Source organism: Pantoea sp. EKM103V (assembly GCF_011800365.1).
GTDB lineage: Bacteria > Pseudomonadota > Gammaproteobacteria > Enterobacterales > Enterobacteriaceae > Pantoea > Pantoea anthophila.
The window spans coordinates 1-56,623 of the sequence record NZ_JAALFQ010000010.1; the positions used below are offsets into that span (position 1 = coordinate 1).

Here is a 56,623-nt window from a genome sequence, read left to right on the forward strand (position 1 = left end):
CGAGCGGCCAAAGGGAGCAGACTGTAAATCTGCCGTCACAGACTTCGAAGGTTCGAATCCTTCTCCCACCACCATCCTGCATTCAGCACACTTTCCCCATATCGTAACATCAGCTTCCTGTTCTGCGGGGAGAGGGATGAGAACCTTCGACTAAGGTTCGTGTCGAGCATCGTGAGACAACGCGCTTCAGCGCGGCCCGCAGGGTGAGGCGCAACGCGCCGAATCATCCTTCTCCCACCACCATCCTGCATTCAGCACACCTTCTCCAAATCGATACATCAGCTTCCTGTTCTGCGGGGAGAGGGATGAGCCCCCCTGCTGACAGAGCACCGCCACGTTTTTCAAACGTTCTGCCCCCTCTTCTGCCATGACTTTTTCAGTAAAAATCGCTACCATCACCGCCTCTCATTTTCTGAACCATGGTTGACCTCATGAAATTTGTTTCATTCAACATCAATGGGTTGCGCGCCCGACCTCATCAGCTTCAGGCGCTGGTTGAACAGCATCAGCCCGATGTCATTGGCTTACAGGAAACCAAAGTCCATGACGAAATGTTCCCGCTGGAAGAGGTCTCAAAGCTGGGTTATCACGTTTTCTATCACGGTCAGAAAGGCCACTACGGCGTGGCACTGCTCACCAGAATGCAGCCAGTTTCAGTGAGCCGGGGCTTTCCGGGAGAGGATGAAGAGGCACAGCGCCGGTTGATCATGGCGGAAATTCCCAGCCCAATCGGCGACATCACGGTCATTAACGGCTATTTCCCGCAGGGTGAAAGCCGCGACCATCCCACCAAGTTTCCGGCAAAAGAGAAGTTCTATCGCGACCTGCAGCGTCTGCTGACCGAAGATCTGCCTGCCGATAAACCGGTTCTGATCATGGGTGACATGAATATCAGCAGCACCGATCGGGATATTGGAATTGGCGAGGATAGCCGCAAGCGCTGGCTGCGAACCGGTAAATGCTCCTTCCTGCCGGAAGAGCGCGAGTGGATGGATCGGCTGCTGGGCTGGGGCCTGGTTGATACCTGGCGTGAACATAACCCGGAGGTCGCCGATCGCTTCTCCTGGTTTGATTACCGTTCAAAAGGTTTCGATGATAATCGCGGCCTGCGCATCGATCTGGTGCTGGCAAGCAAAAATCTGGCAGCACACTGCGTTGAGACCGGCATTGATTATGAGATCCGTGGCATGGAGAAGCCCTCTGATCACGCTCCCATCTGGTCGCTGTTTCGCTTTTAACTGATGGTCGCGTGGCAGAGCGCCACGCGACACTTATTTCACTATCTTCCAGATCAGGTTGTTGGTGCCGATGGAGTGCTCATCCCGGGCGCACTGCAGCAGCACCCCTTCCGACTTCACCACCGCGCCTTCACTGTAGTTACGGTTTTCAAAAATACAGCAGCGCAGGCAGTCTGGCTGACGTCGCTCTGCCTGCGTCCAGGCTTCCGGCGGCATATCCACTACCACATCGGTGTTCACACCGTTATTACCGGGTGGCATCGACTGATAGCGACCGTTGGCCTGTACTGCGCTGGTTGCCAGCGACAGGGCCAGCACCATCAATACTGAGTAACGCCTCATTCCGTCTCCTTCACTTTACGTCTGGTTTTGCGCACCGGACGCTTCTGTCCGGTGGAGGGTAATCCCCGAAAGGCATGCGCCGCAGGCTGCTGTCGCGCCTGGTGGATCAGACCGGTTAAGGTCTGGACCAGCGGTTGCATAAATTCCTCATAACGACAGACCTTTTCGCTGATACGGGTCAGTGTGGACTCCCACTGCGCCGTCATATCCGGGCGGGCAGCCAGATCGGGCAACGAGTGAATCAGGGCGCGTCCGGCCTCGGTCGCGTTGATGTATCGCCCTTTCTTCACCAGGAAACCACGACGAAACAGCAGTTCAATAATCCCAGCCCGCGTCGCTTCCGTTCCTAAACCATCGGTCGCACGCAGCACTTTCTTTAATTCTTTATCCTGAACGAACCGGGCAATACCGGTCATCGCAGAGAGAAGCGTGGCATCGGTGAACGGACGCGGCGGCTGAGTTTGCTTCGCCAGCACCTCGCCGCGCTCGCACAACAGCGTATCCCCTTTCGCCACCACCGGCAGCGGCATGCCGTCATTCTCCTCGTCACGCTCTTTGCTGCCCAGCAGTGCACGCCAGCCCGCCTCCGCCAGGAAACGCGCTTTCGCAACAAATTTTCCCCCGGCAATTTCGAGGTCGATGACGCACTTACGGAACACCGCATCCGGGCAGAACTGCATCAGATACTGGCGCGCCACCAGCTCATAAATATGCTGCTCGTTTTCCGTAAGCTTTACCGCACCGGCGCGGGCCGTCGGAATAATGGCGTGGTGGGCGTCCACCTTTTTATCATCCCAGCAGCGGTTGCGCCGATCCGCATCGAAATCAGCGGGCGGGGTCAGCTGTGACTGATGCGCCTGAATCGCCTTAAGTACTGCATGACGCCCGGCAAAATGCTCTTCGGGCAGATAGCGGCTGTCCGAACGGGGATAGGTAATCAGCTTGTGGGTTTCATACAGCCGCTGACAGGTATCCAGTACCGTCTGCGCACTCAGCCCGTAACGTTTTGCCGCCTCAATCTGCAGGCTGGAGAGTGAGAATGGCAGTGGTGCCCCCTCATTTTCCCGTTTATCGCTGTAGGCCGTGACCGTCGCTGGCTGACCGGTAATCCGGGCCACCACATGATCTGCGAGGGCGCGTCTGAGCAGACGGCCCTCTTCATCCTGCCACGGCTCACAGGCTTCGCTGGGGATCCAGCTGGCCACAAACCGGGTGCCATCAGGCGTGACGATATGGGCTTTAACTTCGAAATACTCTTTCGGCAGGAAGTTTTCAATCTCTTCATCACGCCGCACCACCAGCCCGAGCAACGGAGTCTGCACCCGGCCAACCGACAGCACGCCATCATAGCCTGCATTTCGCCCCAGCAGTGTCCAGGCGCGGGTCATGTTAATGCCATAGAGCCAGTCTGCCCGGGCGCGAGCCAGCGCCGAAACACACAGCGGAATAAATTCGCGATTCTCACGCAGACGGTTGACCGCCCGATCCACCGCCTGCGGGTTGAGATCGTTGATCAGGCAGCGCTGCACTTTACTGCGCTTTTCCGCGGGCAGTTTCAGATAGTCGAGCACTTCATCGACCAGCAGCTGCCCCTCCCGATCCGGGTCACCGGCATGCACCACTTCTGTCGCCTGCGCCAGCAGTCCCTCGACCACTTTCAGCTGTTTCGCGACCGACGGACGCGGTTGCAGCTGCCATTTTTCGGGAATAATCGGCAGGTCCGCCAGCGACCAGCGTGCATAGCGGCTGTCATATGTGTCGGGCTGCGCCTGCTCCAGCAGGTGCCCCACGCACCAGGTGACAATCTGATCGTTGCCGCAGGCAATAAATCCATCACCCCGTCGATGCGGTTTCGGCAGTACATCGGCAATCGCACGTCCCAGGCTCGGTTTTTCCGCAATAAACAAACGCATTGAATCAGCTAGTCCTTAACATCAGGGAAACGGAGAGTAACCGGCTCGGCTGTCGGTGTAAATTCAGGGCTATGTTAGCCTGGCAGGCCTGCTGGCGTAAGCATGACGCGCAGTGTTAGCGATCGTTCGCACAGGAACCGTGCAAAAAGCAGGGCCGAGAACGCCCTGCTTCCAGCTGAAAAAGCGGATCAGAAATAGCGCACGAAAGGCGTGGAGTCCGGCGGGAGAACCGTGGTGCTCGATTTCAGTTGTGGCGTGCCCAGATAGAGGAAGCCGACAATGGCATCCTGCTCCCGGCAGCCAAATGCCTGCCGCACCTGCTCGTCATCGGTCCAGGGACCGCTGCGCCAGATGCCGTTGTAACCCTGCGCGACGGCGGCCATCTGCATTGCCATGACCGCACAGCTGGCTGAGGCAATCTGCTCCCAGCGCGGCACTTTATGATGCTCCTCGCAGTGGGCCACCACCGTGATGATCATCGGAGCGCGAAACGGCGACTGACTTGCTTTGTTAATCGCCTTTTCATCCAGCTGTTTTTCCCGTGCCGCCCGCTCCAGCAGCTGGCTCATCCGGTCGCGCCCCTCCTTTTCCACAATGACGAAGCGCCAGGGTTGCAGGGTGCCATGATCCGGAGCGCGCATGCCCGCCCGCAGGATATTTTCAAGGATATCACCCGCCGGGGCAGGTTCACTCAGGCGTGAGGCCGAACGACGATTTACCAGTAATTCAAGGGCGTCCATGTTTCTCTCCCGATCTCTGTATTGTTGCCTTCATCCTGGCACAGCCAGATTTTTTGTAACAGTGCGCGGTGATTTCCTGCTGACTTTTAACACGGCGCTCTTTAGGATGAGCTCGTCGGGGAAGCCGGGGCCGCGCGGCGGCCACGTCCTGCTACATATTTATGGAGAGTCTGATGCGCACATTGTGGCGAATAATCGCAGGTCTGTTCCGCTGGAGCTGGCGGGTATTAAATTTTATCAGGGAATTCATTCTGAATATTTTCCTGATTTTGTTGATTGTGGTGGGTGTAGGGATCTGGCTGCAGGTCAGCGGCTCAGGCAGCAGTTCAGCCCCCATTCAGCAGGGTGCACTGAAAGTCGATCTCAGCGGCGTGCTGGTCGATAAACCCTCAGTGAGCAACCGTCTCAGCAAAATTGGCCGTCAGTTACTGGGCGCCAGCAGCGACCGTTTGCAGGAAAACTCCCTGTTTGATGTGGTCGATGCCATTCGCCAGGCGAAAGATGACAGCAACATCAAAGGGATGGTGCTCGATTTACGTGAGTTTGCGGGCGGCGATCAGCCGTCACTGCAATATGTGGGTAAAGCGCTGCGGGAATTTCGTGACAGCGGCAAGCCGATTTATGCTCTGGGCGACAGCTACAGCCAGGCGCAGTACTACCTTGCCAGCTACGCCACCAGAATCTATCTCTCACCGCAGGGCACCGTGGATCTGCACGGTTTTGCCACCAACGGGCTTTATTACAAAACCCTGCTGGAGAAGCTGAAAGTGACCTCGCACGTTTTCCGCGTCGGCACCTACAAATCGGCGGTCGAACCTTTCCTGCGTGATGATATGTCCCCTGCCGCCCGTGACGCAGACAGCCGCTGGATTGGTCAGCTGTGGCAGAACTACCTGAACACCGTGTCGGCGAATCGTCAGATTACGCCGGAACAGCTGTTCCCGGGTGCGGCGGCGATTATTGCCGGGTTGAATGCAGTCAAAGGTGACACCGCGCAATATGCGCTGGATAACAAGCTGGTCGATGTTCTGGACTCGCGCGCGGCGGCCGATCAGGAGCTGGTGAAAACCTTTGGTCTGGATAAGCAGACTAACGATTACCGCAGCGTCAGCATCTATGACTACAGCGTGAAGTCCGCCTCAGCACAGCAGGATGGCAACATCGCCGTGGTGCTGGCCAGCGGTGCCATCATGGATGGTGAAGAGACGCCGGGCAACGTCGGTGGCGACACCACGGCGGCGCAGATCCGCGATGCGCGTCTCGATCCCAAAATCAAAGCGATTATTCTGCGGGTGAACAGCCCGGGTGGCAGCGTCACCGCCTCTGAAGCGATTCGCGAAGAGCTGGCGGCGGCGCAGGCAGCGGGCAAACCGATTGTGGTTTCGATGGGCGGTATGGCCGCATCCGGCGGCTACTGGATCTCAACGCCTGCCAGTTATATCGTGGCGAACCCCAGCACGCTCACCGGCTCGATTGGCATCTTCGGGGTCATCAATACCCTGGAAAATAGCCTGGACAGCATCGGGGTTCACACCGATGGTGTCGCAACCTCGCCGCTGGCGGATATTTCCACCACCAAGGCGCTGCCTGCTGAAGTGCAGCAGCTGATGCAGCTGACCATCGAAAATGGCTACCGCAACTTCGTTGGCCTGGTGGCGAAGTCCCGCCATAAAACGCCGGAACAGATCGATGCGATTGCTCAGGGCCACGTCTGGACCGGCAGCGATGCGAAAGCCAATGGTCTGGTGGATGCGCTGGGTGACTTTGACGATGCGGTGAAGAAAGCGGGTGAGCTGGCCAAAGTCAGCAAGCCGCAGCTGAGCTGGTATCAGGATGAGCCCGGCTTCCTGGATCTGATCCTGGGTCAGATGAATGCCTCAGTGCAGGCCGTGCTGCCTGCCACGCTTAAGGCCTGGCTGCCCGCCCCCATGCTGGATGTGATGAGTGCGATGAAAGCCCAGCCGGGTCTGCTGGACCATCTCAACGATCCGCAGAACCGTTACGCATTCTGCCTCAACTGCGGCGAAGTGCGATAAACCTCGCAGCCCGGCCGCTGGTCGGGCTGCTTTTCCCCGCTATTCCCCTTATACTGCGCGTTTTACGGCAAGTCTGAGTGTTTTCATGCAAAAGAAAAATATCTATGTAGCCTACACGGGCGGGACAATCGGTATGCAGCGTTCGGCGCAGGGCTATATTCCGGTTTCCGGCCACCTGCAACAACAGCTGGCAGACATGCCGGAGTTCCACCGCCCTGAAATGCCTGATTTCACGATTCACGAATATCAGCCGCTGATCGACTCCTCTGACATGACGCCGGAGGACTGGCAGTCTATCGCTGAAGATATCCGCCAGAACTACGATCGCTATGACGGCTTTGTGATCCTGCATGGCACAGACACCATGGCCTTCACCGCCTCCGCGCTCTCATTTATGCTGGAGAATCTGGCCAAGCCGGTTATCGTCACCGGCTCGCAGATTCCGTTAGCGGAATTACGCTCGGACGGTCAGCAGAATCTGCTGAACTCCCTTTATGTGGCGGCCAACTATCCGATTAGCGAAGTGTCGCTGTTTTTCAACAACACGCTCTATCGCGGTAACCGGACCACCAAGGCGCATGCCGATGGCTTTAACGCCTTTGCCTCGCCAAACCTTCCGGCGCTGCTGGAAGCGGGCATTCATATCCGCCGCCTTAATACGCCGCCTGCCCCTGCCGGTCAGGGTGAGCTGAAAGTTCACACCATTACCCCGCAGCCGATTGGCGTGGTAACTATCTATCCGGGTATCTCTGCGGATGTGGTGCGTAACTTCCTGCGTCAGCCGGTGAAAGCGCTGATCCTCCGCTCCTATGGCGTAGGTAATGCGCCACAGAACAAGGAGTTTCTGGCTGAACTGCAACAGGCCAGCGAACGTGGCATCGTCGTGGTGAACCTCACCCAGTGTATTTCAGGCAAGGTCAATATGGGCGGCTACGCCACCGGCAATGCGCTGGAACATGCGGGCGTGATCAGCGGATCGGATCTGACCGTGGAAGCGGCACTGACCAAACTACACTTTTTACTCAGCCAGGATCTCTCTGCCGATCAAATCCGCGCCCGGATGCAGCAGAATCTGCGCGGCGAACTGACCGAAGACTGACTACGGAGCGAATCAGAATGAAGCGGGCACTCATCATTATTGATATACAGAACGATTTTTGCCCCGGCGGCCCGATGGCAGTCCATGAGGGAGACCAGACGGTCGACGTGGCAAATCGCTATGCGCGAGCCTTTCGCGAGAACGGGGAATGCGTGCTGGCCCTGCAGGACTGGCATCCGGCCGACCATGGGAGTTTCGCCTCGGTCTCCGGTGAGCCGGTCTATACCCTGGGTGAGCTGAACGGTCTGGCACAGATCTGGTGGCCGGATCACGGCATACAGGGCTCGGCCGGCGCAGACTTTCACCCCGGCCTGGATCGTTCGCTGTTCGATGCAACCTTCCACAAGGGTCAGGACCAGGATGTCGACAGTTACAGCGCCTTTTTTGACAATGGTCATCGCCGTAAAACCGAGCTGGACAGCTGGCTGCGCGAGCGTGGCATCACTCATCTGGTGATGCTGGGGCTGGCGACCGACTACTGCGTTAAATACAGCGTGCTGGATGCACTGGAGCTGGGTTATCACGTTGAGGTCGTCAAAGAGGGCTGCCGCGGCGTGAATCTGAATCCTGAAGACAGCGACATCGCCTTTGCGCAGATGACCGCGCAGGGCGCGGTTCTGATTTAAAACAGAGCTGGCAGGACGCCAGCTTTTTTTTAGTGCAGATGAATACGGGTCACGTCCGATTCAATGCCGAACTCTTCCTTCAGCTCTTTTTTTGACTTCATCACCATCTCACCCCCTTTGCCGATGGTCATGTGCTGCGGCGCATCGTTGTGTCTCGCCTGCCACATCATGACCAGCTGCAGGCAGTTGTCACGCTGCTCCTGGGTCAGGGCCACGCCGTCCGGCCATTTACCGATCTCCACCGCCGTTGCCAGACGCTGATAGACTTCCGGCGTCATTGACGCCAGCATGGCTTCCAGTTGTTCCTTCATCGCCTTTACCCTCTGGTCTGTTCGCCCTGCTCATCGGTGAAATTCAGCGAGGCGGAGTTTACACAGTAGCGTTCGCCGGTAGGCTGCGGACCATCCGGGAAAACATGCCCGAGGTGCGCGTCACAGCTGCCGCAGCGGATCTCCACGCGCTGCATACCGTGAGAGTTGTCTTCGATATAGCGAATCGCCTCATCACTGACCGGCTGATAGAAACTGGGCCAGCCACAGCCTGAGTCATATTTGGTTTCTGACAGAAAAAGGGGCGCTTCACACACCAGACAGTGATAGACGCCCTCCTGCTTGTTGTGCAACAGGGCGCCGCTGTAAGGCGGTTCCGTTCCGCGATGCTGAGTAACGTAGCGCTGCATTTCAGTCAGCTGCGCAATTTTTGCTTCGGGTGCGGTCTCTTTAGCCATTTTAGGATTCCGGGCAGTGCCATTCTGAAAATTTCGTCTATTATTCTAACAAATGATCAACATAACCCGGGTCTTTTTTTGTGCTCACCCTTTCAGTCTGCCCATCGCAAAGCGGATTTGTGACTTCGATCACCTTTTATCCGGAGCATCCCTATATATTCGGCGATTGACTCAATGAAGCGCGATATCATTGGCGGCGCGCAAGCGGTTGCGCACCGAATAATTCCTCTCAGGCGAATTGATTTGTCGCAACAATTGACACGATTCCGCTTGACGCCTGGTAAGGTTTTTGTAATTTTACAGGCAACCTTTTATTCACTAACAAATAGCTGGTGGAATATATGACTATCAAAGTAGGTATCAACGGTTTCGGCCGTATCGGTCGCATCGTTTTCCGTGCTGCACAGAAGCGTTCTGACATCGAAATCGTTGCTATCAACGACCTGCTGGACGCGGATTACATGGCGTACATGCTGAAGTATGACTCTACTCACGGTCGTTTCGACGGCACCGTAGAGGTTCAGGATGGCGCACTGATCGTAAACGGTAAAAAAATCCGTGTTACTGCTGAGCGTGACCCGGCTAACCTGAAGTGGGATGAAGCAGGCGTTGACGTTGTTGCAGAAGCAACCGGTATCTTCCTGACCGACGAAACCGCACGCAAACACATCACCGCAGGTGCTAAGAAAGTCGTTCTGACCGGTCCATCTAAAGATGACACCCCAATGTTTGTTCGTGGTGCAAACTTCGACAAATATGAAGGCCAGGATATCGTTTCTAACGCATCCTGCACCACTAACTGCCTGGCTCCGCTGGCAAAAGTCATCAACGACAAGTTTGGTATCGTTGAAGGCCTGATGACCACCGTTCACGCGACCACTGCTACGCAGAAAACCGTTGATGGCCCGTCTCACAAAGACTGGCGCGGCGGCCGCGGCGCATCGCAGAACATCATTCCTTCATCAACTGGCGCAGCGAAAGCCGTTGGTAAAGTTCTGCCAGAGCTGAACGGCAAACTGACCGGTATGGCGTTCCGCGTACCAACCCCTAACGTTTCCGTTGTTGACCTGACCGTGCGTCTGGAAAAAGCGGCATCTTACAAAGAAATCTGTGCTGCGATTAAAGCTGCTGCAGAAGGCGAGATGAAAGACGTTCTGGGCTACGTTGAAGATGACGTGGTTTCTACCGACTTCAACGGCGAAGTCCTGACTTCCGTGTTTGACGCTAAAGCGGGTATCGCGCTGAACGACAACTTTGTGAAACTGGTTTCCTGGTATGACAACGAAACTGGCTACTCAAACAAAGTTCTCGACCTGATTGCACTGGTTTCTGCTAAATAAGGCAGCCAGACCTCAGTGAGAATAAGGGCGACTTCGGTCGCCCTTTTTTTGATCCGCACAGGAAGGAATCGAACATGCAAGACAAATTGTTTTCTCTGCCGGTGGTCACGCAGATCTCCCCTTACCTCTCGCAGCGCCAGGTGGGTCAATTGCCGACCATTGTCGTCAGCCATCCTAAAGTCCGGGCGGCGATTACGCTGCAGGGCGCACACCTGATCGCCTGGCAACCCAGCGGTGAAAAGCCGGTGCTCTGGCTGAGTGATAAGAGCCTCTTCTCACCGGGTAAAGCCATTCGCGGCGGCGTGCCAATCTGCTGGCCCTGGTTTGGCCCCGCTGGTGAACCGGCACACGGTTTTGCCCGGGTTCAGCCGTGGAAGCTGACCGCGCATGACGAAAATGACGAGGGGGTGATGCTGACGCTGGTGCTGGAGAGCAATCCCCAGACGCTGAAACTCTGGCCACATGAGTTTACCCTGATTGCCCGCTTCCGCCTAGGTGAGCATTGCGAGATTGAGCTGGAAGCCTATGGTGACTATGAGGCCACGGCGGCGCTGCACAGCTACTTCAGCGTGAGCGATATCAGTGGTGTAGAGGTCTCCGGTCTCGGCAACAGCTATATCGATAAAGTGAACAACGGCGAGACCGGCAGCAGCGACGGCAGACAGCGTTATCCTGGCCGCATCGACCGCATCTTCACCGCGCCGGAAAATTGCTCGGTGATTCATGACACAGCGGGTCAGCGTCAGGTCGAGGTTTATCATCACCATCAAAGTGACGTTGTCACCTGGAACCCCGGCGTAGAACTCTCCTGTAGCATGGCCGATATGGCGAATGAGGGTTATAAAACGATGGTCTGCGTGGAAACCGCGCGCATCAGTAAACCGCTGCGCAGTGCGGGCGAGAAACCGGCACGGCTGGCCACGACGTTCCGTCTGAAAAAGAAAGCCGCCGCCAGCGACAAGGCTATCGGCTAAACGATATCCAGCGGTAATTTATGCTGCGGTGCAGGCCAGGCGCGATCGATAAGCTGAAGCTCTTCGTCGGTCAGCACCACCTCCAGCGCCGCAGCATTCTCCTGCACGTGGGCCACAGAGCTGGCTTTAGGGATAGCGATCACGCCAGGCTGACGAATCACCCACGCCAGCAGAAGCTGCGCCACGCTGATGCCTTTCTGCTGTGCAATCTGAGTCAGCAGAGGATCGGTAAAGAGCGTATCCCGCAGCCGACCCGCCTGCGCCAGGGGACAGTAGGCCATCACCGGCACGCCCCGCTGCTGACAGGCTGGCAACAGATCAAACTCAATACCGCGTGACGCCAGATGGTAGAGAACCTGATTGGTCGCACAGTGCTCCCCATTGGGTTCGTCCCACAGTTCGGCCATGTCATCTGTATCGAAGTTTGACACCCCCCAGAAACGAATCTTGCCCTGCTGCTGCAGCGTTTCCATCGCGCGCAGTGTCTCTTCCAGTGGAATATTTCCGCGCCAGTGCAGCAGGTAGAGGTCGAGGTAATCCGTCTGTAACCGGCGCAGACTGCGCTCGCAGGCTTCAATCGCATCCGAATGACCTGCATTCCAGGGATAGACTTTGGAGACCAGCAGGGCCTGATCGCGGCGACCGCGCAGCGCCTCACCGACGACCTCTTCTGCGCCGCCATCCGCATACATTTCGGCCGTATCGATCAGCCGTAACCCGCAGTCGAGTCCGGCCTGCAGGGCAGCGACTTCACGGGCACGCTGCGACGGATTTTCACCCATAAACCAGCTGCCCTGACCGATAACCGGCAGCGACGCATGGCCGGCAAACGTGATTCTGTTGCGCATTCTCTTCCCTTACCCCATTACGGGGCCCTGTAAAAGAACAGAGGGCGGTAAACGCCCTCTTTTAGTGCATACTCAGAAGCTGTAGCTGACGCCGGTCCAGACCGTCGCCTGCCCGCTTTTATCAATCATCGGGCTGTCTTTGATTTCGCTGTCAAAGCGGGTGTAACGCCCTACTACTCCGACGTTCCACTGCGTGTCAATCTGATAGCTGGCGCTCAGCTCAACATAAGGTGACCAGCTGTCATCCGGATTATAACGACTGATGCCGGTCCGGGCGCTCTCATGACCGGAGACACCGTAGTAATAACGGTTCTGATTGGCACTGTTCCACATGGCACCGATGCCTGGCGTCAGGCTGAAGTCGCCCATCTGGAAGCGATAGAGATAGGTCAGGTCCCAGATGACGCCGTTGCTGTTGTTCAGCACATCACCCAGCAACGCGGTGCGGACAATCCCCCAGTCTGCCGTGTGACGGTAAGTGGCACCGCCCATCAGCGTCATGCGGCGCTTATCCAGTCCTTTCATGTCGCCCAGATCGTTGTCGCTGGGTTTGTACTCCTGCGGTGACCCCAGCAGGGTCAGCGACAGCTGATTCTGTGGATCTTTCCACAGGTAGTAACCGCCCTGCAGGCTGCGGAACCAGAAGTTTTCACCTTCGTAGTTGATCACCGGAACCGGAAGATACCGGTCCTGTCCGCCGCGATACGGTGACTCTGCGTAGATGACCGATGCGCCCAGAGAAAGCGGATCGGCACTCGCCTGCCCGGTAAGTAAATAACAGGGCAGAAGGGCAACAAGCGTCTTAAATTTGAATTGGTTCACAATTTATTCATTCCATAAATATAACAATCAAACCCTAAGTCTAACGGTTTTTTACCGCTGGATTAACTTATATCAAAATCCTTTAAGTCAGTTACCGATGCAGGTGGCATTAAAGGTTAAAAGTACGTTAAGTTAATGCTTCAGTCAGTTGAACCCATCTCACAACAAATCAAAATTGCCGTTGATCTTCCCCTCATTCACGCAAACCCACGGAGGAAATTTCTTAGAAGCCATCTACAGTTAGAAGTAACAGCAAAGAGTTTGGACGAGCAGAGTAACCACAAACGTTGTGTATCCCGATAAAAAAGATCAGGTTGGCATAAGGGTTGCTGTACTCAACAGAGAATATCTTCCGGGAGCTGCTACAAGCCTCTAATTACGCTCCTTACCTGTGCTAAAAACGAAAGGACGGGCATCGCTATGAATATATTCGATCACTATCGTCAGCGTTATGAAGCTGCCAAGGACGAAGAGTTCACACTGCAGGAATTTCTTGCCATCTGTAAGCAGGATCGCAGTGCATACGCCAACGCTGCAGAACGACTGTTAATGGCTATCGGAGAGCCGGTAATGGTCGACACTGCTCAGGAGCCACGCCTTTCCAGAATATTCTCCAATCGTGTGATGGGACGCTATCCGGCGTTTGAGGAGTTCTACGGTATGGAGGAGGCAATTGAACAGATTGTCTCCTACCTGAAACATGCCGCCCAGGGACTGGAAGAGAAGAAGCAGATTCTCTATCTGCTCGGCCCGGTCGGTGGCGGTAAATCGTCACTGGCGGAACGACTCAAGTCGCTGATGCAGCGGGTGCCCATCTATGTGCTGAGCGCCGACGGCGAGCGCAGTCCGGTGAACGATCACCCCCTCTGCCTGTTTAACCCGCAGGAAGATGCGCACATTCTTGAGAAAGAGTATGGCGTTCCGCGTCGTTACCTGGGCACCATTATGTCGCCGTGGGCCGCTAAACGGCTGCACGATTTCGGTGGCGATATCTCCCGCTTTAAGGTGGTAAAAGTCTGGCCATCCATCTTGGAACAGCTGGCCATCGCGAAAACCGAACCGGGTGATGAGAACAACCAGGATATTTCCGCGCTAGTGGGTAAAGTGGACATCCGTAAACTGGAGAACCACGCGCAGAACGATCCGGATGCTTATGGTTACTCCGGTGCCCTCTGCCGCGCCAACCAGGGGATTATGGAGTTCGTGGAGATGTTTAAAGCGCCGATCAAGGTGCTGCATCCGTTACTGACCGCCACCCAGGAGGGGAACTACAACGGCACCGAGGGAATTTCGGCGCTGCCCTTCAACGGCATCATCCTGGCGCACTCCAACGAATCCGAATGGGTCACCTTCCGCAACAACAAAAACAACGAGGCGTTCCTTGACCGTGTCTACATCGTTAAGGTGCCTTACTGCCTGCGCGTCTCTGAAGAGATCAAGATTTATGACAAGCTGCTGAACCACAGTGAGCTGGCCACCTCGCCCTGTGCGCCCGGAACGCTGGAAACGCTGGCCCGCTTCTCCATCCTGTCGCGTCTGAAAGATCCGGAGAACTCCAGCATCTACTCCAAAATGCGGGTCTACGATGGTGAAAGCCTGAAAGATACCGACCCGAAAGCGAAGTCGTGGCAGGAGTATCACGACTACGCCGGTGTGGATGAGGGAATGAACGGCCTGTCGACCCGCTTTGCCTTTAAGATTCTGTCGCGGGTGTTTAACTTTGACCACACAGAAGTGGCGGCTAACCCGGTCCATCTCTTCTATGTGCTGGAGCAGCAGATTGAACGTGAGCAGTTCCCGCAGGAGCAGGCTGAGAAGTACCTTGAGCACCTTAAAGGCTATCTGATTCCTAAGTATGCTGAGTTCATCGGCAAGGAGATTCAGACCGCCTATCTGGAATCCTACTCTGAATATGGTCAAAACATCTTTGACCGTTACGTTACTTACGCCGACTTCTGGATTCAGGATCAGGAGTACCGCGATCCCGATACCGGACAGCTGTTCGATCGTGAATCGCTCAACGCGGAGCTTGAGAAGATTGAGAAGCCCGCCGGGATCAGTAACCCGAAAGATTTCCGTAACGAGATCGTGAACTTCGTGCTGCGTGCCAGGGCACACAATAACGGTCGTAATCCGAACTGGACCAGTTACGAGAAATTACGCACCGTCATCGAGAAAAAGATGTTCTCGAACACGGAAGAGTTACTGCCGGTCATCTCGTTCAACACCAAGACCTCTACCGATGAGCAGAAAAAGCATGATGATTTTGTCGATCGCATGATGGAAAAAGGCTATACCCGCAAACAGGTTCGCCTGCTCTGTGAGTGGTATCTGCGAGTGCGCAAGTCGTCCTGATAAGAGTCTGTAAGCATGCCGGGTTGTCAGACCGGCACCACAGGTCGGGTTCGCCCGGCCTGCTTACAATGCAGTTTGGGGGAATACCATGGCCTATTTCATCGATCGCCGGCTGAACGGCAAAAACAAGAGCGCGGTCAACCGCCAGCGCTTCTTGCGCCGTTACAAGTCACAAATCAAGCAGTCGATCTCCGAGGCCATCAATAAACGCTCGGTGACCGACGTCAGCAGCGGTGAGTCTGTCTCAATCCCGATTGACGACATCAATGAGCCGATCTTCCATCAGGGACGGGGCGGAAATCGCCATCGGGTCCATCCGGGTAACGACCATTTTGTGCAGAATGACCGCATCGAACGGCCTCAGGGTGGTGGAGGCGGTGGCGGCAGTGGTCAGGGCAATGCCAGTCAGGATGGTGAAGGTCAGGATGAGTTTGTCTTTCAGATCTCGAAAGATGAGTATCTCGACCTGCTGTTTGAAGACCTCGCCCTGCCTAACCTGCGCCGCAACCAGCATCGTCAGCTGAACGAGTATAAGACCCACCGGGCGGGTTTTACCTCTAACGGCGTCCCCGCCAATATCAGCGTGGTGCGCTCGCTGCAGAACTCGCTGGCGCGGCGTACGGCGATGACGGCGGGCAAGCGCCGGATGCTGCACGAACTGGAAGAGACACTTCTGCAGGTGGAGAACACCGAACCGGCACAGCTGCTGGAGGAGGAGCGGCTGCGCAAAGAGATTGCCGAATTGCGGGCCCGCATTGAGCGGGTGCCCTTTATCGATACCTTCGACCTGCGCTACAAAAACTTTGAGAAGCGCCCGGAGCCCTCTAGTCAGGCGGTGATGTTCTGTCTGATGGATGTCTCCGGCTCCATGGATCAGGCGACCAAGGATATGGCGAAACGCTTCTATATCCTGCTCTACCTGTTCCTGAGCCGCACCTACAAGAACGTCGATGTGGTCTACATCCGTCACCACACCCAGGCGAAAGAGGTGGATGAGCAGGAGTTCTTCTACTCGCAGGAGACGGGCGGAACCATCGTCTCCAGTGCGCTGAAACTGATGGATGAGGTGGTGAAGGATCGCTATGACCCGGCGCAGTGGAACATCTATGCGGCGCAGGCGTCCGATGGCGATAACTGGGCCGACGATTCGCCCCTCTGTCATGAGATTCTGGCGAAGCACATTCTGCCGGTGGTGCGCTATTACAGTTATATCGAAATCACCCGCCGTGCCCATCAGACGCTGTGGCGCGAATATGAGCATCTGCAGGCGATGTTCGACAACTTTGCGATTGAGCACATCCGTGAACCGGAAGATATCTACCCGGTGTTTCGTTCACTGTTTCACAAACAGGCCACGGAAGCCTGATTCGCAGACATTGCAGAGTGACGCTCTTTTTTACACGAAGCCGGTTAACCACCGGCTTTTTTTATCAGCTGAATAACCTGTTAAAACAACCTGTTTTCCTCCCCTTGCCTGCCAACCCCCTCATTCTTCACATTAATCTGATTCCGTATACGTTTAAGCAATTCGTATAATGTGCATTTTCACAATGACAACTCCTTGATAAACCATTATCTTTCAGAGATAGCATGGATATTTATCACCGCTTGGGCATCGCACCGTCATATCTCAGGAGACCGGGTTTGAACCACACTATCGTCTACAGTCTGTTTATCATCGGTTCCGTGCTGGTCGCATCGAGCATTCTGCTCAGCTCTTTCTCATCCAGGCTGGGCATTCCTATTCTGGTCATCTTCCTTGCGCTGGGTATGCTGACCGGGGTCGATGGTATCGGAGGCATCGCTTTTGATAACTATCCGGCGGCCTATCTGATTTCCAACCTGGCGCTGGCAATCATCCTGCTGGATGGTGGCATGCGCACCAAAGCCAGCTCGTTTAAGGTCGCGCTGGGGCCCGCGCTGTCGCTGGCCACCATCGGCGTCATGATAACCGCCGGCTTAACCGGTGTGGTTGCCGCCTGGTTGTTTAAGCTGGATATGATGCAGGGATTCCTGATTGGCGCGATTATCGGCTCCACGGATGCCGCCGCGGTCTTCTCCCTGCTGGGTGATAAGGGCCTGAACGAGCGCGTCAGCTCGACACTGGAAATCGAGTCCGGCAGCAACGACCCGATGGCGGTGTTTCTGACCATCACCCTGATTGAGATGATCGAACAGGGCCGCAGCGGGCTTGACTGGATGTTTCTGGTGCACCTGGTGCAGCAGTTCGGCCTGGGGATCGTGCTGGGCCTGGGCGGCGGCTGGGCGCTGCAGCAGCTGATTAACCGCATCAGCCTGGCGGGTGGCCTCTATCCGCTACTGGCGCTGAGTGGCGGCATTCTGGTGTTCGCGCTGACCACCGTACTGGAGGGCAGCGGCATCCTGGCGGTCTATCTGTGCGGCTTTTTACTCGGCAACAGTCCGATTCGCAACCGCCACGGTATTCTGCAGACCTTTGATGGTATGGCGTGGCTGAGCCAGATAGGCATGTTCATTGTGCTGGGGCTGCTGGTCACCCCTTCCGACTTGTGGCACATCGCCGTGCCGGCGATGATCCTCTCACTGTGGCTGATTCTGGTGGCGCGCCCCCTGTCGGTATTTGTTGGCCTGCTGCCGTTCCGCAGTTTTACCACCCGTGAACGCTTCTTTATCAGCTGGGTCGGGTTACGCGGAGCGGTGCCGATTATCCTGGCGGTGTTCCCGATGATGGCCGGATTAGAAAACGCCTCACTCTATTTCAATATCGCCTTCTTTGTGGTGCTGGTCTCGCTGATGTTGCAGGGAACCTCGCTGGGCTTTGCGGCAAAAAAAGCGAAGGTGGTGGTGCCGCCGACGGCCTCCCCCATCAGCCGTATCGGTCTGGATATCCATCCGGAGAATCCGTGGGAGCAGTTTGTTTATCAGCTCAGCGCCGACAAGTGGTGTATCGGGGCTGCGCTGCGCGATCTGAAGATGCCGCGTGAGACCCGCATCGCCGCTCTGTTTCGTGACAATGTGCTGATGCATCCCAACGGCGGGACACGCCTCAGAGAGAACGATGTGATCTGCGTGATTGGCCGTGAGCGCGATCTGCCAGCCCTGGGCAAAATGTTCAGTCAGTCGCCGCCGGTTTCGCTCGACCAGCGGTTCTTTGGTGACTTTATTCTGGATGCAGAAGCACGCCTGCGCGACGTCGCGCAGATCTACGGGCTGGAACTGGATGAGAACACCAACGATCAGCAGTCGCTGGGACAGCTGATGCTGGGCATGCTGGGTGGCGCGCCCGTGGTCGGGGATCAGGTTGAATGGAATGAGCTGACCTGGACCGTGGCGGAAAAAGAGGATAATCGTATCGTGAAAATTGGTGTCCGGCCGGCAGAAGAGAAGGAATAATCCTAATCATTCAGCCACGTTATTTTCTGTTGATACGCTAAGCTTACAGCTCTGTGCCAGAAAAAACGGGAGAAATGAATGGGACACGTGGTTAAAATTGGTCGTTATGAGATTGTTGATGCCGATCTTGACGGTGAGCACCCTGACACCGTCAGCATTCCCTGTCACACCAATCCCGGCTTAATTACCCAACTCGACGGCTGGGATCGCGATACCAGCGTACCGGCGTGGATTGATGGAAAACCGGTGGATCTGCAGATTGGTCATTATGTTAAAGAGCAGGACCGCTGGATTTTAAAAAGACCCGCCTGATGCCTTATCACTACCGCCAGTCGCGAGATTTGGCGGTAATTCCTAAAAAGCGTCTTAAACAGTTTAGTTATAACTGCACCCCTGCTTATTTTATCCTTATATTACATGGCGTTATCCGTTTAAAACTTTAATCACTTTTGTTGTTTTCAGATTTTTTCCGTATTAACGCCGTCAAATATCTCCTGCATACTCATTCTCAATGCTGCAACATTTCGTGAGTACCATCACGCTTTAATCTTCATCTTTTTTGCAGCTGTACTGGCTTTACTGACTGCAACAGACTGAAAATTATTTTTTAATTTTTCGGTGGCTCACTCCTGAGCGCGTCCCTGATTCTGGTCAGGCCATCTTTTACTTAAGAAAGAGAGCAGGTTTTATGGCAAGTACATTGATAATGAATAGCCCGAGCCGCTCATGGAGCGGCACGCGTAAAAATATCATCGTGAAATTCGCCCTGAGCTTTTCCGATCTGATTGCACTCAACCTCGCATTATTTTTATCCGCCGCAACCATTCAGGGTATTTGGGGCGAGCTGGATACGTTTATTCCCCCGCATCAGATTGAATACCGTTTTGTGGCGCAGTTTATTATGTCCGTGATGTGCACCGGCTGGTTCTGGGTTCGTCTGCGTCACTACACCTATCGCAAACCCTTCTGGTTCGAGCTGAAGGAGATTGTAAAAACGCTGTTTGTTTTCTCACTGCTCGACCTCGCGCTGATCGCGTTTTCGAAATGGGACTTCTCCCGCATGGTGTGGGTTTTCAGCTGGACATATGCCCTGCTGCTGCTGCCGCTGATGCGAACGCTGGTCAAACGCGCCATTAACCGGGCGGGCCAGTGGCAGAAAGAGACCATCATCATCGGCTCTGGCCGCAACGCTACCGAAGCCTATGCCGCCCTGCAGAGTGAGGAGATCCTGGGCTACAACGTACAGGCCTTTATCTCTGTCGACGATGAGCCCTCTCAGCAGAGCGTCAATGGCGTGCCAGTGATCACCTGGAAAGACATTAACTGGCAGACCATTGACCGCGACAACGTGCAGTTTATTGTGGCCATGGAGTATGAGCAGCAGCCGATGCGTGACCGCTGGCTGAAATTCCTGTCGAAGATGAACTGCCGTTCGGTTTCCGTGATCCCGACGCTGCGCGGCGTGCCGCTCTACGGCACTGACATGTCCTTTATCTTCAGTCATGAAGTGATGATCCTGCGTGTCAGCAACAACCTGGCGAAGCACTCTTCGCGCTTCCTGAAGCGGACCTTTGATATTGTCGTCGCCTCCATGCTGCTGCTGTTCCTCGGCCCGATCTTCGCCCTGCTCTGCTTTATGGTGAAGCGCGATGGCGGCAATGCGATTTATGGGCATGAGCGTGTGGGTCAGGATGGCAAAAAATTCAAATGTCTGAAATTCCGTTCCATGGTGACCAACTCTAAAGAGGTGCTGGAGAAGCTGCTGGCGACCAGTGAAGAAGCCCGAATGGAGTGGGACAAAGATTTCAAACTGAAGAATGACCCGCGCATTACCCGTATCGGTGGCTTCCTGCGTAAAACCAGCCTCGACGAGTTACCGCAGCTGTGGAACGTGATCCGCGGTGAGATGAGCCTGGTCGGCCCGCGCCCGGTGATTGAGGCGGAGCTGGAGCGTTACGCCGGCGATGTGGATTACTACCTGATGGCCAAGCCCGGCATGACCGGCCTGTGGCAGGTCAGCGGACGCAACGATATCGACTACGATACCCGCGTCTACTTTGACTCCTGGTATGTGAAAAACTGGGCACTCTGGACCGATATTGCCATTCTGTTTAAAACCGCAGGCGTCGTGTTACGTCGCGACGGCGCTTACTGAGTTAAAGCCGCGATGCCTGTAAAAAGCAGGCATCGCACTTTCCGCACAGCTTACGCTTTCTTTTTCCCCTCTGAATCATTACCCTCTTCGGCTCGTTTTTTAACAGAACGTTTACCCTCTGGTTGTTATGCAAAAATTTACTTTATTGTTATTAAGCCTGGTGCTGCTGGCACCCTTAGGCATTGACCTCTATTTGCCCACGCTGCCGCAGATTGCTGAAGGGCTGAATACCCCGGTCATTCTGGTGCAGACCACCATTCCTCTCTTTCTGCTGGTGATGGGGCTGGGACAGCTGGTGACCGGGCCGCTGGTGGACAATTATGGCCGCAAGCCCATCGCCCTGCTGGGGCTGGCGCTCTACATCGCCGGCAGTGTGATTGCCGCCACCGCCACCTCCTTCCCGCTGTTCGTGATTGCCCGTCTGGTGCAGGGCTGCGGCGTCTGCTGCAGCGCGGTGGTCGCCTTCAGCGGCGTGCGTGACCGCCTCAGTGGCGATGCCGCCGCCCGCGCTTACGGCTTTCTGAATGGCGCACTGAACATTGTCCCGGCGCTGGCCCCGCTGCTGGGCGGCCTGCTGGCCAGCGCCTTCGGCTGGCGCGCGCCCTTCTGGTTCCTCTGCGCCTATGGTGTGGTGATTACGCTGCTGGTGCTGATCGGCCTGCCCGAGACGCGTCCGGCAGATACCCTGCGGGTAAAAGGCTTACCGGTGAAGCAGTACGCCGCTATCCTGCGTCAGCCACGCTTTCTGGCGTTTGCGTTCGCCAATGCCGGTGCACTGGGCATGGTGCTGACCTACGTATCGCTGGCACCTCAGGTGCTGATGACGGAAGGCGGGCTGACGCCGATCCAGTTCTCCTTTGCTTTTGGCGCAAATGGTTTCTGGATCATGTTTGTCAGCATGTTCGTCAATAAAGCGATTCGCAAGGCGGGCCGGCCTTTCTGCCTGGCGATGGGATTCTTCACCATGCTGCTGGGCGCGGTGCTGCTGGTTGCCGGGATGCAGATCTTCCCGGCGGCGATGCAGACGCACTGGGCGCTCTACATGTTCCCGGTGGCGGTTTCTGTTGCCGGTCTGGCCTTCACCGTTGGCCCGGCCACCAGCTATGCGCTGGAGCCTTACCAGCAGCAGGCGGGTGTGGCGTCGGCGTTACAGGGATTTATTCAGATGGCGGGCGGTGCCGCAGGCAGCCTGATTGTTGTCACACTGCCGGTGGCGGAGAAGCTGTCACTGAGTCTGATGATGCTGCTGGGTGCAGCGCTGGCCTTTATCGCCTGGCGCTGCAGCAGAAAAATGCGCGGCAGTCTGACCGCGCTTAGCTGAGAGTGACCGGAACGCGGGGTGCCAGCGCGCACATCAGCTCGTACCCTACCGTTCCGGCTGCTTTCGCCACCTGATCGATTTTCACCTGCTCGCCCCACAGCTCAACCGCTGAGCCGATTCCCGCCTGGGGACAGGGGGTCAGATCCACCGTGATCATATCCATCGACACCGCGCCGACAACCTGGGTCATCACGCCGTCGACGCAGACAGGGGTGCCGGTCGGGGCATGCCGTGGATAGCCGTCGGCATAACCACAGGCGACCACGCCAATCCGCTGCGCGGCGCTGGCATGATAGCGGTAGCCGTAGCCGACCCCGTCGCCCGCCTGCAGCTGCTGCACGGCGATGATCTCACTACTTAACGTCATCACCGGTTTCAGGCCGCTGCCCGCGATATCCTGCCAGTCGCCGCTGGGTGACGCACCATAGAGCACAATACCCGGGCGAACCCAGTCGAAATGCGCTTCGGGATGCCACAGCGTACAGGCGGAGTTGGAGAGCGACCGCGGACAGTTGAGTCCTTCTGCCGCCTGCTCAATGCGCTGCATGGGCGCAATCAGTCCCTCGGGGTTTTCGGCGTCGGCAAAATGCGCCATCAGCGTCATCTCGCCCGTGTTGCTCAGCGCACGCAGGCTCTGCCAGGCCCCGCTGACCTGCTCCGGGCGAAAACCGAGCCGGTTCATCCCGCTGTTGACCTTAAGATAGATATCCACCGGCGCTGAGAGTCTGGCGTTCGCCAGCGCTTTGATCTGCCAGTTACTGTGAACGCTGGTGGTCAGGCGATAGCGGTCGATCAGTTGCAAATCTTCCGGCCTGAAAAAGCCTTCCAGCAGCAGAATCGGTTTGTTCCAGCCGCGCTCGCGCAGCAGGATCGCCTCTTCCATATTGAGCAGCGCGAAGCCATCGGTGTCAGACAGCGGCTCGCGTACCCGATCAATACCGTGGCCGTAAGCATTGGCTTTAACCACTGACCAGACGCGGGATGCGGGGGCGGCCTGGCGCACGATAGCCAGGTTATGACGTAACGCCTCCGGGTTGATGGTCGCGACAATCGGACGTGACATCCTCTCTCTCCCTGAATACTTAACGAGTTGCGCTGGCGTTACGCAGCGGCGATGAGGTCGCCGCGAAACCAGGTAAGTAGCGGAATACCGCTAAGTCATCCGCCGCAATCGCCGGCGTTTTACCGGAGATCAGATCGGCCAGTAACTGTCCTGAACCACACGCCATCGTCCAGCCCAGCGTTCCGTGACCGGTGTTGAGCCAGAGATTAGAGATGGGGGTGGAGCCGACAATCGGCGTACCGTCTGGCGTCATCGGACGTAAACCGGTCCAGAAACTTGCCTGTGCAAGATGACCGCCTTCAGGATAGAGATCACTGACCACCATCTCCAGCGTTTCCCGCCGCGCTTCGGTCAGTTTGGTGTTAAAACCAACAATCTCTGCCATCCCGCCAACGCGGATACGATCGTCAAACCGGGTCACTGCCACTTTGTAGGTTTCATCGAGGATGGTGGAAACCGGTGCGGCATCGGGATTCTTGATCGGAATAGTGAGTGAATAACCCTTGAGCGGGTAAACCGGGATGCTCAGAACGTTCTTCAGCAGCGCCGTGGAGTATGAGCCAAAGGCGACCACATAGCTGTCTGCTTTGATGATCTCATCACCGCACTTCACGCCATAAATGCGATTTCCGTCGCGCAGCAGATGATCGACCGGGGTGTTGAAGCGGAATACCACGCCCGCCTCTTCAGCCATTTTGGCCAGCCGCTGGGTAAAGAGCTGACAGTCGCCGGTTTCATCGTTGGGGAGACGTAATCCGCCGGTGAGTTTATGCCGGGTTGCCGCCAGTGCAGGTTCCACGCGTGACAGCTCATCGGCCTGCAGCAGTTCATAAGGCACCCCCGCGTCACGCAGCACCGCAATATCCTTGCTGGCGCTGTCGAACTGTTGCTGGGTGCGGAACAGCTGCAGCGTTCCGCCCTGACGACCTTCATAGGCGATGCCGGTTTCACTCCGCAGCGCTTTCAGGCAGTCCCGGCTGTATTCGGCAATCCGCACCATGCGGCTTTTATTCTGCTGATAGTGGTTGATGTCGCAGTTGCGCAGCATGTGCCACATCCACTCCAGCTGAAAGCTGCTGCCATCCAGCCGGATAGCCAGCGGCGCGTGGCGCTGGAACATCCACTTCACCGCTTTCAGCGGCACGCCGGGCGCGGCCCAGGGGGCGGCATAACCTGGCGAGATCTGACCGGCATTGCCCGCGCTGGTTTCCATCGCCGCGGCAGGCTGACGATCGATGACGGTGACCTGATGTCCGGCTCGCGCCAGATACCAGGCACTGGCTACGCCGACAACCCCACTTCCAAGAATCACTACGTGCATAGTTTCCCCATCCAACGTCTAAAAGCATAATTCACTGTTCAGAAGATGATAGTCAGCGGATCACCGCAGCGGACACCACCCCGAAATCACAGCATCCATTTCACATCTTTTTCACTTTTCAGGTAACTAAAATCTTGCTGCACGATGAATTTCAGCGCTTTATGCGCCTTATTCCTTAAACGCAGAAATAAATGACAACAAAGGCAGTTAAATCTACGCATGGCAGGAGAATCATTCAACCTCATACATTCCACTTATAAACAGGGCTTTATCCTGCCATCTGGCGCATGGTTCGAATTAAAAACGGTTAAATTCCCTGTTGCCTCACACTTAATGATTTTGTGCCAAAGATTTCATTTGAGTTCGCATTTCGGATAGGCGACAGTGGGCTATCATTGTTGTGTTCGCTCAGTTTTTTTCGGGTTCCCTTTTTCAGGATGAAGCCTTAAATAACCAGAACGGGTTGTCTTTCGGGTCAGCCGGTTTGCCACAAAGAGGTGCGCTATGACGACAATCTTTGACGAAGCCATCAGAGACAGCAAACGACTCAATGACGGACCAGACTGGACATTCGAACTGCTTGATGTCTACTTAGCGGAGATCGACCGCGTCGCGAAGCTCTACCGTCTGGATACCTACCCGCACCAAATCGAAGTGATCACCTCTGAACAGATGATGGATGCCTATTCCAGCGTCGGCATGCCAATCAACTATTCACACTGGTCATTCGGCAAAAAGTTTATCGAAACCGAGCAGCGCTATAAGCACGGTCAGCAGGGCCTGGCCTATGAGATTGTCATCAACTCAAATCCCTGCATCGCCTACCTGATGGAAGAGAACACCATGACCATGCAGGCGCTGGTGATGGCACATGCCTGCTATGGTCATAACTCTTTCTTCAAAAATAACTACCTGTTCCGTAGCTGGACGGATGCCGGATCGATTGTCGATTACCTGCTGTTTGCCAAAAACTACATCAGTGACTGCGAAGAGCGCTATGGCGTTGAAGAGGTGGAGCGGCTGCTCGACTCCTGCCACGCCTTAATGAATTATGGCGTGGATCGCTATAAACGCCCGCAGAAGATCTCCCTGCAGGAGGAGAAAGCCCGCCAGAAAAGCCGGGAGGAGTATCTGCAGAGTCAGGTGAACACGCTCTGGCGCACTCTGCCGCGGCGTGAAAAAGAGGCGGTCACGTTCGAAGCTGCACGCTATCCTTCTGAGCCGCAGGAGAACCTGCTCTATTTCATGGAGAAGAATGCGCCGCTGCTGGAGCCGTGGCAGCGTGAGATCCTGCGCATTGTGCGCAAGGTGAGCCAGTATTTCTATCCGCAGAAGCAGACCCAGGTGATGAATGAGGGCTGGGCAACCTTCTGGCACTACACTATCCTTAATCACCTCTATGATGAAGGCAAAGTGTCGGAACGCTTCATGATGGAGTTTCTGCACAGCCATACCAATGTGGTCTATCAGCCGCCCTATAACAGCCAGTGGTATAACGGCATTAACCCCTATGCACTGGGCTTCGCGATGATGCAGGATATCAAGCGTATCTGTCAGTCCCCTACCGAAGAGGATCGCTACTGGTTCCCGGATATTGCGGGTTCTGACTGGCTGGATACGCTCCATTTTGCGATGCGTGAGTTTAAGGATGAGAGCTTTATCAGCCAGTTCCTGTCGCCGAAGGTGATGCGCGACTTCCGGCTGTTTACCGTGCTGGATGATGACCGCAACAACTATCTCGAAATCGCCGCCATTCACGATGAGGCCGGCTATCGGGCGATCCGCCAGCAGCTCTCTGCCCAGTACAACCTGAGTAATCTCGAACCCAATATTCAGGTTTATAATGTCGATCTGCGTGGTGACCGTTCGCTAACCCTGCGCTATGTACCGCAGAGCCGCACGCCGCTGGACAAGAGCCGCCGCGAAGTGCTGAAGCACGTGCATCGGCTGTGGGGATTTGATGTGATTCTGGAACAACAGAATGAGGATGGCAGCGTTGAGCTGCTGGACCGCAACCCGCCGCGCAATACCTCACTCTGACCGCATAAAAAACCGGACGCGATGTCCGGTTTTTTTTATCGTTTATTGCCGAGATCGTCAGGCAGATTCTTCTGCATGCTGTGCCAGATTTCACCGCTGCGGCGACCGTAGTTGCGCACCACCTCCACAATCTCATCCTGTCCCGGCGATGTGTCACACAGCGCCAGCAGCGTCAGATAAAAATCACGCGCCACCTGACGGGCTTCGGGATTTGAGAAGTAGTGACGTCCCACGCGGGTGTAGAGCCCTTTCAGGCCGTTAAGGATCAGACCATAAATCGGGTTGCCGGAAGCAAACGCCAGACCGCGGAAGACGCGGTAATCGAGTTCGGTATAGGCATCCGCCTGGTCGGCCGTCGCATCGATCGTCTCCAGCACCTCACGCGCCTTGTCAGGATGATGACGCAGTGCTCGGCTGATAAAGATGGAAGAGATATTGCTGCGCACTGACAGCAGGTTGTCGATCAGCACCGGCACGCTGTCGTGGTCGAGACGCGCCAGGGTTTCGAGGATATTCAGGCCAGAGGTCTCCCAGAAATCATTCACCCGGGTCGGTTTACCGTGCTGAATCGTCAGCCAGCCATCACGCGCCAGGCGCTGCAGCACTTCACGCAGGGTCGTACGTGTCACCCCGATCAATTCAGAAAGCTCACGCTCAGCAGGAAGAATCGACCCCGGGGGAAAGCGGCTGTTCCAGATGCTTTCAATAATGTACTCTTCAGCAAATCCCGCTGGACTCTGCGCCTTTATAACCATAGCAATGTGTTCTCGTTGCTTTTCTAATCGTGATGGGCACTCATCATACCAGACGCCCTATAGCGGATATAGCCTGCGCAACCATTAAAACCGGGCGCAGCGCATATTTCAGGTTGCCTCTCCGGTGCTCCTGGGGGCTAATGGAGTAAAGCTGATTGCGCAGCAAAATGCCAGACGCCCCATAATCGCAAAACACGCGGCTTATTTTCACATAACCTGTTCTGGATCAGTCTGAGGTCATGTCCGGATACGATTTTTCCCTGGCCCGGGCTGGTTTGCCCCCGCTTTTGGTTTACACTGCGTGGCATTAACGTTTACAGGGAATGCAATATGTTGCGATATCTGAATCACTGTTCCCGGGGCCGCGGAGCCTGGTTATTACTGGCACTGACTGCACTGGCGCTGGAGCTCACGGCATTATGGTTTCAGCATGTGATGGGCCTGAAGCCCTGCGTCATGTGTATCTACGAGCGCAACGCGCTGTTTGGTGTGATGGGCGCGGGTCTGGTCGGCGCGATTGCGCCAAAATCGCCGTTGCGTCTGGCGGCGCTGGCGTTATGGATCTACAGTGCCTGGGAAGGTCTGCGTCTCTCCTGGGAACACACCATGATTCAGCTGCACCCTAACCCCTTTACCACCTGTGATTTTGCCGCCCGCTTCCCCAGCGGTCTGCCGCTGGATAAGTGGCTGCCGTCGGTCTTTCTCGCCAGCGGTGACTGCGCCGAGCGCAGCTGGACCTTTCTGACGCTCAGTATGCCGCAATGGATGATTGGAGTATTTGCCGCTTATCTGCTGGTGGCGGTGCTGGTGCTGATTGCCCAGCCTTTCAAAGCAAAACGGCGCGACCTGTTTGGTCGCTGAACAGAAAAAGGCTGCCCGTGGCAGCCTTTTTTTCATCCTGTCCGGGACAGCGGCACTCAGCCGTTGCGATCGGGCCGATCGATGATGTGATCTTCCCAGTCCCGCACTTCACTCTCGCGAACCGCAATGTAGCGCACCGAAATACGCTGTGCGTGCATCTGCGCTTTCGAACCGGCGCGCAGCGGATGCCAGGCCGGTAAGCCCTTGCCCTCGCCCAGCAACCGGTAGGCGCAGGTGCGCGGCAGCCAGTTGAAGGTGGTCAGGTTTTCACGCGTCAGCTTGATGCAATCCTCTTCTAACTCGAAGCGGCGCTCATAGTTGCGGCACTGGCAGGTTTTGATATTGAGCTGGTTGCAGGCGACGTTAGTGAAATAGATCTCATCCGTGTCGGCGTCCTGCAACTTGTTCAGGCAGCACTGGCCGCATCCATCACATAAGGATTCCCATTCCTCATCGCTCATTTGTGCCAGGCGTTTATGTTGCCAGAAAGGGGTGTCAGTCATGATGATTGTCCGCAGTGTGCCTAAACCGCACCTTATAAAGCCTATGCGGTGGTGATGCAAGTCTTTAGAGCACGCGCGTGCTGATCCCATGCCCCGCCAGAGAGACTTCGAGCTGATCGCCTGCGCGCATCGGACCCACCCCTTCCGGCGTACCGGTCAGAATCACATCGCCGGCGCGCAGGGTGAAGTAGCGACTCATGTGGGCAATCAGCGGCAGAATTTTATGAATCATATCTGCCGTGCTGCCCTGCTGACGCACTTCACCATTCACCAGCAGCTTAAGCTCCACATTCTGCGGATCGTCGCTGAACTCCGCGACCGGGATAAAACCGGAGATGGGGCAGGCATTGTCGAAGCCTTTGGACTTTTCCCACGGCTGGCCCGCTTTTTTCAGCCCGGCCTGCAGGTCACGCAGCGTCAGATCCAGCGCCACACCATAGCCTGCAATGGCCTTCGCCACATGCTCTTCGGTTGCCTGTTTCAGGGTTGCGCCAATCAGCACGGCCAGTTCAACTTCATGATGCACTTCACCAAACGCATCCGGGATAGAGAGCGGCTGGCGCAGATCACAGAGCGCCGTTTCCGGCTTGATAAAGATCACCGGTTCTGTTGGGGTGGCGCTCCCCATCTCTTTGATGTGTTTTGCGTAGTTACTGCCGACGCAAACCACTTTGCTGACCGGAAAATCTAACAGAGCGCCTTGCCAGTTACGATGCTGATACATGCTCATCCCCTGTTCAGGTTAGGTGTGATGCCAGCACTGCTGGCGGGTTGATGTTTGCTTTTGCGCTGGTCGATGTGCCAGCCTCATGGCGAGATAATAAGATCCTTTTAACGGTCCGGGGTGCGGAATTTGTCAAAAAGCGTAAACAGCACCGCCGAAGTGCTGAATAATCGTACAAATAAGGGCAAAAAGCCGGGCAGGAAATTTAATGAGAGTGAAAACAGATAAGCTGCGCCGTTAATTCTGCGCAGCCTCAGAGCAATATTATCCTGACAAAATCGCGACGGCAGGATTTATATTTACAGAAGAATCCGAGTTAAACTTTTTTATCGGCCTCTAAATGAATTTTCAGCAGACTTTCGATCGGCGGTGGAATCTGCAAATAATAGCCCTGCTCGCTCAATCCCTGCTTAACTTTATTGATATCCGCATTTGCCAGCCTGTCGCGCCCCGCCAGCTTTAGCACCATCGCCAGCTGCGGCTTGCCAAACCCTTTCAGCAATTCCTCCGGCACGCGGGAGAAATCGTCCTTTTTTTCAACATAGAGATAAGTCTGGTCACGTAACGGGCTTCTGTAGATCACACAAAACATATTTTTTACTCGAATTAACCGGGGTTGAGGCTTGTCTGAATATAGCTGTAACTATAACATGCTTGCAGAACTTCGAATATTCACCGTTAGCGCTTCAGTGACGATTTTATCATCGCCTGGCTGACGGTAGTGAAAACAGGACTGAGTCGGGACAGATGTCGCAAACGCCAATCGAATTCAAAGGTAGCAGTTTCACCCTGTCTGTCGTCCATTTGCATCACCATGACCCGGCGGTGATTCGCAAGGCACTTCAGGACAAGATTGACCAGGCTCCGGACTTCCTGAAAAACGCCCCGGTGGTGCTTAACGTTGCCACCCTGAGTGCCGATGTTAACTGGAAGCAGTTGCAGCAGGCGATTCTTGCCACCGGCTTACGCATTGTTGGCGTAAGCGGCTGCAAGGATGAGGCGCTGAAACGCATGATCGCCCGTGCCGGTTTGCCGGTGCTGGCAGAAGGTAAAGAGGCCAGGCCGCAGGTGCAAGCCCCTGCCCCTGCCGCTGTGCCTGAACCGCAGCCGGTGGCAGCGGAAGCGGTGGCCGCGAAAACCCGCATCGTGAACACCCCGGTGCGCTCAGGCCAGCAGATTTATGCACGTGATGCCGATTTGATCATCACCAGCAGCGTCAGCGCCGGTGCCGAACTGGTTGCTGATGGCAATATTCACATTTACGGCATGATGCGCGGTCGCGCCCTGGCGGGTGCCAGCGGTGACCGCAACTGCCAGATATTCTGTACTAACCTGGCCGCTGAGCTGGTTTCGATTGCCGGGGAGTACTGGATCATGGATCAGATCCCGCAAGAATTTTTTGGTAAAGCTGCGCGCCTGTGCCTGCAGGATGGCGCGCTGACTATCCAGACACTTAATTAGGCCCCTTTTCTTTTGTTAAGGAAATCAACATTTATGGCACGCATTATTGTAGTTACATCCGGTAAAGGGGGCGTTGGTAAGACCACGTCAAGCGCGGCCATCGCCACCGGTTTAGCGCAGAAAGGCAAGAAAACGGTCGTGATCGACTTCGATATCGGTCTGCGTAATCTGGATTTGATCATGGGCTGTGAGCGCCGTGTGGTCTACGATTTCGTCAACGTCATTCAGGGCGATGCCACCCTGAACCAGGCGCTTATCCGCGACAAACGCACCGAGCAGCTCTACATTCTGCCTGCGTCACAGACCCGCGACAAAGATGCGCTGACCCGTGAAGGCGTTGAAAAAGTCCTGAACGATCTGGCCGCGATGGAGTTCGATTTCATCGTCTGCGACTCACCGGCAGGGATTGAAACCGGCGCCCTGATGGCGCTCTACTTTGCCGATGAAGCCATCATCACCACCAACCCGGAAGTCTCTTCAGTCCGTGACTCCGACCGTATCCTCGGCATCATCTCCTCTAAATCCCGTCGCGCAGAAAACAGTCAGGAGCCGGTAAAAGAGCACCTGCTGCTGACCCGCTACAACCCGGGTCGCGTCAGCCGTGGCGATATGCTGAGCATGGAAGATGTGCTGGAAATCCTGCGCATTCCTCTGGTCGGCGTCATCCCGGAAGATCAGTCGGTGTTACGTGCCTCCAACCAGGGCGAACCGGTGATCTTGGACGGTGAATCTGATGCTGGCAAAGCCTATGCCGATACCGTTGAACGGTTGCTCGGTGAAGTACGCCCCTTCCGCTTTATTGAAGAAGAGAAGAAGGGTTTCCTGAAACGCCTGTTCGGGGGATAAACCATGGCATTACTTGATTTCTTTTTATCCCGGAAGAAGAACACTGCCAACATAGCCAAGGAAAGGCTGCAGATTATCGTGGCAGAACGGAGAAGGGGCGACAGTGAGCCCCACTATCTTCCGCAACTTAAGCGCGACATTCTGGAAGTGATTTGCAAATATGTGAAGATCGATCCAGAGATGGTCACGGTACAGCTCGATCAGAAAGGTGATGATATCTCGATTCTGGAGCTGAACGTGACGCTTCCGGAGACGGAAGACGCGACTAAATGATTCTGACCGCCGCCTGAATTTCCCCTGCGCAGTGGCAGGGGAAATTTATCCGGTCAGCAACCCGCCAGGATCTCATCGATGCCGGGTTTCAGCAGTTCGCCCCGCCATCCGGTCAGTAACTCCGGTGGACGCCCCTGCGGCTTAATGCCCCAGTGCTGACTCAGCACCTGATTAATCTGACGGCGTGACGCCAGCAACTCCTGACTGAAGCCACTCTGCTCACTGACCTGCTGCACCAGCGCCTTCATCGCTTTGAAGACCGATTTGTAATTCGGATGGTCAATCAGATTTCCCAGCGGAGCCGGTAATTCACCCTCCTCCAGTGCCGCCGCTTCCGCCACCAGCGCGACCAGCGTTTTGCCGTGAAAACGAATTTCGTGTCCTGACAGCCCCAGATGATCGAGTTCACCCAGCGAGCCCGGCATAAAGCGCGCCACCTTCCACAGGTTTTCTTCGCGCACCACAAAGTTAACCGCCATATCCTTTTCACGCGCCAGCGTCAGACGCCAGGCCGCCAGGCGCTGCAGCGCCGCCAGCTGACGCGGACGCAGTTGCCAGGCGTTGGTGATATCGCGCCAGGCCTCTTCCGGGGCCAGACTGTCCAGACGGCGCTGACAGAGGTTATCGCACTCGCTGAGTGCGGCGGCCATGTTGCCCGCCTCTTCCGTATTGACCATCAGCTGACGGGCAATCGGCAGCAGGTAGTGAACGTCGGCTGCCGCATAGACACACTGGCGCTCCGTCAGCGGGCGGGCTAACCAGTCGGTGCGTGATTCGCTTTTATCGAGTTCAACCTGGGTGAAGTGCGCCACCATAGCGGCGAAGCCCCAGGAGAGCGGCTGGCCGGAGAAGGACGCCAGAATCTGGGTGTCGATCATCGGTGTCGGCAGCACGCCAAAACGGTGCAGGAACACCTCCAGATCTTCGCCGCCCGCATGCAGGAATTTGGTCACGGCGGTGTCGGTCAGCAGCGCCACAAAGGGTGACCAGTCGCGGATGTTGAGCGGGTCTATCAGCACCAGTTGTTCATCGTCAAACAGCTGGATCAGGCCAAGCTGAGGGTAATACGTGCGGGTACGCACAAACTCGGTATCCAGTGCCACCGCCGCGTGCTGGCGCGCTTTCTGGCACACGTCTGCCAGTTGATCATCCTGGTCGATAAGGGAATAGTTCACGTCTGATTTCCACCGCAGCAGACTCCGCGCGGCGCTCCATGTTAAAAACAATAAAAACGCCGGACATGCCGGCGTTCAACCTCAATTCTTATCCGGATTCAGCGGGTGCCGGATTTCACCTCATCACGCAGCTCACGCCGCAGGATCTTGCCAACGTTGGTCTTGGGGAGCTCATCACGAAACTCAATGATTTTGGGCACCTTGTAGCCAGTCAGCTGACGGCGACAGTGATCGAGCACCTCCTCCTTCGTCAGCGACGCCTCTTTTTTCACGATGCAGACTTTGACCGCCTCACCGGAGAGATCGCTGGGAACCCCGATGGCCGCGGCTTCGCGCACTTTCGGGTGCTGCATCAGCACATCTTCGATTTCATTCGGATAGACATTAAAGCCTGACACCAGAATCATATCTTTTTTACGGTCGACGATGCGAATAAAGCCTTCCTGATCAACGGTAACAATATCACCGCTATGGAGCCAGCCATTTTTCAGGACTTCCGCCGTCGCTTCCGGATGCTGCCAGTAACCCAGCATCACCTGCGGGCCGCTGATGCAGAGCTCACCCGGCTCGCCTGGTGCCACTTCATTTCCCGCTTCATCCAGGATCAGCACATCGGTTGAGGGCACCGGCAGGCCGATGCTGCCGGTATGACAGCTGATGTCGTAGGGATTGACCGAAACCAGCGGCGAACACTCCGTCAGGCCGTAGCCCTCCAGCAGATAGTGCCCGGTCAGCTTTTCCCAGCGTTCAGCCACGACTTTCTGCACCGCCATCCCGCCGCCCGCGGAAAGCCGCAGCGTGGAGAAATCGAGTTTCGTAAACTGCTCATCGTTCAGCAGCGCATTAAACAGCGTGTTGACCCCGGTGATGGCGGTAAACGGAAACCTGCTCAGCTCTTTAACGAAGCCAGGAATATCGCGCGGATTGGTGATCAGCAGGTTCTGGCCGCCCAGCTCAAGAAAAAGCAGCCCGTTCACCGTTAATGCAAAGATGTGATAGAGCGGCAGCGCGGTGACGACGCACTCTTTGCCGTCACGCAGCAGTTTGCCGTAGGTCGCTTTCGTCTGCTCAAGATTCGCCTGCATGTTGCGATGCGTCAGCATCGCCCCTTTGGCCACCCCGGTGGTGCCGCCGGTATATTGCAGGAAGGCGAGATCGTCATTCGACACGGTCGGACGGCGATAATTGAGCGTCGCCCCCACGTCCAGAACCTGACGAAATGAGATAGCGCCCGGCAGATGGTATTTCGGCACCAGCTTTTTGACATACTTGACGACGAAATTCACCAGCGTCGCCTTAATGGGGGCGAGCTGGTCACCCATCCGGGTCAGGATGACGTGACGAACCGCGGTTTCCCCCACCACCTTTTCCAGCGTGTGCGCGAAGTTGGAGACGATAACAATGGCGCTGGCGCCGCTGTCGTTAAGCTGATGCTTCAGCTCTCGCGGCGTGTAGAGCGGATTGACATTGACCACCACCATTCCCGCGCGCAGCACGCCAAACAGGGCCACCGGATACTGGAGCAGGTTAGGCATCATTAACGCCACCCGGTCACCCGCTTTCAGGCCCAGTTCATGCTGGAGATAGGCGGCAAAGGCGCGGCTCTTCTCCTCCAGCTGGCGATAACTCATTTTCTGACCCATGTTCAGGAACGCGGGTTGATCGGCGTAGCGTTTTGCGGCCTGCTCAAACAGATCGACCAGCGAGGTATAACGATCTGCACTTATTTCGGCAGGCACATCTGCCGGGTAGCGTTTCAGCCAAACCTTATTCAAGGATCCACCCCGATAATTATGTTGTATTTCCATCGCCGCCTCAGCCAATCTGGTTTGTTAACAATATTTTAACTGATTGTACCAGTTTGCCTGTTTCGGCATGTTGAGGTTGCGAAGTCCATCACTAAATTTCGTGCTGTGAAAACAGACAAATAAAAAGCCCGGCAGCGAGCACCGCAACCGGGCTGAATAGCAGGTCTCAATGTTACTCGGTCAGTATGGTCTGCACCTCGGTCGGGCCACTGTTAACCATGCCCCAGTAAGGATTGGGTCCCCAGTACCCCCCGCGATGGCGGGTCGGACCGTACCAGATCCAGGGATCCATGGGCTGTGGCGGTGCGGTCACCTGCTGGGCGAGACGCCAGCGCTGATAACCGCGCACATCGATGACGGCAAATTTGTAATCTGCCTCGCCGATTTTGCCCTGCTCCGTGCCTTTCAGCGTGCCCAGCACCGTGACGTACTGATTTCTGACATCCACCGGATCAACAAAACCGTGGATGTCAGCATAGATCCGGCCGACTGACGCCGCGCCCAGACGCGGTCTGGCGCTCTCATCCAGCGGCTGTGCCGCAATCTCCAGACGGGTTTTGCCGTTCAGGTTGGTGACGTTCACCACCTTACCGCCAAAGCGCGACTCCTGGCCGACATAGATAGCAGGGTCATTCATCACCCGCAGCAGATCCTGCTGAGGCTGAGGGGAACTGCCCTGCAGCGTGTCAGGAATAGAGACACAACCCGTTAACACCAGCACACAGGTCAGCAGCAGACCTGAAAGCCCTTTACCACACATTGACGACATAGACGCTCTCCCGTTAGGTAAAGTCTTAGACTGGACGCATAACAATAAGTTGCGTGCGACTTAGCGGCCAGGTAACTTTTTCCAGGCAACTTCATTGCGCAGGTAGGTCGGCTCCGCCGTTTCCGGCAGCAGGGTATCCCCGTCCGCCAGCGCCAGCGTCGCCAGCGGCAGCATATCCTGTGCGGCAGGCAGGGTCACCTCACTGGCGGTCAGCGTCAGTGCGTGCCCCTGCTGCAATGCCGGGAAGGCTTCCCAGCCGGTGCCGGCGGTCATCCACTCACCGGTAAGCGCCTGCATTCTGGCCACCGCTGCCTCGGGCGTCAGCACGCTTTCGCTGGCTTCACCCTGCCAGCGCCCCTGCTCATCCCGCTGATACTCTGCCCAGTAAACTTCACCCATTCGCGCATCAATGGCGGTCAGTACGCGACGGGCGCCGTGCAGACGCCACGCCCCTTCTGCCATCGTCGCCAGCGTCGAGACCGCAATCATCGGCAGGGCTGCGCCCAGTGCCAGGCCCTGCGCAATACCAATGCCGATACGGACGCCGGTAAAGCTGCCGGGGCCGCGCCCAAAGGCCAGCGCGTCCAGATCGGTCAGTTCCAGCTGACCGGCGAGCAGGAGCTCTTCGACCAGCGGCAAAATACGCTGGGTATGATCGCGCGGGGCGATTTCGAATCGGGCATCGATCTGTTGCTGATTCAGCAACGCGGCTGAACAGGCTTCTGTCGCCGTATCCAGCGCTAAAATTCGGGCTGACATGACTACCTCAGAAGAAAGAAAACGGCGCGCATCTTAGCACAGAATTATGCGTCTGGTTCGGGTTGCTGGCGGATAAAGGCGATGGCGCGACGGATGTCCCGGGTGCGCGGCGTCGGCGGCAGACTGTTAAGGAACAGCGCGCCGTAAGGGCGTGACACCAGCCGTTGATCGCAAATCACCAGCACGCCGCAATCGTCGGTGTCACGGATTAACCGTCCCACCCCCTGCTTCAGGGTGATCACCGCATCCGGCAACTGCACATCCGCAAAGGGATCGCCGCCGCGAATCCGGCAATCTTCCATCCGGGCTTTCAGCAGCGGATCTTCCGGTGAGGTAAAAGGCAGCTTGTCGATGATCACCAGCGACAGAGCATCCCCGCGCACATCCACCCCTTCCCAGAAACTGCTGGTCGCGACCAGCAGCGCATTCCCCTTCTCAATAAACTGCTGCAGCAACTGGCCTTTGCTGGTTTCACCCTGCACCAGCACCGGCAGCGTCATCGAGGCGCGAAATTCGGCCGCCAGCTCACGCATCATCAGGTGTGAAGTACAGAGGAAGAAGCAGCGACCTTTGTTGGCGTCAATCAGCGGCTTCATCATCGTGGCCAGCTGGCGGGCGCCCCCCGGACGGTTAGGCTCAGGCAGATTGCGCGGCACGCAGAGCAGCGCCTGTTTCGCAAAGTCGAACGGGCTGTTGAGGATCAGGCTTTTTGCCGCATTGACACCCAGCCGTTCCGAGAAGTGCGCCATCTTCTCATCCACTGCCAGGGTGGCTGAGGTAAAGATCCACGCGGCTTTACGGTTATCCATCACTTCACGAAAACGCTCCGCGACGGAGAGCGGCGTCAGCGCCAGGATAAAGTGACGTGAGGTACATTCATACCAGTAGCTGTAGCCCGGCTCGTTGATGGCCCGCAGCCGTTTCAGCCGGGTACGATAGAGCGCGGCGCGTTCAAAAGCGGCATCCAGCAGGGCTGAACGTCCCAGAGAGAGCTTGATGACGTCGTAACAGAGTTCGAGCGCATCATCCAGCAGCGTAAACATCCGCAGAATGGCGTTGTCGCTCAGCAGCTCACGCAGATTCCCGCGATAGCCGGGATCGCCCAGTGACAGGCGAAAGTCCTGCGCGCACTGCGCCAGACGGTCAGCGGATTTCTGCAGCTGCTGGGCATCGCGCACCTCGGTGCGGTAGGCGATGATGATATCTTTGGCGAGGTCGAGCAACTGACGGCTGGAGAGCTGCTGGCCAAAATACTGGCTGGCGATGTCGGGCAGCTGATGGGCTTCGTCAAAGATCATCACATCCGCTTCAGGGATCAGTTCCCCAAAACCGCCCTCTTTGACCACCAGGTCGGCGAGAAAAAGATGGTGGTTCACCACCACCACATCCGCGTCCATGGCGCGCTTTCGCGCCTTCACCACAAAGCACTCTTTGTAACGCGGGCAGTCGGTGCCCAGGCAGTTATCGTTGGTGCTGGTGACCAGTGGCCAGACCGGGCTGTCTTCGGTCACGCCCGCGCAGCTGCTGATGTCGCCATCTTCGGTCTGTGATGACCAGCTGCGCAGCGTCACCAGATCGGTGAGCGCCTGCGCGGTGAGATCGCCACCCGCCATCGACTGCTGTTCCATGCGTTCCAGACAGAGGTAGTTAGAGCGGCCTTTCAGCAGCGCGGTTTTGCCTTTGAACTTCAGCGCCCTGACCATGGTGGGCAGATCGCGCCCATAGAGCTGATCCTGCAGCGCTTTGGATCCGGTCGAGACAATCACTTTTTTATTGGCCCGTAAGGCGGGTGCCAGGTAAGCGTAAGTTTTACCGGTACCGGTACCGGCTTCGACGACCAGTTCACCCTGCTCTTTTACGGCTTCAGAGACCGCCTGCGCCATCTCGCGTTGTGCTTCCCGCGGCTTAAAACCCGGGATACCCAGCGCCAGCGCGCCATCCACTGCAAAATCGTCTGCCACATACCCTCACTAAGAACGGCAAAAACACTGTAATTATGTCAGTATTGCACAGACAAAGCAAAACGGAGGTTTATCAATGATTTACGAAGAGGCGGGCAGATTGCTGACAGCCAGCGAGTCCTCCTGAACTTGCTGTTAATGCTTCCCCTGCGGCATAAAGTCACATCCACTGAACGTTTAATTCGCGGTGTCCGTGAATACGGGGAAGAAACGGAGAGGAAATAACCCAGTGACGACGGAAAAGAGGCGGGTTTCATTAACGTTGTGCGTGCGCAGGATTATTTAAGCCGGGATTGAACGCTATTTTCATCGCACATGAATCTGCTGCGGAAATAAAGAACCGCAAAACGGCGCACAGGCGGTTTTGCGGTGTTAGCAGAGGGGCGACCGGTGTCAGACATCTCTTACGGTCGGATCGTCTTCCTCATCCTCTTCTTCATCTTCCGGGTAGATCTCAGCATCATCTGGCAATGGCTCATCGTAATCTGGACGTTCAGACATAATTACCTCCGGTGATAAATAGCAGCACTGCTATTTGATCTGATCATAGTTAACCGGCGCCGGAGGCCGCTGAGTTTCCTTGTGAACTGTGAGCCAGGCGTAAGATCGTTGTAACAGATTGAAAACGATCGCGAGGTGACGCCGCGCTGTGCTAGTGCCGGATATAAAACGCGCCCGCCAGCATGGCAATAAACAGCAGAGCAAAGGTGATAAAACCCTGCTTACTGCCTTTAGAGAGACCGACAAAGGCCGAAATTACAATAAACAGCAGCGTCAGTGCGCCCGCCATCACCCAAAACAGATACTGCGTATTCGCCATGTGCTCATCCTCATCCTGTGGCGCGATATTTCGCTGATTTATACCATTTTTACGCCTGGCCTGTCCTGCATTCCCGCGCCTCGCCAGCCGGCCGCTGCCGCATTCCGTCCCTGCCTGCGCGCTAAAGCCTGTGACGCAGTCAGCAAATGCAGAGGATAACAGCAGGAAATAACCACCCGGATTATAATGATTAAATCGGCTTACCGTTGGGATGTGGCAACCGTAAGCTGACGTGCTGAGACTGGCTTAACGATGTCTTCAGGCTGCGTTAAGCAGATGGCCTTAACCCGACTGCCTGACTCAGGCGGAGGATTGCTATGAAAACTTTCCGCATCGGCTCTCTGACTGGCGTGCTGCTGCTCTGCAGCTGTCAGGCCCCCACCCCCGATCAGGCGCGTCTGCAGGAACCCCTCTTTCAGGGCCAGAGCACCCGCACCGTTCCTCAACTCAGCGACTGCATTTATCGCGGCTGGTCCACGACCAGCGTGGTTGCCCGCGATGACACGACCCATACCCGGCCCAGCGGCAGTGCGATCAGCGTCTTTACCTGGGAGGATTCTATCTTTGCGGATGTCTCGCCTTACGGGCGAGGGGCAGAGGTCAAATATTTTACCACCTTCCGGATGGCACCTCAGGTGATGGCAGACAGGCAGGCGATTGTTAAGCGCTGCCTGTGAGGGGTGACAGCGATGCGGGGAATATGGCAGGCTACCTCCCACTTTATTCAGGGAGAAGCCGATGAGTATTACCCGTATTGACCCGGAACACCGTATGTCCGAAGCCGTGATTCACAATGACACGATCTACTACACCAGCGTGCCGGAAAACCTGGACGCCGACGCCGAAGCGCAGACGGCCAATGCGCTGGCGGTGATTGATGCGATGCTGACGCGTCTCGGCAGTGACAAGAGCAAAATTCTTGATGCCACGCTGTTTCTGGTGGATAAGGCTGATTTCCCTGCCATGAACCGCGCCTGGGACGCCTGGGTCTCTCCCGGTAATGCACCGGTGCGCTGTACGGTTCAGGCCGGGCTGTTAAATCCAAAGTACAAAATTGAGATAAAAATTATCGCTGCACGTTAAGCAGAGCGGGCGTTATTCTTCTTCGTTTTCGTCATCTTCGTCGTCGAAGAGCGCCCGGATCTGCTCGCCCGAGTGAGTCTGCCGGATCTCCTGCGCCACCTGGGCGATGGCCTGACCACTCGATAAACCCCCTGCCATCAATTCCTGAATACGCTCGACGGCCTGCTGCTGCTGCTCATGAGAGAGCGCTGGTAATCCTGTAAACATGTTCTGCTCCTGTGTTGGGTCAGACAGTATCCCATGCGGAACTAACAGGTGCCAGTCAGGAAAAAATATGTCAGTCTGACCGCCTCTTTGCTTGCTGATTTTTCTGCCCGATGATTGTTGAAACCCTCACGCTTGATTATACCCCGGATGCGCTGACCCGGCGTTTTGCCCCCATTGCCCATCTGCCCTGGGCGATGCTGCTCTCCTCCGCCCAGGCCAGCCACAGCGATAACCGCTTTGATATTCTGACGGCCAATCCCCGCGCCACCCTGGTGACCCGCGGGGCGATCACCTCGATCAGCGATCGCAGCGGCACCCGTGAATCGGCCGCCGACCCTCTGCTGCTGGTGCAGCAGCAGTGCGATGCGCTGGGCGTGACGCCTGCCGCCAGTGAGACGCTGCCGTTTCAGGGCGGCGCGCTGGGTCTGTTTGGCTACGACCTGGGCCGCCGGTTTGAAACGCTGCCCGCCAGGGCCGAGGCCGACCTCATCACGCCCGATATGGCCGTAGGGATCTATGACTGGGCGCTGATTGCCGATCACCATCAGCAGACCCTGACCCTGGTGGCGCTGGAGGCGGCGCAGGCGCGGCTCACCTGGCTGACACAGTGGCCCGCGCGTGAGGCGCTGCCCTTTTCACTGACCAGCGGCTGGCGTTCTAATCTGAGCTACGCCGACTATGCCGCCCGCTTCGCGGCGGTTCAGGACTATATCCAGGCCGGTGACTGCTACCAGGTTAATCTGGCACAGCGTTTCCAGGCGGCTTATCAGGGAGATGAGTGGCAGGCGTTCTGTCAGCTGAATGACGCTAACCGTGCGCCGTTCAGCGCTTTTCTTCGCCTGCCGGAGAGTGCCATCCTCAGCCTGTCGCCGGAGCGTTTCCTGTCGCTGAATAACCGGCAGATCGAAACCCGCCCGATTAAGGGAACCCGGCCACGCTGCGCGGATCCGATAGCGGATGCGCAGCAGGCGGAGGCGCTGCGCCATGCGGAGAAAGATCGGGCCGAGAACCTGATGATCGTCGACTTACTGCGTAATGACATTGGCCGCGTGGCGCAGCCCGGCTCCGTTACCGTGCCGGCACTGTTTGAGGTAGAACCCTTTCCCGCCGTGCATCATCTGGTGAGTACGGTTCGTGCGCGGCTGCCCGACCCTCTGCAGGCTACCGACCTGCTGCGGGCCTGTTTTCCGGGAGGCTCGATTACCGGCGCGCCCAAGATCCGGGCCATGGAGATCATCGATGAGCTGGAGCCCCAGCGGCGCAATGCCTGGTGCGGCAGCATTGGCTATCTCAGCCTCTGTGGACGAATGGATAGCAGCATCACCATTCGCACCCTGATTGCCGAGGGCCAGCAGCTCTACTGTGCAGCCGGTGGCGGTCTGGTAGCAGACAGCGATCCGCACGCAGAATATCAGGAGACGCTGGACAAAGTGAGCCGGATCTTACCGGCACTGGAACAATCGGGAGGTTCAGTTGGCTCTGACGCTTGAGACTTTTCGCTGCCGCTTTCTGTTGCAGCAGCCGGCGCGCACGACGCAGCGCCTCTCTGGCCGGCACGCGGCAGTCCTCGTGCCCATCGTGGCGCGGCCTGAGCCGGGCCTGTTGCTGACGCAGCGCTCACACGCCCTGCGCAAACATGCCGGACAGGTCGCCTTTCCCGGCGGAATGCAGGATGACGACGACACTTCGCTGATCGCCACAGCACTCCGCGAGGCCCATGAAGAAGTGGGCATCGAACCGCAGCAGGTCGAGATACTCGGTTCGCTGCCTGCGGTGACCAGCAGTACCGGTTTTCAGGTGACGCCGGTGCTGGGAATTATTCCGGCCAATCTGCGTTTAACCCTCAACCCGGATGAGGTGCACAGCGCCTTTGAGATGCCGCTGGCTGAGGCGTTACGGCTCAGCCGCTACAGTTCGCTGGAGGTTCACCGGGCCGGTGTCCGGCACCCGGTCTGGCTGTCACGCTATCAGGATTATCTGGTGTGGGGGATGACCGCCGGAATAATCCGCGCACTGAGCACGCAGATCGCCTTCTGACCACCCCTTTTCCCGCCCGATCCTCCCGGAAGCCCGTCAACTCCCTGCCGGGCCCCGCTATAATATTTTCTATCGGTTTTGATAAGTTTATTTCATGCGAAAAGCTGCTCTTTTCCGGTGCATGACCATTACTATTAGCGCCATAAACTGCCCCGGCAGAGTGAGAATAATTGTGAGGAGTGTCACCTGTGATTAGTGTTTTCGACATGTTCAAAGTGGGCATCGGCCCCTCGAGTTCGCATACTGTCGGCCCGATGAAAGCGGGTAAACAGTTTGTGGACTTGCTTTGCGAACAGGGAAAGCTGCAGGAGGTCACCCGGATCGCTGTGGATGTCTACGGTTCCCTGTCGCTGACCGGCAAGGGTCACCACACCGACATCGCCATCATTATGGGTCTGGCGGGCGAATCACCGGACACCGTTGATATTGATGCGATCCCTGCCTTTATCAAAGACGTTGAGCAGCGTGAGCGACTGCTGGTGGCGAAAGGGGCACACGAAGTCGACTTCCCGCGCGAAGGCGGCATGGTGTTTCGCAGTGAGAATCTCTCGCTGCATGAAAATGGCCTGCGCCTGCTGGCCTTTGCCGGCGACCTGCTGATCCTGTCAAAAACCTACTATTCCGTGGGTGGCGGGTTTATTGTTGATGAAGAGCATTTCGGCCAGTCGGCGCTGGATGAGGTCTCGGTTCCGTGGCCGTTCCACTCTGCCAAAGATCTGCTGGCGCACTGCCGTGAAACCGGCCTGTCACTCTCCGGCCTGGTGATGAAAAATGAGCTGGCGCTGCACAGCCGCGACGAGATCCATGCCTACTTCGCCACGATCTGGCAGACAATGCAGGCCTGTATCGATCGCGGTCTGAATACCGAGGGCGTCCTGCCCGGTCCTCTGCGTGTGCCACGCCGCGCCGCGTCGCTGCGTCGCCTGCTCACCTCCTCAACCAAACACTCCAGCGACCCGATGATTGTGATCGACTGGATCAATATGTTTGCGCTGGCCGTCAATGAAGAGAACGCGGCGGGCGGCCGGGTGGTGACCGCCCCGACGAACGGTGCCTGCGGTATCGTGCCTGCGGTGCTCGCCTACTATGATCACTTTATCGAACCCGTAACGCCCGATATCTTCCTGCGTTACTTCCTCGCCTCGGGGGCGATTGGCGTGCTCTATAAGATGAACGCCTCCATCTCGGGCGCAGAAGTGGGCTGCCAGGGTGAAGTCGGCGTTGCCTGCTCCATGGCGGCGGCCGGGCTGGCAGAGCTGCTGGGCGGCAGCCCGGAGCAGGTCTGCGTGGCGGCTGAGATCGGCATGGAGCATAACCTGGGTCTGACCTGTGACCCGGTCGCCGGACAGGTGCAGGTGCCCTGCATTGAGCGTAATGCTATCGCCTCTGTCAAAGCGATTAACGCCGCGCGTATGGCCCTGCGCCGCACCAGTGAGCCGCGCGTCTCTCTGGATAAGGTTATCGAGACGATGTATGAAACCGGCAAGGACATGAATGCCAAGTATCGTGAAACCTCCCGCGGCGGTCTGGCCATTAAAGTACAGTGTGATTAAGCGAAACGTTTAAACGTTCAAATAACGTGCAAACGTAATCAAATCCGCATCCTGCGCTATCTCAGCGCAGGTTTACACGGTAGAGTATTTTCCGCGCAGCCGTCCGGCCTGCGCAGCTATCCAGACCCGCTTTTCTGCATTCCGGCCTCAATATTAATGGGGCCGTGCCGATATTAACCCCGATATTTTTTGCTTTTTTCTGGCTTTAGGGAAGGTGGATACTGATGTATATGGCCCAGCAATTTGTTGGACAATTCAGACGAAAGCGTTTGCTTATTGCACTGTCAATCGCCACCGTAGTGCTGATACTCACGCTGGCCTTTCGCTATATCGAAGAGAAGTCACGTATTGAGCAGCAGGCAATGGATTTTGCCGACAAAGCGATTATGCGCTTTGACCGGATGTTCTCGCCGCTGGAGGTGTCCGCCAATAACACGCTGGGTCTGGTCGGCGTCCCCTGTCAGGACGTTCGCTTTCCGCTGATTGAAAAAATCTCTTCCCTGCAGACCGTCCGGGCGATTCTGCTGGTGGATAACGACAGCATCTACTGCTCCAGTATTTACGGGCCTCGCGCCATCCCCTTCAGCCAGACCTACCCCGATTTAGCTTTTAATAACCAGCGCATGACCCTGTCCACCGACCAATACCTGCTGAAAGGCTCGCCGGTTCTGCTGCTGTGGACCCCCAGAAGCCTCGATAACCGCGCCGGAATTCTGCAGGTAATTAACATCGAGATGATGAGCAACTATGTGCTCGAACCGCAGCTGCCCTGGGTGGAACGTGCCGTGTTCAACGTTAACGGCCAGAGTCTGGAGTATGGTAATCCCCTTATTGAGCCGACCGTACCCTCGGAAGATGAGGTGAGCTATGAGCAGGGCTCGCTGCGTTACCCCTTTACCCTGACGCTCTATGGTCCCTCACCGACCCGACTGGCGCTGGCTACCCTGCCCTCGCAACTGCCGCTGGCGCTGCTGCTCAGTCTGCTGATGGGCTACATTGTCTGGCTGGCGACCGCAAACCGGATGAGCCTGAGCTGGCAAATCAGTTATGGCATCACGGCTAATGAGTTTATGGTCTACTGTCAGCCGCTGATCAACAGCAGCAGCGGCGAGTGCGACGGCATCGAGCTGCTGCTGCGCTGGCATAACCCCCGCCAGGGCTGGATTGCACCGGATGTTTTCATCCCGCTGGCCGAACGTCAGAACCTGATTAAACCGCTGACCCGCTTTGTGCTGAATGAGGTGGTCAGGCAGTTACCCCAGCTACCGGATGACCGCGACTTCCATATCGCCATCAACGTCGCTGCCAGCCATTTCCGGGACCGTGCCATCCTGCAGGATCTGCAGAACCTCTGGTGGCCTGCCAATCCGGTGCCAAAACTGGTGGTCGAGCTGACCGAGCGGGATGCCCTGCCGGTGGTCGATCAGTCGGTGATTGCGCAACTGCACGAGATCGGCGTACGGCTGGCAATTGATGACTTCGGCACCGGTCACAGCTCGCTCTCCTATCTGAAGGATTTGCAGCCTGACGTGCTGAAGATCGACAAGATATTCACGGCGGCCATCGGCACGGACGCGATCAACGCGACGGTGACGGATATGGTGATTTCCCTGGCGCAGCGCCTGAACATCAGCCTGGTGGCCGAGGGAGTAGAAACGGCTGAGCAGGCCGCCTACCTGTGCGAACGCGGGGTGGATCATCTGCAGGGCTACTATTTCGCCCGCCCGATGCCGCTGGAGGACTTTCCGGCCTGGCTGACGCAGCACCGGCTGGAGGTGCGGCAGCCCTCATAACCGGACGCGTCGGAAGCGATGTGCCCTGGCGCTTTGCCGCCACAGATAAAAAAACAGCCGCGGCGGTCAGGCAGCGGCTGTCTTAGAGAGTCAGCGCGGCCTCAGTAACGGACCGCGCATCGAAAAGCGTTACGCCTCTTCATCCTCATCGTGTGGCTTATCTTTAGTAACGCGCACCAGATCGATACGGTAGTCGGTCGCTTCGATAATCTGAAAGTGCAGCGGACTGATATCGATTACGTCGCCCGGAAGCGGCAACTGCCCTTTCTGCGCAATCAGCAGACCCGCCAGCGAGGCGTGATCTTCGGTCGGATCGACCAGCTCATGGAAGTCGAGCAGCTGCTGCAGCGAGTGCAGATCGGTGCCGCCCTTCACTAACCAGCCATCCCCATCAGCCACGATCTCCGGCGTTTCATCTTCATCCGGGAATTCACCCGCAATCGCTTCCAGCACGTCCAGCGGCGTAATCAGCCCCTGCACGACGCCAAACTCATTGGTGACGATGACGAAGCTGCCACGAGCACGACGCAGCACGCCAAGCAGGTTAATCGGGTCCAGCGTTTCAGGTACCACGATGGTAGGCGTATTCGCTGCAAACGTCGCCACATCCACGCCATGCTCCAGCGCCACCAGCAGCTCTTTCGCCCGCACCACACCGATAATTTCATCCAGCTCGCCCCGGCAGACCGGGAAGAGGCTGTGAGGCGTATCCAGCAGCTGATCGCGAATCTCATCCAGCGGACGGTTTGCATCGACCCAGGAGATCTCGCCGCGCGGCGTCATGATGCTACGGATGGAGCGGGACGCCAGCGTCAGTACGCCATTAATCATGAAGCGCTCTTCATCTTTAAAGGCTTCCTGCGGCATCGCCTCGGCCAGCGCAGACTCTTCGCTGCTGCCTGCATTACTGCTGCTCGCCGTCTGCGCGCGGTTGCGACCGCCCATCAGGCGCAGAATCGCCTCTGCGGTGCGCTCACGCATCGGCCGGTTTGACTGATGACGGATAAAGTTCCGGCGTGCAATCTGGTTGAACAGCTCAATCAGGATTGAGAAGCCAATCGCCGCATAGAGATAGCCTTTCGGAATATGGAAACCAAAGCCTTCTGCCACCAGCGACAGACCGATCATCAGCAGGAAGCTCAGGCAGAGCACCACCACCGTCGGATGCGCGTTAACGAAGTTGGTTAATGGCTTGGACGCCAGCAGCATCACACCCATCGCAATCACCACGGCGGTCATCATTACCGGCAGGTGGTTCACCATACCCACGGCGGTGATAACGGCATCCAGTGAGAAGACCGCGTCCAGTACCACAATCTGTGTCACCACGGCCCAGAAACTGGCATAACCGCGGTTCCCGCCGCCCTCGAGCTGACGGTTCTCCAGCCTTTCGTGCAGCTCCATGGTCGCTTTGAACAGCAGGAACAGGCCCCCGGCCAGCAGGATTAAATCACGACCGGCAAAGCTGAAACCGCCGACGCTGAAGAGCGGCGTGGTGAGCGTAACCATCCAGGAGATCAGCGAGAGCAGACCCAGACGCATCACCAGCGCCAGCGACAGGCCGATCAGGCGCGCTTTATCACGCTGCTTCGGCGGCAGTTTGTCGGCCAGAATGGCAATAAACACCAGGTTGTCGATGCCCAGGACGATTTCCAGTACGACAAGCGTCAGTAAACCCGCCCAGATTGAGGGGTCGAATAAAAATTCCATTATTTATGACTCCTGAACAGGGAAAAGAGTAAGCCGGTGGCTGTCGGCGCAGCGAGGCGTGACATCCGGGTCGTCGGGAAAACAGAGAAAACGCCGTCAGGCGAAAGGTGACGCGCCAGCAGGCGCAAAGAACAGATTAAGCGACGTCGGTGACGATCCATAAAGGTGGGCTGAAGCCCGACACTCCTGAGTAATAAACAGAAGGCTAATGTATCAGGTCGGTAAATGGCGTCAAAAAATTTTCTTATTTTTACAATCTGTAATGAGGTTGATCGTATGCATAAAACGATTCACTCGTTCTGCCGTGGGGTAAATAACTGACCAATGTCACAAAATTTATTTTTTCGATCACTAAAATAAATCGCGACCTAACCGCCTTAACGGTGTTAACCGATGATTTCTGGCGCTCAGCCAGTCATCGCCAGCACCCTGTTAAAAATAACCGAAACGATTCTGACAGGGCCATTTACTCAGATGAGCTTCTTTAGTGAACGGAGGTAGCACGTGACCATTGCGATTGTAATTGGTACTCACGGCTGGGCAGCGGAACAACTGCTTAAAACGGCAGAAATGCTGTTAGGTGAGCAGGAGAACGTCGGCTGGATAGACTTTGTGCCGGGTGAAAATGCAGAAACACTGATCGAAAAATATGAAACGCAGCTGGCAAAACTGGATACGACGCAGGGGGTACTCTTTTTAGTCGATACCTGGGGTGGCAGTCCCTTTAATGCGGCCAGCCGTATCGTGGTGGATAAACCGCAGTATGAGGTCATCGCCGGGGTCAATATCCCGATGCTGGTCGAAACGCTGATGGCGCGCGATGACAACCCGACGCTTGCCGAGCTGGTGGCGGTGGCGGTTGAGACCGGCCGTGACGGCGTTAAAGCGCTGAAAGCCAAAGAGGAGGCACCCGCGCCCGCCGCAAAACCGGCTGCGCCCGCGCAACCGGCTACGCCGATGGCTCCCGGCGACCATATGAAGATCGGGCTGGCACGTATCGATGATCGCCTGATCCACGGCCAGGTCGCGACGCGCTGGACCAAAGAGACGAACGTTCAGCGCATCATTGTGGTCAGCGATGAGGTGGCAAAGGATCACGTCCGCAAAACCCTGCTGACGCAGGTCGCGCCGCCCGGCGTGACGGCGCATGTGGTCGATGTCGATAAGATGGTTCGGGTGTGGAATAACCCAAAGTATGGTCAGGATCGGGTGATGCTGCTGTTTACCAACCCCACCGACGTTCTGCGCGTGGTGGAACAGGGTGTCGATATCAGGACCGTCAACATCGGCGGGATGGCGTTCCGTCAGGGAAAAACCCAGGTCAACAATGCGGTTTCGGTGGATGAAAAAGATATCGCCGCCTTCCGCAAACTGAATGAACGCCATATCGAACTGGAAGTGCGTAAGGTTTCCAGCGATCAGAAACTGAAAATGATGGATCTGATTGCGAAAGTAAACGCGTAACAGAAGAGCTGCTGCGCCTGCGTTTCCGGGCTCATTTTCGCTATCCTGCTGAGGACAAGAAGTATGATGGAAATAACCTCGCTACAAATTATTCTGATTTTTATCGTTGCCTGTATTGCCGGCATGGGGTCGATTCTGGATGAGTTCCAGTTTCACCGTCCGCTGGTGGCCTGTACCCTGATTGGTATCGTGCTGGGGGATATGAAAACCGGCATTATCATCGGCGGGACGCTGGAGATGATTGCGCTGGGCTGGATGAACATCGGTGCCGCCGTGGCCCCCGATGCCGCTCTCGCCTCCATCATCTCCACCATTCTGGTGATCGCGGGCGGTCAGAGTGTGGGAGCCGGTATCGCGCTGGCCATCCCGCTGGCCGCAGCCGGACAGGTGCTGACCATCATCGTGCGAACCCTGACTGTCGCCTTCCAGCATGCCGCGGACAAAGCCGCAGAGAAAGGCAACCTCACCGCTATCTCCTGGATCCATGTCTCTGCCCTGCTGCTGCAGGCGATGCGTATCGCTATCCCGGCACTGATTGTGGCGATCTCCGTCGGCACCAGTGCGGTTCACGCCCTGCTCAGTTCGATCCCTGAAGTGGTCACCAATGGTCTGAATATCGCGGGCGGCATGATTGTGGTGGTCGGTTACGCGATGGTCATCAACATGATGCGCGCGGGCTACCTGATGCCCTTCTTCTATCTCGGCTTTGTCACCGCGGCCTTTACCAACTTTAACCTGGTGGCGCTGGGGGTCATTGGCGTGGTGATGGCGGTGCTCTACATTCAGCTCAGCCCGAAATACAACCGTGTAGCGGGGGCCCCTTCCGGCCCGGCGACCGCGAACGATCTTGATAACGAACTCGATTAAGGAACAGGTGATCACATGGTTGATATTACGAAAGTCGAAAAGAAACTGACACCCGGTGACGTCCGCGCCGTCTTTATGCGCTCGAACCTGTTTCAGGGATCGTGGAACTTTGAACGTATGCAGGCGCTGGGCTTCTGCTTCTCAATGGTGCCGGTGATCCGCCGTCTCTATCCGGAGAATAATGATGAGCGCAGGCAGGCAATCAAGCGCCATCTGGAGTTCTTCAATACCCACCCTTATGTGGCCGCGCCGGTGCTCGGCGTTACCATGGCGATGGAGGAGCAGCGTGCCAACGGTGCGCCTATCGACGACGGTGCCATCAACGGCCTGAAAGTCGGTCTGATGGGCCCGCTGGCCGGTGTCGGCGACCCGATCTTCTGGGGCACCGTGCGTCCGGTGTTTGCCGCGCTGGGTGCCGGCATCGCAATGAGCGGCAGCCTGCTGGGCCCCTTGCTGTTCTTTGTGCTGTTTAACCTGGCACGCCTGCTGACCCGCTACTACGGCGTGGCGTATGGCTATCGCAAAGGGATCGATATCGTCAGCGATATGGGCGGCGGATTTCTGCAGAAGCTCACGGAGGGCGCCTCGATTCTGGGTCTGTTTGTGATGGGCGCGCTGGTGAACAAGTGGACGCACGTCAACATCCCGCTGGTGGTGTCTCGTATCACCGACTCCACCGGTAAGACCACCGTCACCACGGTGCAGTCGATCCTCGATCAGCTGATGCCAGGCATCGTGCCGCTACTGCTGACCTTCGGCTGTATGTGGCTGTTGCGCCGTAAGGTCAACGCGCTGTGGATTATCGTCGGCTTCTTTGCCATCGGTATTTTTGGTTACTGGATCGGCCTGCTCGGTCTGTAATCGCACCCGGCCGGGCGCTTGCGCCCGGCTTTTAAGCGTAGTGAGCTGAGCCACAACTGGCTGAGCTCACCCCGTTTGAGGCCAGATGTTATGTCATTAACTGATGCGCTGATCGCGCTCTGCATTGCCGCCCTGCTGCTATTTGCCCTTTATGACGAGGTGATTCTGCCGCGTCGACGCGGGCCTGTCCGCTTGCGGGTCGCCCTGCAGCGACGGCACAAAATCGACAGCCTGATTTTCATCGGGCTGCTGCTGATTCTGCTGGGAAACAACATCAGCCATCACGGCCCGCAGCTCACCACTACCCTGCTGATGGTGCTGAGCTTTCTGGCGTTCTGGCTTTTCTGGCTGCGCAGGCCCACGCTGCTGATGAAGGCCGAAGGGTTATTTTATGCCGGTGTCTGGATTGATTACCGGCGGATTCAGGGCATGAATCTCTCTGAGGATGGCATTCTGGTCATTCAACTGGAGCAGCGCCGGCTGCTGATTGCGGTGCAGCAGCTCGACGATCTGGAGCGCATCTATAATACGCTGGTTGAGGCGCGCTAGTCGCGCTGCCACTGCGTCAGGGTAAAGTCGGCATCACAACTGAACGACTCGCTCTGCTGCAGCGTCTCCCAGACCGCCTCCCGCGCCCGCCACGCAAAAGGCGTCATCTGCAGCAGGGTCGTTGCGGCCCCGCCCGTCAGCGCCATCGGATAACGCAGCGTATGCTGAGCCACCTGCCGGAAGCCCGGGTAGGTTTTCTGCTCTGGCGCATGCAGCTGCACGTCGCGATAGATCAGGGCTTTGAACTGCTGCAGATGATGCGGTCCCGGCGTTACCGTCAGTACCGTGCCGCCGGGCTTCAGGACGCGGGCCAGTTCCGCTTCATTGCAGGGCGCGTAAATCCGCACCACGGCATCCAGCGAGCCATCGGCAAAAGGCAGACGCTGGCTGGAGGCCACGCAGAACCGCACCGCGGGATAACGCTTAGCGGCGAGGCGGATAGCCATTCTGGCCACATCCAGTCCATACACCTGTCCGCCTTCCCCTGCCGCCTCTGCCAGCGCAGCGGTGTAGTAGCCTTCACCACAGCCGATATCCAGAATCTGGCTCTCCGGCAGGTTCAGCACCGGTTGCAGCAGCGCGACGACCTGCTCACGCAGCGGCTGATAGTAGCCCGCCTGCAGAAATTCCCGTCGAGCCTGCATCATCTCTGCACTGTCACCTGGCTCACGCGACCGTTTATGCTGAACGGGCAGCAGATTGACATACCCCTCTTTCGCCTGATCAAACTGATGGCGATTCTCGCAGGACCAGCTGCGGGCATTGAAAGTCAGAGGAGAGTGGCAAAGCGGGCAAATCAACGACATAGGGGACTCCGGCATCAGATAACGCGGCGCAGTGTAACCTTATCGTTTACGCATCGGAAGCATAAAGAAAGCCCCGGCCGACCGGCCAGGGCTTTGAGAATCCATATCAGGGTGCGATGCACCGAGGCGGAGTCGAATCAGATAGCAGTGACGTTAACAGCTGCCGGGCCTTTCTGGCCATCCTGAATTTCGAACTCAACGCTCTGGCCTTCAGCCAGGGTTTTGAAACCATTGCCCTGGATGGCAGAGAAGTGTACGAACACATCTTTGCTGCCGTCTGCAGGGGTGATAAAACCAAAACCTTTAGACTCGTTGAACCACTTAACCTGACCTTTAATCTTTGCCATTTTGCAAATTCCTTTAGATGTTTATTTAGCCCGAAGGCTGTCTTACAGAAAAACCAGAGACGTTACTGCATGAGGCACTAATTAAGGTTCGGCAAGGAAGCGGTATTCAACGTCAACGTCTTTACTCGTACTTCTTCACTGAAGATGCCATGCATAAACAGAACTGTACCTCGTTTAACCCACGAATTGTTATCACATATCCTAAAAACAATGGCAAGCCATTTTTAAAGTCTCAGAGAGGCAGCACGCACAATTGCCAGAAGGCTCACACAGCCTGTTCTGTCACGGCGCTAAAACCCGGCATAAATATAATGAACCCGCAGGTTCATTTCCTCCGGATGCCTTCTCGTCCGGGCTAACTCAATGGATACCATAAGAAATTAATATTTCACAAATATGGCAGTAAGCGAATTGATAAGCGAAGCGACAGGAAAGCGAAGCAGCAATAACCTGACGTTAATCCTGTACGACACTTTTTATTTGGTACAGGTATCTTCTCTCCTGCACCAAAAACAGGAAACTGCCCTGAGCTCTGCTCCAAATAAAAGCAGCCGCACGAATCCGGCTTATTAAAAATTTAACCATTAATGTGATAAAAAAAGATTTCTGTTAAAAAAATCCGGTGTAACCGTCTTCCCCGGCTCCAGGATTATTCCTGGGGTGGATTATTCAGGCTGCGGCTTTCGCCTATTCGCCAGGGCGCGAAGCTGCCCTGCTCCTCCTCTGCCCGCCGCAGTGCCGCAGCCAGTTCCTGCGGAGGCGCATCCAGTGCCTCATCAGCCAGTTCAAATACGCCCCAGTGGATAGGCAGCGTCAGCGGTCTGCCCGCCGCCTGCCAGAGTGCCACGGCCTGATCGGGGTCCATATGCTGGCCTGCCATGAACCATTTCGGTGCATAGGCACCAATCGGTAAGGCTGTCACGCTGAAGGGGCCAAGCCGGGTGGGGATCGCCAGCAGGCTGTCGCTGTAGCCACTGTCACCGGAGAACCAGAAGCGCACGGAGGATGAACGTACGACCCAGCCGCACCAGAGCGAACGGTTGCGATCGCGGGGCGACCGCATACTCCAGTGACGCGCCGGAACCGCATCAAAACAGAGATCGCCCACCCTGACCTGCTGCCACCAGTCAGCCTGATGTACCTGCTGCACTCCCCGGGCGCGGCACCACGCCGCCAGGCCCAGCGGTACAACAAAGGTGGCCTGCGGGAAACGCCGGACGATCGCTTTGACCGTCGGCCGATCCAGATGGTCGTAATGATTGTGAGAAATCAGCACGACATCCAGATGCGGCAGGTCAGCAATGCTGAGCGGCGCAGGGGTTTTGCGCTGCGGTCCGGCAAAAGAGAACGGCGAGGCGCGGGATGAGAGGGCGGGATCGATCAGAATGTAACGCTGATTGAGCCGCAACAGCACGGCGGCATGGCCCAGCCACCAGAGGCGATCGTCACTGCCGCTGAGATCGGCGAGTTGCCACCACTCTTCAACAAAAGCGTCATAGCCCTGTTGCGGTGGCATCGGAAGACCCTGCGCTTTTCGCTCCCGACGCCAGCGCCGGAGATCGCCAGGCTGACGCTCTTCCGGCTCCGGGTTACGGAAACCCTCTGGCGTATGGTGCGCTTTGCTGCTGTCATACCACGGATTCTTCCCGCTCATCCCGCCTCTCTGTTCTGATTAACGTTCCGGGATTAACCGGATAAAGTCGCGCTTCTCCCGCTCATCCTCGGGTTTTTTACTCTCCGCGCCAGGCTGCAGCTCAATCAGAAGGCGCAGCAGCTGATTCTGTTTTTTCTGCTCTTCCAGCAGCGATTCCAGCAAACGGATCTGCTCACCGGCTCGAACGCTGGCACGATTAACGAAGAACCAGGCGATAAACGCCACAATCAAAATGATGACCAGCAGGCCATAGCTGACCAGGGGGCCCGGATTTGCGGCTAACTCATTCATAACTGCCTCATAAAACAAAGTGAAAACGCCAGAACACGACAACCGCGTATTCTACCTGTCACCATCACAAAAGATAATGGGGTTAACGGCAAAGCAGAATTTGCCGTTTCAGTTATCTCTGATCGATTCCCGCCGAAAAGCCAGGCATGCTGCTATCATTCTGACCGGCAGCACCAGGTGGAGCGCTGAGTTACCTTTCACAAGGAGATACAATGAAACTGTTTATTCGCATGGTAGGCTTGCTGGCGGTGATCTGGCTGGCGATGCTCTTTACCGGTTATGGCGTGTTAACCGGCAGCACTAAGAATGCAGCAGGACTGGGCCTGCAGTGCAGCTATCTTACCGCACGCGGTGTGATTAACGCCCAGTATCTGCACACGGACAGCGGCGTAGTCGGCGTAACCGATTGTCCGCTGCTGAAAAAAAGCGGAGAAGTGATCGATAACTGATGAAAACGCGGGCCGCATGGCCCGCGCTGTTCAGAAAGGATAGGCGTGAAAGCCCATTTCCGAGGAAATGGTACGCGCCGCCCGCTGCAGCATCTCCACATAATCCTGACGCGCCTCTTCTGAAAAACGGATCGTGGGAAAAGAGAGGCTGAGGCCGGCAATTACCACCCCGAAGCGATCAAAAACCGGCACCGCGAGGCAGCGTAACCCCTCCTCCTGCTCTTCATTATCTTCGCCATAACCCTGCGCCTTCACCTCGTCCAGCGCCGCCAGCAGGGCGTCCGCGCTCGTCAGCGTATTCGGCGTGCTGCGTCTGAACTCTACCTGGCGCAGAATCTCTTCCGTTTCCTCCCGGTCGCGCCAGGCGAGCAGCACCTTGCCAATCGCGGTGGAATAGAGTGGATTGCGGCGACCAATGCGCGAATACATGCGCAGGTTATAGAGCGAGTCGATTTTATGAATGTAGACAATGCTCTCCTCTTCCAGCGCGCCCAGATGCACGGTCTCACGGGTCAGACGCGACAGCTCCCGCATCTGCAGATCCGCGCTGCGGATCAAATCGACATTCTGAAGCGCTTTCGCCCCCAGCTCGAACAGTTTGAGCGTCAGGGAGTACTTTTCGCTCTCACCTTCCTGGGTAACATAGCCCAGCGTTTTCATGGTTTGCAGAAAACGGTAGACCGTGCTTTTTGACATCATCACGCGCTGCGCCAGCTCAGTGATGCTGTGGTCGCGCTCTTCACCCAGCGCCTGCAAAATGCCAAACACTTTCAGCACGGAGGAGACGGAATCGGGCTGTTTGCCATTTTCAGCAGAGGACATCGCGCACCTTGTTCAATCAGTTACAAAAATAAGACAGAACGCCAGTATAGAGTGACGCAGCGGAAAGCGGCAATGGTTTCACCCTGGTGTCGCCGGTCACGCGATCTTTTTCACCTCCGGACGCTGCAATTTCGCGTCAACTTCATTAGCATGATGATATTCACCCTCTTTAGTAATTAACCTATGACACTCTCTCCTCCTCAGGATGGTTTACCCGGCGCTCAGCGCTATATGGCGATTATCACCATCGCGCTCGGACTCACGATGGCGGTATTAGATGGCGCGATCGCCAACGTGGCGCTGCCCACCATCTCACGCGAACTGAACGCCAGCCCGGCGCAGTCCATCTGGATAGTGAACGCCTATCAGATTGCGATTATCGTCTCGCTGCTGTCGCTCTCCTTCCTCGGTGACATGCTGGGCTATCGTCGCGTGTATCAGACAGGTCTGGCGCTGTTTATTGTGACGTCGGTCTTCTGCGCCTTCTCCACCTCACTCACCATGCTGACCTGCGCCCGCGTTCTGCAGGGGCTGGGCGGCGCGGCGCTGATGAGCGTCAATACCGCCCTGATACGCATTATCTATCCGCAGCGCTATCTGGGGCGCGGTATGGCCATCAACTCGCTGGTGGTGGCGGTTTCGACGGCGGCGGGCCCGACGGTGGCGGCCGCCATTCTGTCGGTGGCGAGCTGGAAATGGCTGTTTCTGATTAACGTCCCGCTGGGTGCCGTGGCACTCTGGCTGGCGCTGCGGACGCTGCCCGATAATCCGCAGAAAGCCACTACGCAGAAATTTGATGTGCCCAGCGCCATCATGAACGCCCTGTTCTTTGGGCTGATCATCTCCGCATTGAGCGGTTTTGCGCAGGGTCAGAGTCACCTGCTGGTGCTGTCAGAAGTGATCGGACTGCTGGTTATCGGGTGGTTCTTCATCCGTCGCCAGCTCGCGATGACGGTGCCGCTGTTACCGGTTGACCTGCTGCGTATCCCGATTTTCAGCCTGTCGATGGGGACGTCGGTCTGTTCGTTCTGCGCGCAGATGCTCGCCATGGTGTCGCTGCCCTTCTTTCTGCAAAACGTCCTG

The 56,623-nt window shown here is 56.6% G+C and carries 55 protein-coding genes and 1 other RNA gene (1 of these 56 cut by a window edge); 30 read left to right on the forward strand and 26 right to left on the reverse strand.

Features of this window, described 5'->3' with window-relative positions; genetic code table 11:
* Positions 1-115: 115 nt before the first annotated feature.
* Both HFD97_RS17430 and xthA read left to right on the forward strand, forming a co-directional pair.
* Positions 116-243, forward strand: a non-coding RNA gene (locus tag HFD97_RS17430) — RtT sRNA.
* Between the two features lie 188 nt (positions 244-431).
* Positions 432-1,238, forward strand: coding sequence for an exodeoxyribonuclease III (gene xthA, locus HFD97_RS17435; protein WP_009089896.1), 807 nt, complete (start codon positions 432-434; stop codon positions 1,236-1,238).
* Between the two features lie 33 nt (positions 1,239-1,271).
* On the opposite strand, the gene HFD97_RS17440 is transcribed toward xthA, so the two are convergent.
* From HFD97_RS17440 to HFD97_RS17450, 3 genes are all read right to left on the reverse strand, one after another.
* Complete coding sequence (locus HFD97_RS17440; protein ID WP_009089895.1) at positions 1,272-1,580, reverse strand: YnjH family protein; 309 nt, start codon at positions 1,578-1,580, stop codon at positions 1,272-1,274.
* Complete coding sequence (locus HFD97_RS17445) at positions 1,577-3,493, reverse strand: DNA topoisomerase III (protein WP_167430771.1); 1,917 nt, start codon at positions 3,491-3,493, stop codon at positions 1,577-1,579. Before HFD97_RS17445 ends, HFD97_RS17440 begins: the two co-directional genes overlap by 4 nt.
* A gap of 188 nt (positions 3,494-3,681) precedes the next feature.
* Positions 3,682-4,233: an NAD(P)H nitroreductase gene (locus HFD97_RS17450; protein WP_167430770.1), complete on the reverse strand. Its 552-nt coding sequence runs from the start codon at positions 4,231-4,233 to the stop codon at positions 3,682-3,684.
* A gap of 173 nt (positions 4,234-4,406) precedes the next feature.
* Here HFD97_RS17450 and sppA point away from each other — a divergent pair, with 173 nt between their 5' ends.
* From sppA to pncA, 3 genes are all read left to right on the forward strand, one after another.
* Positions 4,407-6,269: a signal peptide peptidase SppA gene (sppA, locus tag HFD97_RS17455; RefSeq protein ID WP_009089892.1), complete on the forward strand. Its 1,863-nt coding sequence runs from the start codon at positions 4,407-4,409 to the stop codon at positions 6,267-6,269.
* An 85-nt stretch (positions 6,270-6,354) separates the two neighbouring features.
* Entirely contained in the window at positions 6,355-7,368 is a 1,014-nt protein-coding gene (gene ansA / locus HFD97_RS17460) for an asparaginase (protein ID WP_009089890.1), read from the forward strand.
* 17 nt (positions 7,369-7,385) lie between these two features.
* Complete coding sequence (gene pncA / locus HFD97_RS17465; protein WP_046101931.1) at positions 7,386-7,994, forward strand: bifunctional nicotinamidase/pyrazinamidase; 609 nt, start codon at positions 7,386-7,388, stop codon at positions 7,992-7,994.
* A gap of 29 nt (positions 7,995-8,023) precedes the next feature.
* Here the strand turns inward: pncA and HFD97_RS17470 are convergent, their stop codons facing one another.
* Complete coding sequence (locus HFD97_RS17470) at positions 8,024-8,305, reverse strand: YeaC family protein (protein ID WP_009089887.1); 282 nt, start codon at positions 8,303-8,305, stop codon at positions 8,024-8,026.
* Between the two features lie 5 nt (positions 8,306-8,310).
* Positions 8,311-8,721, reverse strand: a complete 411-nt coding sequence (msrB, locus tag HFD97_RS17475) for a peptide-methionine (R)-S-oxide reductase MsrB (protein WP_167430769.1) — start codon at positions 8,719-8,721, stop codon at positions 8,311-8,313.
* Positions 8,722-9,062: 341 nt separating this feature from the next.
* Between msrB and gapA the strand changes: the two genes are divergently transcribed.
* Positions 9,063-10,061 (forward strand): glyceraldehyde-3-phosphate dehydrogenase, encoded by a 999-nt coding sequence (gene gapA, locus HFD97_RS17480; protein ID WP_046101933.1) that lies wholly within the window; start codon positions 9,063-9,065, stop codon positions 10,059-10,061.
* 74 nt (positions 10,062-10,135) lie between these two features.
* Entirely contained in the window at positions 10,136-11,035 is a 900-nt protein-coding gene (locus tag HFD97_RS17485; protein ID WP_167430768.1) for a D-hexose-6-phosphate mutarotase, read from the forward strand.
* Here HFD97_RS17485 and HFD97_RS17490 read toward each other — a convergent pair.
* Together HFD97_RS17490 and HFD97_RS17495 are read right to left on the reverse strand one after the other, a co-directional pair.
* Positions 11,032-11,883, reverse strand: a complete 852-nt coding sequence (locus HFD97_RS17490) for an aldo/keto reductase (RefSeq protein WP_167430767.1) — start codon at positions 11,881-11,883, stop codon at positions 11,032-11,034. The two genes, HFD97_RS17485 and HFD97_RS17490, sit on opposite strands and share 4 nt — an antisense overlap.
* 72 nt (positions 11,884-11,955) lie before the next feature.
* Positions 11,956-12,705: a MipA/OmpV family protein gene (locus HFD97_RS17495; RefSeq protein WP_009089879.1), complete on the reverse strand. Its 750-nt coding sequence runs from the start codon at positions 12,703-12,705 to the stop codon at positions 11,956-11,958.
* A gap of 420 nt (positions 12,706-13,125) precedes the next feature.
* Here HFD97_RS17495 and yeaG point away from each other — a divergent pair, with 420 nt between their 5' ends.
* The 6 genes from yeaG to HFD97_RS17525 all read left to right on the forward strand — a co-directional run bounded on the left by yeaG (position 13,126) and on the right by HFD97_RS17525 (position 21,908).
* On the forward strand, positions 13,126-15,060 hold the full coding sequence (yeaG, locus tag HFD97_RS17500) for a protein kinase YeaG (RefSeq protein WP_009089877.1): 1,935 nt from the start codon (positions 13,126-13,128) through the stop codon (positions 15,058-15,060).
* A gap of 88 nt (positions 15,061-15,148) precedes the next feature.
* Complete coding sequence (locus HFD97_RS17505) at positions 15,149-16,426, forward strand: YeaH/YhbH family protein (RefSeq protein WP_111207572.1); 1,278 nt, start codon at positions 15,149-15,151, stop codon at positions 16,424-16,426.
* Between the two features lie 278 nt (positions 16,427-16,704).
* Positions 16,705-18,432, forward strand: a complete 1,728-nt coding sequence (locus HFD97_RS17510) for a potassium/proton antiporter (protein ID WP_150029515.1) — start codon at positions 16,705-16,707, stop codon at positions 18,430-18,432.
* 78 nt (positions 18,433-18,510) lie between these two features.
* Positions 18,511-18,744, forward strand: coding sequence for a DUF1480 family protein (locus HFD97_RS17515; protein ID WP_167430766.1), 234 nt, complete (start codon positions 18,511-18,513; stop codon positions 18,742-18,744).
* Positions 18,745-19,120: 376 nt separating this feature from the next.
* On the forward strand, positions 19,121-20,587 hold the full coding sequence (gene wbaP, locus HFD97_RS17520; RefSeq protein ID WP_033736229.1) for an undecaprenyl-phosphate galactose phosphotransferase WbaP: 1,467 nt from the start codon (positions 19,121-19,123) through the stop codon (positions 20,585-20,587).
* Between the two features lie 127 nt (positions 20,588-20,714).
* Positions 20,715-21,908, forward strand: a complete 1,194-nt coding sequence (locus tag HFD97_RS17525; RefSeq protein WP_167430765.1) for a multidrug effflux MFS transporter — start codon at positions 20,715-20,717, stop codon at positions 21,906-21,908.
* Here HFD97_RS17525 and dadX read toward each other — a convergent pair.
* Both dadX and HFD97_RS17535 read right to left on the reverse strand, forming a co-directional pair.
* Entirely contained in the window at positions 21,901-22,971 is a 1,071-nt protein-coding gene (gene dadX, locus HFD97_RS17530) for a catabolic alanine racemase DadX (protein WP_009089866.1), read from the reverse strand. The two genes, HFD97_RS17525 and dadX, sit on opposite strands and share 8 nt — an antisense overlap.
* 19 nt (positions 22,972-22,990) lie before the next feature.
* Positions 22,991-24,292, reverse strand: coding sequence for a D-amino acid dehydrogenase (locus HFD97_RS17535; protein ID WP_167430764.1), 1,302 nt, complete (start codon positions 24,290-24,292; stop codon positions 22,991-22,993).
* A 504-nt stretch (positions 24,293-24,796) separates the two neighbouring features.
* Here HFD97_RS17535 and HFD97_RS17540 point away from each other — a divergent pair.
* Positions 24,797-26,332, forward strand: a complete 1,536-nt coding sequence (locus HFD97_RS17540) for a SpoVR family protein (RefSeq protein ID WP_009089862.1) — start codon at positions 24,797-24,799, stop codon at positions 26,330-26,332.
* Between the two features lie 35 nt (positions 26,333-26,367).
* Here HFD97_RS17540 and fadR read toward each other — a convergent pair whose 3' ends face one another.
* Positions 26,368-27,087 carry a fatty acid metabolism transcriptional regulator FadR gene (fadR, locus tag HFD97_RS17545; protein ID WP_167430763.1) on the reverse strand — a complete coding sequence of 240 codons (720 nt, stop codon included), beginning with the start codon at positions 27,085-27,087 and terminating at the stop codon, positions 26,368-26,370.
* Between the two features lie 330 nt (positions 27,088-27,417).
* On the opposite strand from fadR, the gene dsbB reads away from it, so the two are divergent.
* Entirely contained in the window at positions 27,418-27,948 is a 531-nt protein-coding gene (gene dsbB, locus HFD97_RS17550; protein WP_009089859.1) for a disulfide bond formation protein DsbB, read from the forward strand.
* Between the two features lie 56 nt (positions 27,949-28,004).
* Here dsbB and HFD97_RS17555 read toward each other — a convergent pair whose 3' ends face one another.
* The 3 genes from HFD97_RS17555 to HFD97_RS17565 form a co-directional block, all read right to left on the reverse strand.
* Positions 28,005-28,451 carry a YcgN family cysteine cluster protein gene (locus tag HFD97_RS17555; RefSeq protein WP_009089856.1) on the reverse strand — a complete coding sequence of 149 codons (447 nt, stop codon included), beginning with the start codon at positions 28,449-28,451 and terminating at the stop codon, positions 28,005-28,007.
* 64 nt (positions 28,452-28,515) lie between these two features.
* Positions 28,516-29,175, reverse strand: a complete 660-nt coding sequence (locus HFD97_RS17560) for a fumarylacetoacetate hydrolase family protein (RefSeq protein WP_058957294.1) — start codon at positions 29,173-29,175, stop codon at positions 28,516-28,518.
* Positions 29,176-29,491: 316 nt separating this feature from the next.
* Complete coding sequence (locus HFD97_RS17565) at positions 29,492-29,767, reverse strand: YcgL domain-containing protein (RefSeq protein ID WP_009089851.1); 276 nt, start codon at positions 29,765-29,767, stop codon at positions 29,492-29,494.
* Between the two features lie 155 nt (positions 29,768-29,922).
* Between HFD97_RS17565 and minC the strand changes: the two genes are divergently transcribed.
* From minC to minE, 3 genes are read left to right on the forward strand one after another with little or no spacing between them, the layout of a single operon-like run.
* Positions 29,923-30,636 carry a septum site-determining protein MinC gene (minC, locus tag HFD97_RS17570; protein WP_009089848.1) on the forward strand — a complete coding sequence of 238 codons (714 nt, stop codon included), beginning with the start codon at positions 29,923-29,925 and terminating at the stop codon, positions 30,634-30,636.
* Positions 30,637-30,669: 33 nt separating this feature from the next.
* Positions 30,670-31,482: a septum site-determining protein MinD gene (gene minD / locus HFD97_RS17575; RefSeq protein ID WP_046101942.1), complete on the forward strand. Its 813-nt coding sequence runs from the start codon at positions 30,670-30,672 to the stop codon at positions 31,480-31,482.
* A 3-nt stretch (positions 31,483-31,485) separates the two neighbouring features.
* Complete coding sequence (gene minE / locus HFD97_RS17580) at positions 31,486-31,755, forward strand: cell division topological specificity factor MinE (protein WP_009089844.1); 270 nt, start codon at positions 31,486-31,488, stop codon at positions 31,753-31,755.
* Between the two features lie 53 nt (positions 31,756-31,808).
* Here minE and rnd read toward each other — a convergent pair whose 3' ends face one another.
* From rnd to HFD97_RS17610, 6 genes are all read right to left on the reverse strand, one after another.
* Positions 31,809-32,930 carry a ribonuclease D gene (gene rnd, locus HFD97_RS17585; RefSeq protein ID WP_167430762.1) on the reverse strand — a complete coding sequence of 374 codons (1,122 nt, stop codon included), beginning with the start codon at positions 32,928-32,930 and terminating at the stop codon, positions 31,809-31,811.
* A 98-nt stretch (positions 32,931-33,028) separates the two neighbouring features.
* Complete coding sequence (gene fadD, locus HFD97_RS17590; protein WP_140028620.1) at positions 33,029-34,705, reverse strand: long-chain-fatty-acid--CoA ligase FadD; 1,677 nt, start codon at positions 34,703-34,705, stop codon at positions 33,029-33,031.
* A gap of 205 nt (positions 34,706-34,910) precedes the next feature.
* Positions 34,911-35,507: a Slp family lipoprotein gene (locus tag HFD97_RS17595; protein ID WP_033736224.1), complete on the reverse strand. Its 597-nt coding sequence runs from the start codon at positions 35,505-35,507 to the stop codon at positions 34,911-34,913.
* A gap of 60 nt (positions 35,508-35,567) precedes the next feature.
* On the reverse strand, positions 35,568-36,266 hold the full coding sequence (gene tsaB / locus HFD97_RS17600) for a tRNA (adenosine(37)-N6)-threonylcarbamoyltransferase complex dimerization subunit type 1 TsaB (protein WP_140028621.1): 699 nt from the start codon (positions 36,264-36,266) through the stop codon (positions 35,568-35,570).
* A gap of 44 nt (positions 36,267-36,310) precedes the next feature.
* Positions 36,311-38,227: an ATP-dependent DNA helicase gene (locus HFD97_RS17605; protein WP_167430761.1), complete on the reverse strand. Its 1,917-nt coding sequence runs from the start codon at positions 38,225-38,227 to the stop codon at positions 36,311-36,313.
* A gap of 652 nt (positions 38,228-38,879) precedes the next feature.
* On the reverse strand, positions 38,880-39,047 hold the full coding sequence (locus HFD97_RS17610) for a hypothetical protein (protein WP_009089835.1): 168 nt from the start codon (positions 39,045-39,047) through the stop codon (positions 38,880-38,882).
* A 317-nt stretch (positions 39,048-39,364) separates the two neighbouring features.
* Between HFD97_RS17610 and HFD97_RS17615 the strand changes: the two genes are divergently transcribed.
* Both HFD97_RS17615 and HFD97_RS17620 read left to right on the forward strand, forming a co-directional pair.
* Positions 39,365-39,724, forward strand: a complete 360-nt coding sequence (locus HFD97_RS17615) for a hypothetical protein (protein WP_167430760.1) — start codon at positions 39,365-39,367, stop codon at positions 39,722-39,724.
* 61 nt (positions 39,725-39,785) lie between these two features.
* Positions 39,786-40,130 (forward strand): RidA family protein, encoded by a 345-nt coding sequence (locus HFD97_RS17620; RefSeq protein ID WP_009089831.1) that lies wholly within the window; start codon positions 39,786-39,788, stop codon positions 40,128-40,130.
* Positions 40,131-40,142: 12 nt separating this feature from the next.
* Here HFD97_RS17620 and HFD97_RS17625 read toward each other — a convergent pair whose 3' ends face one another.
* Positions 40,143-40,337 (reverse strand): YoaH family protein, encoded by a 195-nt coding sequence (locus tag HFD97_RS17625; protein ID WP_009089830.1) that lies wholly within the window; start codon positions 40,335-40,337, stop codon positions 40,143-40,145.
* A gap of 110 nt (positions 40,338-40,447) precedes the next feature.
* On the opposite strand from HFD97_RS17625, the gene pabB reads away from it, so the two are divergent.
* From pabB to HFD97_RS17645, 4 genes are all read left to right on the forward strand, one after another.
* Positions 40,448-41,827 (forward strand): aminodeoxychorismate synthase component 1, encoded by a 1,380-nt coding sequence (pabB, locus tag HFD97_RS17630; protein WP_167430759.1) that lies wholly within the window; start codon positions 40,448-40,450, stop codon positions 41,825-41,827.
* Positions 41,811-42,374: a CoA pyrophosphatase gene (locus HFD97_RS17635; protein WP_167430758.1), complete on the forward strand. Its 564-nt coding sequence runs from the start codon at positions 41,811-41,813 to the stop codon at positions 42,372-42,374. Before pabB ends, HFD97_RS17635 begins: the two co-directional genes overlap by 17 nt.
* A gap of 188 nt (positions 42,375-42,562) precedes the next feature.
* Positions 42,563-43,927: an L-serine ammonia-lyase gene (locus HFD97_RS17640; protein WP_046101949.1), complete on the forward strand. Its 1,365-nt coding sequence runs from the start codon at positions 42,563-42,565 to the stop codon at positions 43,925-43,927.
* Between the two features lie 224 nt (positions 43,928-44,151).
* Entirely contained in the window at positions 44,152-45,720 is a 1,569-nt protein-coding gene (locus HFD97_RS17645; RefSeq protein WP_058957301.1) for an EAL domain-containing protein, read from the forward strand.
* A gap of 129 nt (positions 45,721-45,849) precedes the next feature.
* On the opposite strand, the gene HFD97_RS17650 is transcribed toward HFD97_RS17645, so the two are convergent.
* Positions 45,850-47,430 carry a TerC family protein gene (locus tag HFD97_RS17650; protein WP_046101951.1) on the reverse strand — a complete coding sequence of 527 codons (1,581 nt, stop codon included), beginning with the start codon at positions 47,428-47,430 and terminating at the stop codon, positions 45,850-45,852.
* 504 nt (positions 47,431-47,934) lie between these two features.
* Between HFD97_RS17650 and manX the strand changes: the two genes are divergently transcribed.
* The 4 genes from manX to HFD97_RS17670 all read left to right on the forward strand — a co-directional run bounded on the left by manX (position 47,935) and on the right by HFD97_RS17670 (position 51,171).
* Positions 47,935-48,894 (forward strand): PTS mannose transporter subunit IIAB, encoded by a 960-nt coding sequence (gene manX, locus HFD97_RS17655; protein WP_167430757.1) that lies wholly within the window; start codon positions 47,935-47,937, stop codon positions 48,892-48,894.
* A 66-nt stretch (positions 48,895-48,960) separates the two neighbouring features.
* Complete coding sequence (locus HFD97_RS17660; protein WP_009089820.1) at positions 48,961-49,761, forward strand: PTS mannose/fructose/sorbose transporter subunit IIC; 801 nt, start codon at positions 48,961-48,963, stop codon at positions 49,759-49,761.
* Between the two features lie 15 nt (positions 49,762-49,776).
* Positions 49,777-50,622 carry a PTS mannose transporter subunit IID gene (locus tag HFD97_RS17665; RefSeq protein ID WP_009089819.1) on the forward strand — a complete coding sequence of 282 codons (846 nt, stop codon included), beginning with the start codon at positions 49,777-49,779 and terminating at the stop codon, positions 50,620-50,622.
* 90 nt (positions 50,623-50,712) lie between these two features.
* On the forward strand, positions 50,713-51,171 hold the full coding sequence (locus HFD97_RS17670; RefSeq protein ID WP_009089817.1) for a DUF986 family protein: 459 nt from the start codon (positions 50,713-50,715) through the stop codon (positions 51,169-51,171).
* Here the strand turns inward: HFD97_RS17670 and rlmA are convergent.
* The 4 genes from rlmA to HFD97_RS17695 form a co-directional block, all read right to left on the reverse strand.
* Entirely contained in the window at positions 51,168-51,977 is an 810-nt protein-coding gene (gene rlmA / locus HFD97_RS17675; RefSeq protein WP_140028629.1) for a 23S rRNA (guanine(745)-N(1))-methyltransferase, read from the reverse strand. The two genes, HFD97_RS17670 and rlmA, sit on opposite strands and share 4 nt — an antisense overlap.
* A gap of 137 nt (positions 51,978-52,114) precedes the next feature.
* The gene (cspE, locus tag HFD97_RS17680) at positions 52,115-52,324 is read right to left on the reverse strand and encodes a transcription antiterminator/RNA stability regulator CspE (RefSeq protein ID WP_003852684.1); all 210 of its coding nucleotides are present in this window, start codon (positions 52,322-52,324) and stop codon (positions 52,115-52,117) included.
* 649 nt (positions 52,325-52,973) lie between these two features.
* Complete coding sequence (locus tag HFD97_RS17690; protein WP_167430756.1) at positions 52,974-53,978, reverse strand: MBL fold metallo-hydrolase; 1,005 nt, start codon at positions 53,976-53,978, stop codon at positions 52,974-52,976.
* An 18-nt stretch (positions 53,979-53,996) separates the two neighbouring features.
* Positions 53,997-54,269: a YebO family protein gene (locus HFD97_RS17695; RefSeq protein ID WP_167430755.1), complete on the reverse strand. Its 273-nt coding sequence runs from the start codon at positions 54,267-54,269 to the stop codon at positions 53,997-53,999.
* Positions 54,270-54,481: 212 nt separating this feature from the next.
* On the opposite strand from HFD97_RS17695, the gene HFD97_RS17700 reads away from it, so the two are divergent.
* Complete coding sequence (locus tag HFD97_RS17700) at positions 54,482-54,718, forward strand: YobH family protein (protein ID WP_009089809.1); 237 nt, start codon at positions 54,482-54,484, stop codon at positions 54,716-54,718.
* 30 nt (positions 54,719-54,748) lie between these two features.
* On the opposite strand, the gene kdgR is transcribed toward HFD97_RS17700, so the two are convergent.
* Positions 54,749-55,540 carry a DNA-binding transcriptional regulator KdgR gene (kdgR, locus tag HFD97_RS17705; protein WP_009089808.1) on the reverse strand — a complete coding sequence of 264 codons (792 nt, stop codon included), beginning with the start codon at positions 55,538-55,540 and terminating at the stop codon, positions 54,749-54,751.
* A 183-nt stretch (positions 55,541-55,723) separates the two neighbouring features.
* Here kdgR and HFD97_RS17710 point away from each other — a divergent pair, with 183 nt between their 5' ends.
* Positions 55,724-56,623, forward strand: partial view of an MFS transporter gene (locus HFD97_RS17710; protein ID WP_167430754.1) — the 5' portion only. The gene runs 471 nt beyond the window's last position; the window shows 900 of its 1,371 coding nt (coding positions 1-900); the start codon lies at positions 55,724-55,726; the stop codon falls past the right edge of the window.

Bases quoted from the DNA above. Each gene is read 5' to 3' on its own strand.
- xthA (WP_009089896.1), top strand. From the start codon at position 432: ATGAAATTTGTTTCATTCAACATCAATGGGTTGCGCGCCCGACCTCAT.
- HFD97_RS17440 (WP_009089895.1), bottom strand. From the start codon at position 1,580: ATGAGGCGTTACTCAGTATTGATGGTGCTGGCCCTGTCGCTGGCAACC.
- HFD97_RS17445 (WP_167430771.1), bottom strand. From the start codon at position 3,493: ATGCGTTTGTTTATTGCGGAAAAACCGAGCCTGGGACGTGCGATTGCC.
- HFD97_RS17450 (WP_167430770.1), bottom strand. From the start codon at position 4,233: ATGGACGCCCTTGAATTACTGGTAAATCGTCGTTCGGCCTCACGCCTG.
- sppA (WP_009089892.1), top strand. From the start codon at position 4,407: ATGCGCACATTGTGGCGAATAATCGCAGGTCTGTTCCGCTGGAGCTGG.
- ansA (WP_009089890.1), top strand. From the start codon at position 6,355: ATGCAAAAGAAAAATATCTATGTAGCCTACACGGGCGGGACAATCGGT.
- pncA (WP_046101931.1), top strand. From the start codon at position 7,386: ATGAAGCGGGCACTCATCATTATTGATATACAGAACGATTTTTGCCCC.
- HFD97_RS17470 (WP_009089887.1), bottom strand. From the start codon at position 8,305: ATGAAGGAACAACTGGAAGCCATGCTGGCGTCAATGACGCCGGAAGTC.
- msrB (WP_167430769.1), bottom strand. From the start codon at position 8,721: ATGGCTAAAGAGACCGCACCCGAAGCAAAAATTGCGCAGCTGACTGAA.
- gapA (WP_046101933.1), top strand. From the start codon at position 9,063: ATGACTATCAAAGTAGGTATCAACGGTTTCGGCCGTATCGGTCGCATC.
- HFD97_RS17485 (WP_167430768.1), top strand. From the start codon at position 10,136: ATGCAAGACAAATTGTTTTCTCTGCCGGTGGTCACGCAGATCTCCCCT.
- HFD97_RS17490 (WP_167430767.1), bottom strand. From the start codon at position 11,883: ATGCGCAACAGAATCACGTTTGCCGGCCATGCGTCGCTGCCGGTTATC.
- yeaG (WP_009089877.1), top strand. From the start codon at position 13,126: ATGAATATATTCGATCACTATCGTCAGCGTTATGAAGCTGCCAAGGAC.
- HFD97_RS17505 (WP_111207572.1), top strand. From the start codon at position 15,149: ATGGCCTATTTCATCGATCGCCGGCTGAACGGCAAAAACAAGAGCGCG.
- HFD97_RS17515 (WP_167430766.1), top strand. From the start codon at position 18,511: ATGGGACACGTGGTTAAAATTGGTCGTTATGAGATTGTTGATGCCGAT.
- wbaP (WP_033736229.1), top strand. From the start codon at position 19,121: ATGGCAAGTACATTGATAATGAATAGCCCGAGCCGCTCATGGAGCGGC.
- HFD97_RS17525 (WP_167430765.1), top strand. From the start codon at position 20,715: ATGCAAAAATTTACTTTATTGTTATTAAGCCTGGTGCTGCTGGCACCC.
- dadX (WP_009089866.1), bottom strand. From the start codon at position 22,971: ATGTCACGTCCGATTGTCGCGACCATCAACCCGGAGGCGTTACGTCAT.
- HFD97_RS17535 (WP_167430764.1), bottom strand. From the start codon at position 24,292: ATGCACGTAGTGATTCTTGGAAGTGGGGTTGTCGGCGTAGCCAGTGCC.
- HFD97_RS17540 (WP_009089862.1), top strand. From the start codon at position 24,797: ATGACGACAATCTTTGACGAAGCCATCAGAGACAGCAAACGACTCAAT.
- fadR (WP_167430763.1), bottom strand. From the start codon at position 27,087: ATGGTTATAAAGGCGCAGAGTCCAGCGGGATTTGCTGAAGAGTACATT.
- dsbB (WP_009089859.1), top strand. From the start codon at position 27,418: ATGTTGCGATATCTGAATCACTGTTCCCGGGGCCGCGGAGCCTGGTTA.
- HFD97_RS17555 (WP_009089856.1), bottom strand. From the start codon at position 28,451: ATGACTGACACCCCTTTCTGGCAACATAAACGCCTGGCACAAATGAGC.
- HFD97_RS17560 (WP_058957294.1), bottom strand. From the start codon at position 29,175: ATGTATCAGCATCGTAACTGGCAAGGCGCTCTGTTAGATTTTCCGGTC.
- HFD97_RS17565 (WP_009089851.1), bottom strand. From the start codon at position 29,767: ATGTTTTGTGTGATCTACAGAAGCCCGTTACGTGACCAGACTTATCTC.
- minC (WP_009089848.1), top strand. From the start codon at position 29,923: ATGTCGCAAACGCCAATCGAATTCAAAGGTAGCAGTTTCACCCTGTCT.
- minD (WP_046101942.1), top strand. From the start codon at position 30,670: ATGGCACGCATTATTGTAGTTACATCCGGTAAAGGGGGCGTTGGTAAG.
- minE (WP_009089844.1), top strand. From the start codon at position 31,486: ATGGCATTACTTGATTTCTTTTTATCCCGGAAGAAGAACACTGCCAAC.
- HFD97_RS17595 (WP_033736224.1), bottom strand. From the start codon at position 35,507: ATGTCGTCAATGTGTGGTAAAGGGCTTTCAGGTCTGCTGCTGACCTGT.
- tsaB (WP_140028621.1), bottom strand. From the start codon at position 36,266: ATGTCAGCCCGAATTTTAGCGCTGGATACGGCGACAGAAGCCTGTTCA.
- HFD97_RS17610 (WP_009089835.1), bottom strand. From the start codon at position 39,047: ATGGCGAATACGCAGTATCTGTTTTGGGTGATGGCGGGCGCACTGACG.
- HFD97_RS17615 (WP_167430760.1), top strand. From the start codon at position 39,365: ATGAAAACTTTCCGCATCGGCTCTCTGACTGGCGTGCTGCTGCTCTGC.
- HFD97_RS17620 (WP_009089831.1), top strand. From the start codon at position 39,786: ATGAGTATTACCCGTATTGACCCGGAACACCGTATGTCCGAAGCCGTG.
- HFD97_RS17625 (WP_009089830.1), bottom strand. From the start codon at position 40,337: ATGTTTACAGGATTACCAGCGCTCTCTCATGAGCAGCAGCAGCAGGCC.
- pabB (WP_167430759.1), top strand. From the start codon at position 40,448: ATGATTGTTGAAACCCTCACGCTTGATTATACCCCGGATGCGCTGACC.
- HFD97_RS17645 (WP_058957301.1), top strand. From the start codon at position 44,152: ATGTATATGGCCCAGCAATTTGTTGGACAATTCAGACGAAAGCGTTTG.
- HFD97_RS17650 (WP_046101951.1), bottom strand. From the start codon at position 47,430: ATGGAATTTTTATTCGACCCCTCAATCTGGGCGGGTTTACTGACGCTT.
- HFD97_RS17660 (WP_009089820.1), top strand. From the start codon at position 48,961: ATGGAAATAACCTCGCTACAAATTATTCTGATTTTTATCGTTGCCTGT.
- HFD97_RS17665 (WP_009089819.1), top strand. From the start codon at position 49,777: ATGGTTGATATTACGAAAGTCGAAAAGAAACTGACACCCGGTGACGTC.
- HFD97_RS17670 (WP_009089817.1), top strand. From the start codon at position 50,713: ATGTCATTAACTGATGCGCTGATCGCGCTCTGCATTGCCGCCCTGCTG.
- rlmA (WP_140028629.1), bottom strand. From the start codon at position 51,977: ATGTCGTTGATTTGCCCGCTTTGCCACTCTCCTCTGACTTTCAATGCC.
- cspE (WP_003852684.1), bottom strand. From the start codon at position 52,324: ATGGCAAAGATTAAAGGTCAGGTTAAGTGGTTCAACGAGTCTAAAGGT.
- HFD97_RS17690 (WP_167430756.1), bottom strand. From the start codon at position 53,978: ATGAGCGGGAAGAATCCGTGGTATGACAGCAGCAAAGCGCACCATACG.
- HFD97_RS17695 (WP_167430755.1), bottom strand. From the start codon at position 54,269: ATGAATGAGTTAGCCGCAAATCCGGGCCCCCTGGTCAGCTATGGCCTG.
- HFD97_RS17700 (WP_009089809.1), top strand. From the start codon at position 54,482: ATGAAACTGTTTATTCGCATGGTAGGCTTGCTGGCGGTGATCTGGCTG.
- kdgR (WP_009089808.1), bottom strand. From the start codon at position 55,540: ATGTCCTCTGCTGAAAATGGCAAACAGCCCGATTCCGTCTCCTCCGTG.